Annotated in this window: 54 protein-coding genes (2 of these 54 running past the window's edge); 10 read left to right on the top strand and 44 right to left on the bottom strand. The window is 42.5% G+C overall.

Annotation, left to right across the window (positions count from 1 at the left end; translation table 11 throughout):
• From D6856_RS07245 to D6856_RS07235, 3 genes are all read right to left on the bottom strand, one after another.
• Positions 1–3,104, bottom strand: partial view of a phosphoribosylformylglycinamidine synthase gene (locus D6856_RS07245; protein WP_120686347.1) — the 5' portion only. It extends 703 nt beyond the left edge of the window; 3,104 of the gene's 3,807 nt are visible here — the first part of the coding sequence; it begins with the start codon at positions 3,102–3,104; its stop codon lies beyond the left edge, outside the window.
• Positions 3,105–3,173: 69 nt separating this feature from the next.
• A complete protein-coding gene (locus tag D6856_RS07240) occupies positions 3,174–3,779 on the bottom strand; it encodes a TetR/AcrR family transcriptional regulator (RefSeq protein WP_120686346.1) in 606 nt (201 codons plus the stop codon).
• Between the two features lie 30 nt (positions 3,780–3,809).
• Entirely contained in the window at positions 3,810–4,292 is a 483-nt protein-coding gene (locus D6856_RS07235) for a hypothetical protein (protein ID WP_120686345.1), read from the bottom strand.
• 203 nt (positions 4,293–4,495) lie between these two features.
• Here D6856_RS07235 and D6856_RS07230 point away from each other — a divergent pair, with 203 nt between their 5' ends.
• Entirely contained in the window at positions 4,496–5,380 is an 885-nt protein-coding gene (locus D6856_RS07230; RefSeq protein ID WP_092248523.1) for a LysR family transcriptional regulator, read from the top strand.
• 23 nt (positions 5,381–5,403) lie between these two features.
• Here D6856_RS07230 and D6856_RS07225 read toward each other — a convergent pair whose 3' ends face one another.
• From D6856_RS07225 to D6856_RS07210, 4 genes are all read right to left on the bottom strand, one after another.
• On the bottom strand, positions 5,404–6,993 hold the full coding sequence (locus D6856_RS07225) for a GH25 family lysozyme (protein ID WP_120686344.1): 1,590 nt from the start codon (positions 6,991–6,993) through the stop codon (positions 5,404–5,406).
• Positions 6,993–7,886 carry an HAD family hydrolase gene (locus tag D6856_RS07220; RefSeq protein WP_092248526.1) on the bottom strand — a complete coding sequence of 298 codons (894 nt, stop codon included), beginning with the start codon at positions 7,884–7,886 and terminating at the stop codon, positions 6,993–6,995. Before D6856_RS07220 ends, D6856_RS07225 begins: the two co-directional genes overlap by 1 nt.
• 12 nt (positions 7,887–7,898) lie before the next feature.
• The gene (locus D6856_RS07215; protein ID WP_120686343.1) at positions 7,899–8,816 is read right to left on the bottom strand and encodes an ArsR/SmtB family transcription factor; all 918 of its coding nucleotides are present in this window, start codon (positions 8,814–8,816) and stop codon (positions 7,899–7,901) included.
• Positions 8,817–8,963: 147 nt separating this feature from the next.
• On the bottom strand, positions 8,964–10,685 hold the full coding sequence (locus D6856_RS07210; protein WP_120686342.1) for a methyl-accepting chemotaxis protein: 1,722 nt from the start codon (positions 10,683–10,685) through the stop codon (positions 8,964–8,966).
• Between the two features lie 223 nt (positions 10,686–10,908).
• Between D6856_RS07210 and D6856_RS07205 the strand changes: the two genes are divergently transcribed.
• Positions 10,909–12,204, top strand: coding sequence for an adenylosuccinate synthase (locus tag D6856_RS07205; RefSeq protein ID WP_120686341.1), 1,296 nt, complete (start codon positions 10,909–10,911; stop codon positions 12,202–12,204).
• Positions 12,205–12,250: 46 nt separating this feature from the next.
• On the opposite strand, the gene nudC is transcribed toward D6856_RS07205, so the two are convergent.
• Positions 12,251–13,150, bottom strand: a complete 900-nt coding sequence (gene nudC / locus D6856_RS07200) for an NAD(+) diphosphatase (protein ID WP_120686340.1) — start codon at positions 13,148–13,150, stop codon at positions 12,251–12,253.
• A 21-nt stretch (positions 13,151–13,171) separates the two neighbouring features.
• Positions 13,172–14,074, bottom strand: coding sequence for a helix-turn-helix domain-containing protein (locus tag D6856_RS07195; protein ID WP_120686339.1), 903 nt, complete (start codon positions 14,072–14,074; stop codon positions 13,172–13,174).
• Between the two features lie 162 nt (positions 14,075–14,236).
• On the opposite strand from D6856_RS07195, the gene uxuA reads away from it, so the two are divergent.
• Both uxuA and D6856_RS07185 read left to right on the top strand, forming a co-directional pair.
• Complete coding sequence (gene uxuA / locus D6856_RS07190; RefSeq protein ID WP_120686338.1) at positions 14,237–15,313, top strand: mannonate dehydratase; 1,077 nt, start codon at positions 14,237–14,239, stop codon at positions 15,311–15,313.
• A 2-nt stretch (positions 15,314–15,315) separates the two neighbouring features.
• Positions 15,316–16,935, top strand: coding sequence for a mannitol dehydrogenase family protein (locus D6856_RS07185; protein WP_120686337.1), 1,620 nt, complete (start codon positions 15,316–15,318; stop codon positions 16,933–16,935).
• 105 nt (positions 16,936–17,040) lie between these two features.
• Here the strand turns inward: D6856_RS07185 and D6856_RS07180 are convergent, their stop codons facing one another.
• The 5 genes from D6856_RS07180 to D6856_RS15450 all read right to left on the bottom strand — a co-directional run bounded on the left by D6856_RS07180 (position 17,041) and on the right by D6856_RS15450 (position 22,893).
• Entirely contained in the window at positions 17,041–18,216 is a 1,176-nt protein-coding gene (locus D6856_RS07180) for an iron-containing alcohol dehydrogenase (RefSeq protein WP_120686336.1), read from the bottom strand.
• A gap of 161 nt (positions 18,217–18,377) precedes the next feature.
• Positions 18,378–19,163 (bottom strand): formate/nitrite transporter family protein, encoded by a 786-nt coding sequence (locus D6856_RS07175; protein WP_120686335.1) that lies wholly within the window; start codon positions 19,161–19,163, stop codon positions 18,378–18,380.
• Between the two features lie 129 nt (positions 19,164–19,292).
• Entirely contained in the window at positions 19,293–20,228 is a 936-nt protein-coding gene (locus tag D6856_RS07170) for a TIGR03943 family putative permease subunit (protein ID WP_120686334.1), read from the bottom strand.
• The gene (locus tag D6856_RS07165) at positions 20,221–21,408 is read right to left on the bottom strand and encodes a CobW family GTP-binding protein (protein WP_120686333.1); all 1,188 of its coding nucleotides are present in this window, start codon (positions 21,406–21,408) and stop codon (positions 20,221–20,223) included. The genes D6856_RS07170 and D6856_RS07165 overlap by 8 nt, the downstream gene beginning before the upstream one ends.
• Before the next feature lie 117 nt (positions 21,409–21,525).
• Positions 21,526–22,893 carry an ElyC/SanA/YdcF family protein gene (locus D6856_RS15450; RefSeq protein ID WP_158588856.1) on the bottom strand — a complete coding sequence of 456 codons (1,368 nt, stop codon included), beginning with the start codon at positions 22,891–22,893 and terminating at the stop codon, positions 21,526–21,528.
• 172 nt (positions 22,894–23,065) lie between these two features.
• Here D6856_RS15450 and D6856_RS07155 point away from each other — a divergent pair, with 172 nt between their 5' ends.
• The gene (locus tag D6856_RS07155) at positions 23,066–24,439 is read left to right on the top strand and encodes a right-handed parallel beta-helix repeat-containing protein (protein WP_147367813.1); all 1,374 of its coding nucleotides are present in this window, start codon (positions 23,066–23,068) and stop codon (positions 24,437–24,439) included.
• Positions 24,440–24,525: 86 nt separating this feature from the next.
• Here D6856_RS07155 and D6856_RS07150 read toward each other — a convergent pair whose 3' ends face one another.
• The 5 genes from D6856_RS07150 to D6856_RS07130 form a co-directional block, all read right to left on the bottom strand.
• Positions 24,526–25,797, bottom strand: coding sequence for a HipA domain-containing protein (locus D6856_RS07150; RefSeq protein WP_120686331.1), 1,272 nt, complete (start codon positions 25,795–25,797; stop codon positions 24,526–24,528).
• 1 nt (position 25,798) lies between these two features.
• Positions 25,799–26,011, bottom strand: coding sequence for a helix-turn-helix domain-containing protein (locus D6856_RS07145; RefSeq protein WP_092248570.1), 213 nt, complete (start codon positions 26,009–26,011; stop codon positions 25,799–25,801).
• A gap of 218 nt (positions 26,012–26,229) precedes the next feature.
• Positions 26,230–26,529: an STAS domain-containing protein gene (locus tag D6856_RS07140; RefSeq protein ID WP_092248573.1), complete on the bottom strand. Its 300-nt coding sequence runs from the start codon at positions 26,527–26,529 to the stop codon at positions 26,230–26,232.
• A gap of 42 nt (positions 26,530–26,571) precedes the next feature.
• Positions 26,572–26,997: an ATP-binding protein gene (locus tag D6856_RS07135; protein ID WP_243114048.1), complete on the bottom strand. Its 426-nt coding sequence runs from the start codon at positions 26,995–26,997 to the stop codon at positions 26,572–26,574.
• A gap of 24 nt (positions 26,998–27,021) precedes the next feature.
• The gene (locus D6856_RS07130) at positions 27,022–28,542 is read right to left on the bottom strand and encodes a PP2C family protein-serine/threonine phosphatase (RefSeq protein ID WP_120686330.1); all 1,521 of its coding nucleotides are present in this window, start codon (positions 28,540–28,542) and stop codon (positions 27,022–27,024) included.
• Between the two features lie 183 nt (positions 28,543–28,725).
• Here D6856_RS07130 and D6856_RS07125 point away from each other — a divergent pair, with 183 nt between their 5' ends.
• Complete coding sequence (locus D6856_RS07125) at positions 28,726–30,225, top strand: alanine/glycine:cation symporter family protein (RefSeq protein ID WP_120657340.1); 1,500 nt, start codon at positions 28,726–28,728, stop codon at positions 30,223–30,225.
• A 68-nt stretch (positions 30,226–30,293) separates the two neighbouring features.
• Here D6856_RS07125 and D6856_RS07120 read toward each other — a convergent pair whose 3' ends face one another.
• The 4 genes from D6856_RS07120 to D6856_RS07105 form a co-directional block, all read right to left on the bottom strand.
• Positions 30,294–30,944 (bottom strand): class I SAM-dependent methyltransferase, encoded by a 651-nt coding sequence (locus tag D6856_RS07120; protein WP_120686329.1) that lies wholly within the window; start codon positions 30,942–30,944, stop codon positions 30,294–30,296.
• A 56-nt stretch (positions 30,945–31,000) separates the two neighbouring features.
• Positions 31,001–32,308 (bottom strand): GGDEF domain-containing protein, encoded by a 1,308-nt coding sequence (locus D6856_RS07115; RefSeq protein WP_120686328.1) that lies wholly within the window; start codon positions 32,306–32,308, stop codon positions 31,001–31,003.
• A 113-nt stretch (positions 32,309–32,421) separates the two neighbouring features.
• Entirely contained in the window at positions 32,422–33,273 is an 852-nt protein-coding gene (locus tag D6856_RS07110) for a class I SAM-dependent methyltransferase (RefSeq protein ID WP_120686327.1), read from the bottom strand.
• 65 nt (positions 33,274–33,338) lie between these two features.
• On the bottom strand, positions 33,339–34,157 hold the full coding sequence (locus D6856_RS07105) for an EFR1 family ferrodoxin (protein WP_120686326.1): 819 nt from the start codon (positions 34,155–34,157) through the stop codon (positions 33,339–33,341).
• 151 nt (positions 34,158–34,308) lie between these two features.
• On the opposite strand from D6856_RS07105, the gene D6856_RS07100 reads away from it, so the two are divergent.
• Positions 34,309–34,860: a TetR/AcrR family transcriptional regulator gene (locus tag D6856_RS07100; protein ID WP_120686325.1), complete on the top strand. Its 552-nt coding sequence runs from the start codon at positions 34,309–34,311 to the stop codon at positions 34,858–34,860.
• 41 nt (positions 34,861–34,901) lie between these two features.
• Here D6856_RS07100 and D6856_RS07095 read toward each other — a convergent pair whose 3' ends face one another.
• The 19 genes from D6856_RS07095 to D6856_RS06995 all read right to left on the bottom strand — a co-directional run bounded on the left by D6856_RS07095 (position 34,902) and on the right by D6856_RS06995 (position 52,814).
• Positions 34,902–35,534 carry a helix-turn-helix domain-containing protein gene (locus D6856_RS07095; protein ID WP_120686324.1) on the bottom strand — a complete coding sequence of 211 codons (633 nt, stop codon included), beginning with the start codon at positions 35,532–35,534 and terminating at the stop codon, positions 34,902–34,904.
• 599 nt (positions 35,535–36,133) lie between these two features.
• Positions 36,134–37,066 (bottom strand): M14 family metallopeptidase, encoded by a 933-nt coding sequence (locus tag D6856_RS07090; RefSeq protein WP_120686323.1) that lies wholly within the window; start codon positions 37,064–37,066, stop codon positions 36,134–36,136.
• Positions 37,066–38,040, bottom strand: a complete 975-nt coding sequence (locus D6856_RS07085; RefSeq protein ID WP_120686322.1) for a M14 family metallopeptidase — start codon at positions 38,038–38,040, stop codon at positions 37,066–37,068. Before D6856_RS07085 ends, D6856_RS07090 begins: the two co-directional genes overlap by 1 nt.
• Positions 38,033–38,827 (bottom strand): transglutaminase-like domain-containing protein, encoded by a 795-nt coding sequence (locus tag D6856_RS07080; RefSeq protein ID WP_120686321.1) that lies wholly within the window; start codon positions 38,825–38,827, stop codon positions 38,033–38,035. Before D6856_RS07080 ends, D6856_RS07085 begins: the two co-directional genes overlap by 8 nt.
• Positions 38,824–39,498 carry an alpha-E domain-containing protein gene (locus D6856_RS07075; protein ID WP_120686320.1) on the bottom strand — a complete coding sequence of 225 codons (675 nt, stop codon included), beginning with the start codon at positions 39,496–39,498 and terminating at the stop codon, positions 38,824–38,826. Before D6856_RS07075 ends, D6856_RS07080 begins: the two co-directional genes overlap by 4 nt.
• The gene (locus tag D6856_RS07070; protein WP_330544061.1) at positions 39,480–40,838 is read right to left on the bottom strand and encodes a circularly permuted type 2 ATP-grasp protein; all 1,359 of its coding nucleotides are present in this window, start codon (positions 40,836–40,838) and stop codon (positions 39,480–39,482) included. The genes D6856_RS07075 and D6856_RS07070 overlap by 19 nt, the downstream gene beginning before the upstream one ends.
• Before the next feature lie 404 nt (positions 40,839–41,242).
• The gene (locus D6856_RS07065; protein WP_120657355.1) at positions 41,243–42,232 is read right to left on the bottom strand and encodes a guanosine polyphosphate pyrophosphohydrolase; all 990 of its coding nucleotides are present in this window, start codon (positions 42,230–42,232) and stop codon (positions 41,243–41,245) included.
• 30 nt (positions 42,233–42,262) lie between these two features.
• Positions 42,263–44,206, bottom strand: coding sequence for an NAD(+) synthase (locus tag D6856_RS07060; RefSeq protein ID WP_120686319.1), 1,944 nt, complete (start codon positions 44,204–44,206; stop codon positions 42,263–42,265).
• Positions 44,207–44,233: 27 nt separating this feature from the next.
• Positions 44,234–44,962, bottom strand: a complete 729-nt coding sequence (locus tag D6856_RS07055) for a gamma-glutamyl-gamma-aminobutyrate hydrolase family protein (protein WP_120686318.1) — start codon at positions 44,960–44,962, stop codon at positions 44,234–44,236.
• 500 nt (positions 44,963–45,462) lie between these two features.
• Positions 45,463–45,894, bottom strand: coding sequence for a GNAT family N-acetyltransferase (locus tag D6856_RS07050; RefSeq protein WP_120686317.1), 432 nt, complete (start codon positions 45,892–45,894; stop codon positions 45,463–45,465).
• 19 nt (positions 45,895–45,913) lie between these two features.
• Entirely contained in the window at positions 45,914–46,432 is a 519-nt protein-coding gene (locus tag D6856_RS07045; protein WP_120686316.1) for a GNAT family N-acetyltransferase, read from the bottom strand.
• An 18-nt stretch (positions 46,433–46,450) separates the two neighbouring features.
• Positions 46,451–46,936 carry a GNAT family N-acetyltransferase gene (locus tag D6856_RS07040; RefSeq protein ID WP_243114047.1) on the bottom strand — a complete coding sequence of 162 codons (486 nt, stop codon included), beginning with the start codon at positions 46,934–46,936 and terminating at the stop codon, positions 46,451–46,453.
• A 279-nt stretch (positions 46,937–47,215) separates the two neighbouring features.
• The gene (locus D6856_RS07030) at positions 47,216–47,767 is read right to left on the bottom strand and encodes a GNAT family N-acetyltransferase (RefSeq protein ID WP_120686315.1); all 552 of its coding nucleotides are present in this window, start codon (positions 47,765–47,767) and stop codon (positions 47,216–47,218) included.
• Between the two features lie 687 nt (positions 47,768–48,454).
• Positions 48,455–48,853 (bottom strand): 30S ribosomal protein S9, encoded by a 399-nt coding sequence (rpsI, locus tag D6856_RS07020; protein WP_092247147.1) that lies wholly within the window; start codon positions 48,851–48,853, stop codon positions 48,455–48,457.
• A gap of 21 nt (positions 48,854–48,874) precedes the next feature.
• A complete protein-coding gene (rplM, locus tag D6856_RS07015; RefSeq protein ID WP_026515581.1) occupies positions 48,875–49,303 on the bottom strand; it encodes a 50S ribosomal protein L13 in 429 nt (142 codons plus the stop codon).
• 239 nt (positions 49,304–49,542) lie between these two features.
• The gene (gene truA, locus D6856_RS07010; protein ID WP_120686468.1) at positions 49,543–50,313 is read right to left on the bottom strand and encodes a tRNA pseudouridine(38-40) synthase TruA; all 771 of its coding nucleotides are present in this window, start codon (positions 50,311–50,313) and stop codon (positions 49,543–49,545) included.
• Positions 50,314–50,318: 5 nt separating this feature from the next.
• Complete coding sequence (locus tag D6856_RS07005) at positions 50,319–51,125, bottom strand: energy-coupling factor transporter transmembrane component T family protein (RefSeq protein WP_120686314.1); 807 nt, start codon at positions 51,123–51,125, stop codon at positions 50,319–50,321.
• Positions 51,119–51,970, bottom strand: a complete 852-nt coding sequence (locus tag D6856_RS07000) for an energy-coupling factor transporter ATPase (RefSeq protein ID WP_120686313.1) — start codon at positions 51,968–51,970, stop codon at positions 51,119–51,121. Before D6856_RS07000 ends, D6856_RS07005 begins: the two co-directional genes overlap by 7 nt.
• Entirely contained in the window at positions 51,954–52,814 is an 861-nt protein-coding gene (locus D6856_RS06995; protein ID WP_120686312.1) for an energy-coupling factor transporter ATPase, read from the bottom strand. Before D6856_RS06995 ends, D6856_RS07000 begins: the two co-directional genes overlap by 17 nt.
• Positions 52,815–52,913: 99 nt before the next feature.
• Between D6856_RS06995 and D6856_RS06990 the strand changes: the two genes are divergently transcribed.
• Positions 52,914–53,849, top strand: coding sequence for a M15 family metallopeptidase (locus D6856_RS06990; protein ID WP_120686311.1), 936 nt, complete (start codon positions 52,914–52,916; stop codon positions 53,847–53,849).
• Here D6856_RS06990 and D6856_RS06985 read toward each other — a convergent pair whose 3' ends face one another.
• On the bottom strand, positions 53,850–54,227 hold the full coding sequence (locus tag D6856_RS06985) for a DUF1622 domain-containing protein (RefSeq protein ID WP_120686310.1): 378 nt from the start codon (positions 54,225–54,227) through the stop codon (positions 53,850–53,852).
• 187 nt (positions 54,228–54,414) lie between these two features.
• Here D6856_RS06985 and D6856_RS06980 point away from each other — a divergent pair, with 187 nt between their 5' ends.
• Positions 54,415–56,406 carry a methyl-accepting chemotaxis protein gene (locus tag D6856_RS06980; RefSeq protein WP_120686309.1) on the top strand — a complete coding sequence of 664 codons (1,992 nt, stop codon included), beginning with the start codon at positions 54,415–54,417 and terminating at the stop codon, positions 56,404–56,406.
• Positions 56,407–56,420: 14 nt separating this feature from the next.
• A complete protein-coding gene (locus D6856_RS06975) occupies positions 56,421–57,419 on the top strand; it encodes a substrate-binding domain-containing protein (RefSeq protein ID WP_120686308.1) in 999 nt (332 codons plus the stop codon).
• 112 nt (positions 57,420–57,531) lie between these two features.
• On the opposite strand, the gene D6856_RS06970 is transcribed toward D6856_RS06975, so the two are convergent.
• Positions 57,532–57,671 carry the 3' end of a bL17 family ribosomal protein gene (locus tag D6856_RS06970; RefSeq protein WP_092247171.1) on the bottom strand. It continues 397 nt past the right edge of the window, so the window shows 140 of its 537 coding nt (coding positions 398–537); its start codon lies off the right edge, out of view; it ends in the stop codon at positions 57,532–57,534.

Genomic DNA, 57,671 nt, shown 5'->3' with positions numbered 1-57,671 from the left:
TTGATGTTTGTATCAGCGCCTGCTCTCTCAAATGCCTGCGCGCTGTCATACTCACAGTTACTTCCGGGGAATACCGGGATGAATACTGTGGGCTTTGCAACCTTATTCTTGCATACGTAGATGCTGTCAGCCTTGAAGAGAGGTGACTCTACGGAAGTCTTTTCTGTTCCTACCGTTGAAGGGAATACCTTCTCGAGCTTGTTCTTCCAAGCGCTGAGTGCCTCGTTAAGGTCAAGTGTCATGCCGCATGCTGTGATCTTGGCATCAGCCGTAACTTCACCGATCTCTCTTGCTCCTGCGATCTTAAGTACATCTGCAAGCTTATCTGCGGGAACTTCAGCAACGATGTCTGCGATGTCGTTCGCAAAGAGCTCTTTTGCCTCGATAGCATCTGCGATCTTAACTCCGAGTCCGTTACCGAATGCCATCTTGCTGACAGCAGCAGCGATTCCGTAGCTGTCCTCAGCGTAAGCCGAAACAATGGCTTTCTTCTTCATAAGGTCTGTGATATCGGAGTAGATAGCCATAACCTTGTCGTAATCGGGAAGATCGAATTTATCTTTAGGGAGCCTTACCTGTACAAGCTTGTTTCCTGCTTTCTTAAGCTCGGGTGTGATGACATCCGAAAGCTTAGCAACGTCTACCGCAAAAGATACGAGTGTGGGCGGAACGTTGATCTCGTTAAATGAGCCTGACATTGAATCCTTACCGCCGATTGAAGCGATTCCGAAGCGAAGCTGTGCTTCGAATGCTCCGAGGAGTGCTGTGAAAGGCTCGCTCCAACGCTTTGCATCCTCAGTCATTCTCTTGAAGTACTCCTGGAATGTGAAGTGGAGGTTCTTGTAATCACCGCCTGATGCAACGATCCTTGATACAGACTCTGTTACTGCGTAAGCAGCTCCGTGATAAGGGCTCCAGCTTGAAAGATAAGGATCGAAGCCGTAGCTCATCATTGTTACTGTATCTGTCTTTCCTGAAAGAACAGGAAGCTTAGCGATCATTGTCTGTGTCTCTGTGAGCTGGTACTTACCGCCGTAAGGCATGAGTACTGAGCCTGCGCCGATAGAAGAATCGAACATCTCAACGAGACCCTTCTGTGAGCAGACGTTGAGGTCGCTCATCTGTGCAAGCCATGCAGCCTTTACATCATTATTGGAAAGAGCTTCAGAAACCTTGTCGGATGCAACCTTATTAAAGTAGTTATCTTCCTGAGCAGGAACCTCTACCTTAACCTTTGTCTCCTGATGCGCTCCGTTTGTATCAAGGAATGCTCTCTTTATGTCTACTATCTTTTTACCTCTCCAGTTGAGGACAAGTCTGGGCTCTTCTGTAACAACCGCAACCTTAACAGCCTCGAGGTTCTCTTCTGCAGCATATCCAAGGAACTTATCTACATCCTTGGGCGCAACAACTACCGCCATTCTCTCCTGTGACTCTGAGATGGCAAGCTCTGTTCCGTCAAGACCTGCATACTTCTTGGGTACAAGGTCAAGGTTGATATCAAGTCCGGGTGCAAGCTCACCGATGGCAACCGAAACACCGCCGGCACCGAAGTCGTTACACTTCTTGATAAGCTCGCTGACTTCAGGTCTTCTGAAGAGTCTCTGAAGCTTACGCTCTGTAGGTGCATTACCCTTCTGAACCTCAGCTCCGCAAGTTGTGAGGGACTTGCTGTCGTGAGCCTTGGATGAACCTGTTGCTCCGCCGCAGCCGTCTCTACCTGTACGTCCGCCGAGGAGAATGATGATATCTCCGGGATCTGCGGACTCTCTGATAACGTGCTCCTGAGGAGCAGCTCCCATTACCGCACCGATCTCCATACGCTTTGCAACGTATCCGGGATGATAAACCTCTTTTACATAGCCTGTTGCAAGTCCGATCTGGTTACCGTATGAAGAATAACCTGATGCAGCACCGCGAACGAGCTTCTTCTGTGAAAGCTTACCTTTCATTGTCTCTGCTACGGGAACAGTGGGATCAGCCGCACCTGTTACACGCATAGCCTGGTATACATAGCCTCTTCCTGAAAGGGGATCTCTGATAGCTCCTCCAAGGCAGGTAGCAGCGCCACCGAAAGGCTCGATCTCTGTGGGATGGTTGTGTGTCTCGTTCTTGAAGAACACAAGCCAGTTCTCTGTCTTAACACCCTCGCCGTAGTCAACCTCGATAGGCACAACTACTGTGCAGGCGTTGTTCTCCTCAGACTCTTCCATGTCTGTGAGCTTTCCGTCCTTCTTGAGCTTCTTCATACCCATGAGGGCGATATCCATAAGAGAAATGAACTTCTCTTTTTTCTTTTCATCTGTCTTGTAAAGATCTTCTCTTGCTGAGAGATATTCGTTATAAGCATTAACGATGGGCTCTTTGTAGAAGCCGTCTGCGAACTCGATGTCTGTGAGCTCTGTGCCGAATGTTGTGTGACGGCAGTGGTCTGACCAGTATGTATCAAGAACTCTGATCTCTGTCATTGAAGGATCGCGGTTCTCATCATCATGGAAATATGTCTGGATCCACTTGAAATCGTTGAAGGTCATGGCAAGTCCGAGTGACTCATAAAGCGCCTTGAGATCGTTCTCAGACATATCCTTGAAGCCGTCAAATACTGCAACATCATCGGGCTCGTCGTAGTTGGTAACAAGAGTTGCGGGCTTTTCGGGCGCAGCAATTCTTGAATCAACAGGGTTCATTGTATATTCCTGAATCTTGGCAAGTTCTTCATCAGATACATTTCCGATAAGCATGTATGTAACGGCTGTCTTGATGACAGGCTCTTCGTCGCCCTTGATGAAGCGAACGCACTGCTCTGCGGAATCGGCTCTCTGATCGAACTGTCCGGGAAGCGCCTCTATGCTGAATACTTTTGCATTCTGAGGAATCTCAATATTTTCTCTGTAAAGAATGTCTACAGGGGGCTCTGAAAAGACTGTGTTGCAAGCCTTTTCAAATACATCATCCGATACGTTCTCAACATCATATCTGATGAAGATACGTACTTCCTCCACACTCTTAATGCCAAGGTAGCCCTTGATCTCTGCCTTGAGTTCCTTAGCCTTTCCGGCATAGGGGGCTTTCTTTTCAACATAGATTCGTTTTACCGTGCTCATAATATCTCCTCACATAAATTGGTTTGTATATTCTAAATAAAGAGTGCCGATGTTCCAAAGCACTCTTTATTAATTACTAATATTATTTAATTCATCGGGCACTAATCCCTCTAATACATACATAAGTTCCTTATCGATAGTATCTTCATCTATGCCGACTGTCTTGGAAGTGATCTTGAGACCTTCCACAACGTACATAAGATTACGAGCACATCCAAGAGGGTTCTCGCAATAGAATTCACCACTTTCAACGCCGTTTTCAATAAGCTTTTCAACTATTTTAACAGCGGTATCAAACTGTTTTTTTAGGGGATTATCCTTAGCCGATACTTTATTAACGGAAAAGTATTCATAAGTAGCGACAATAAGATTATTCTTTTTCCTGAGGATCTCTTTCTTTTGTTCTTTTAGAAAAAGAGCTAACATATCACCTGCAGATGCATTGCCGGAAAGAGCTGCCGTTACGGCTTCTTCATCGTCTTCTGCAATATCGTCTGCAAGAACTGCAAGGAATAATTCATCTGTACCGGAAAAATAGAGATAAAGACCCCCACGGCTGATGTCGCAGGCATCTACAATATCCTTCATTGTGACATTCTTGAAGCCCTTTTCGGCGAAGACTTCTCTTGCCTTGCCAAGAATGTACTTCCTTTTGATGGTGGATTTCTCTCCCATTCGTCCGCTATCCTCTGCTACTTGTGAATGTTACTGTCTTGAAAGGTTATCCTGTCCCCAGAACTTGATCAGGTCGTCCATTTTCTTAACTACCTGATACAGGACTCCTGTTGCCACGCCCTCTGACCAAACAGAACCCTTGACCATTCCTCTTAATATGTAACTTGAAAGGATCCCTGCAAGAGCATCCATGTCCGTGATACCGGCTTCCTGTATGAAAAGAAGCTCGTCCTTGTAATTTCTAAGGTGATTCTCGCTGTAAACATAGACGTAGTTGCGATCCAGAAGATTGGTGGTCTGAGCTGCCTTGACAAAGGCCAAAAGATTGGAATCGTATACCGGGAACGGTATAGATTTGAGTTCGCTGTTTGAATAGGTCTGAGCGACCTCAACCTTGACGTTCTCTTTAAGCCATTTAAGGTAAGGTGTGATCTTCTCAAGCTCGGGACGATATCTTAAAATGATATCCTCAACACTGTTCTCATTGACATTGTTGTCATTTTCCATGCTCATGAAATTCCGCTCCTGTTCTGGCTTTCGGCCGTTTCTTACTGAATTTGTGGCACTCAAAAAAACTCCTGTCAGAGTTCTCAAACATTATAGCAAGCAGATTTGCTTAGTGCAATATCCATTTTGATTAATAATGATATACGTGTCAAAATAGATTTATGCAATACGTACATCACAAATAAAATAATCCTTCTTTGGAGGAATCTATGACCAACAACCTCGAATATTATAAAACCTTTTATTATGTAGGAAAGCTTTCAAGCATAACTCTCGCGGCAAAAGAGCTGTCTATTTCACAGCCCGCCGTGACGCAGTCTATTCATCAGCTTGAAAAATCCCTCGGCTGCACTCTTTTTCAGAGAACTTCCAGAGGAATGAAGCTTACAAGTGAAGGAAATCTTCTATATAGATATATCGAAAGAGGTTATGAGCAGATTGAGCTCGGAGAGCAGCGCCTTTCGCAGCTCCTTCATCTGGATGCCGGAGAAGTCAGGATCGGTGCAAGCGATATGACTCTCAGATTCTTTTTGCTGCCCTATCTTGAAAAATTCCACGAGCTCTATCCCGGTATCAAGGTTACCGTAACCAACGGTCCCACACCCGAAACGCTTTCTTCTCTCGAAGATGACAAGATTGATTTCGGCGTTATTTCCACGCCCTTTAAAGAAAAAGACGGCTACAGTTTCTTCCCCGTTTCCGAGATAGAAGATACCTTTGTAGCCGGCCGTAAGTTTATTCAGTATAAAAATAAGATGCTGGACTTTTCCGATCTTTCAAACGTTCCGTTAATAATGCTTGAAGGAAAGACAAGTACCAGAGATTATATAAGTTCTCTTTTGACCGAGAACGGCGCCGAGCTTCACCCGGAGTTCGAGCTCGCAACAAGCGACATGATCGTGCAGTTCGCGCTTCGAAACCTGGGAGTCGGCTGCGTTGTCAAGGACTTTGCAAAAGAGTATCTCGACAGCGGAGTTTTGTTCGAGCTTCGTTTTAATAAGATGATCCCCAAAAGGAAGATCTGCGTTATCACAAACGAAACAAGACCGCTGTCAATTGCCGCAAGAAAACTCGTCGAGCTTATAAAAGCCTGAGGCGTCGTACTGCACAAGTACTTTTAGCGCTCACGTATAAGGCTGTTGCACATGCTGATGAATTCCTGAAGATCAGAATACATGTGATCAATGGTCTCAGGTTTACCGTTTCCAAGATCTTCATTATCTATTATAAGATCATCATAATACTCTTTATTATTCTTTCCGTCGGAATTGTAGTAGTCCTTTAATGTATAGTAGACGCTATACATAGAAGGAATATTGTTGTCAAAATTGTTGGATACGTCAGTTCCGAAACGGAACTCATAGCTTCTTCCTATGCTCTCGCCCTTTTCCTTTATATCTCCCGGAAATCCGACTTTGCCAATAGTCTTTTGTACCCAATGTCCGAGCGCTCTTGCCTCATCACTAATTGAATCGGGATTCCTTACAGGTCTTGATGCGCGGAATTTCTCAAGTATATCATCGGCAACCAAATCCTTTAAAGGGTCCTCTCCCTCCGATTCCATGTCTTTTAAATAATCATCCGCGGTCTCTATATTGGTCACCTTAAACCTTGGATAACTTCCATCTTTAGAATAAACACCCGTTACTTTGAACTCTTCATAGGGATTGGCTTTAATAAACTTACGCTGCTTACCTGTTGTTTCTACAGAAATAGAGCCTTCATATTCAATGCCGTCATCTACTTCATCAACCTCAAAGGAAACATAAGTGGATTCCTCCAACAGCTCGTTATACCATCCATAAAAAGAATATTCTTTGCCTTCTTCAACCTCTTTAATGGTATCTGATGTCTCCTCCGAAGCAAGCTCTGTGGCCTCCGATGCAGACTCTTCCACCTCCGAAGCCGCCTCCGCAGCCTCCGAAGTGCTATGCTCAGAAGTAGTTTCTTCGTTATCGGAATCACTCTCTTTTAAGCACATTGATAATAGCTCTTCCTTGGTTCCTTTAAAGGTATTCATGTCGATGAACTTTTCTTTTCCTTTATAGCCACTTAGAACATGGCGATTGGAGTATTGCCAGAATGTCCAATCAATGTCTTTGGGAACAGATGTATAAACACTTCTGTACCACAAAGGGCAATCGGTGAATTCATCTTTGACAATTGTATTATAGGTATCGCTGCTTACGTAGATCACAGGCTTGGTGCCGTATTTTTCCGCAAGGCAATCTATCATCGAGCGCAGCTCTTTTTTTATCTTAGAAACATCAATATCACTTTCCGTTTTGAAGTTTCCGTAGTATTCAACATCAATTACGATTGGGAGCATGTTATCTCTTTTATCAACGGTTCCGATCACGTTTTTCGCCTGATCTTCTCCTGCCGATTCAAAGCTAAAGAAGTGATATGCTCCGATGCATAGTTCTGTTTCTTTTGAATTATTCCAGTTATCCGCAAAGTAAGGATCGACATGCGAGGAGCCTTCCGTCGCCTTGATATAAGCAAAATCTATTTTCTGCTTACTTAATTCGTTCCAGTCTATTTCTCCTTGATATGAGGAAACATCAACTCCTCTTACAGGAAACTCTCCCTTGCTCGGATTGTTAATATGGATCACTCCAAAATAAAGCATAAGCGCTGCTGCAATAACAACTGCAGCCAGCGCTGTAATGACAAATACAACACTCTTTCCCATTTCTTTTTTCATTAATACTTCACCCCAAGTTTCTCAAGTTCTTCTTTTACCTGCTTATAATCCTTAAACACGATGCCTTTCCAACCATAGTTCTTGGCAGCCTCCACGTTGACCGGAGTGTCATCGATAAATACTGTCTTTGAAGGTGTAAGGTTATAGCGCTCAACGAGAAGGTCATAAATCTCACGGTCGGGCTTTATCATGTGCTCGGTGTAGCTAAGAATGCCTCCGTCGGTAAATTCTCTGAATGCCATAGCTTCTTTTGTTCCTTCAAGAACCTGTCCCGAATAATTGGAAAGATACAAAACCTTATAGCCGGCTGTCTTGAGCGCCGTTATCCAAGGAATCGTTGCGTCTCTTTTTATACAGATATTGTTAAAATCCGAGAATGTCTTTTCAATCTGCTCTTTTATCTCGGGATCGTTCTTAACAAAATTTCCGATTATCTCTTCAATAGAAAGGACTCCGCGGTCGATCTCTTTCCAGTCATCGCTTAAAACAGATGCCTTTCCGATACGCTCCGCGATCTCGCCGGTAAAGCCCTTATCCTCAATAAACTTCTCCCAAGCGAAATCAACAAGGACATTTCCTATATCAAAGACAACCGTATCTATCTCGCCATCCGGAATAACGTTTCCGTATTTGTCATGTCTTTTGTTTGCTGAAAAAAGATCCAGTGATGCCATCGTATGCCTTCCGATGATCGCACCTGTTGCCCACATAAGTACCCATATGGCTATCGGAACCGCAACTGTTGCGGCTGCGCAATATACAAATGTGTTGAAGGTATCAGGCGAACCGATTGCCGCCTGGATTAAAAGATTTATGTACATACCGATAAGGATCAAGATACCGATAATAGCGAGAACTCGCTTGTACATAGGTGTTTTGCTGTTCTGTTCCACTTAGATGTCTCCTTAATTCATTGCACTGTATTTCATTTTGACATTGATGTCCTGGTTGTAATTACCAAAACCTTTGCCAAATATCGTAAGTCCTCCGACATGCTCAGCAGTATCGGGAACCTCGAGTTTAAATTTAATATTGCTCTTGGATGTAAGTTCAAGAGAATCTGTCGTTACATCGGAAATCTTGAGTCCGTCAATAAAAGTGCCGTCGTGATTTATGACAAGCATCTTGATAAGTCCGTACTGATTCCACATCGGGAACCACCAATCGGGCGTAAAGACTCCCTTCACGTCACCGAAATCTCCGGGAGATGTCCATGTTCCGACAAATGTATTGTTAATGTAAAAATAGATATCGGAAGGCCATACGTTATTGTAACCGGGCGCCTCCGAGCTGAGCTCTGCGGTGATGCATAGTTCATCTATTTTCTGATTGCCGGGGATGAAATTGGGGATCTGATATTCAACAAAGCCCTTGGTAAACCAAAGAACATCCGCATCGAATCTATCGGGATGGGTAAAATATCTGGGATCGTCAACTTCTCCGATGGCTTTCTCCGTTGAACATATTCCGCATGTGGGATAAACAAGGCAGTCAAGATAATGGCCGACTTTAATATCCGTTGTATATATATCCTGATCTTTTTTCTCGGGAACAACATCTATAAGTATTCTTTCAAGTGTTGCCGAGCATATCTTCTGATTGCCGTGACCGAGTGCTTCCGACGATACGCGAACAAGTCCGCACTCCTCAAGCTTTTTTATATGACTTGTAAGAGCACCGTTTGTGATATTAAGATGTCTTGCAAGATCGTTCATGTTAAGGCTTCCCTCATCAAGAAGCACCTTTATGATCTCAATTCTTATGTCGGAGCCCAAAGTCTTAAAAAGCTCAAGTCCGTCCTCTAATGATTTAATATGTATCATACCCCAGTCCTCTCTTTTGCGCCGTGGCGCCCCCAAGTCGCTTATCGCTCATTAAATAAAAAAAGATGTAGATACCGAAATATCGATATCTACATCATTATAATGTAGGCATATTTCAAAAGCAATATTATGATACTGTGTCAAAAATCAGAAGTCCGAACCTATCGTGAACTGATCTATCAGCTTGTTAAGACTCTCTGACTGTTCCGAAAGTTCCTGTGATACAGCACTTGATTCCTGGGCTGTAGCGGAGTTGTTCTGAACGACATTGGATATCATCTCGATTCCCTTATCGATCTCATCCATACTCTGAGACTGCTGCTCCGCAAGGTCTCCTGTCTGAACGATCATCTCCGTTATCTCTTCTACGCTGTGCTGCATGGCATCGAGCGCCTGCGTCGTCTCTGCCACAACCGCATTACCGTTACTGATCTCATCCATTGTATCGGCTATAAGCTGGTGCGTATTCTTTGCAGCTTCGCTGGACTGATCCGCAAGCTGTCCTATCTGATCCGCAACAACCGCAAAGCCTTTTCCTGTTTCTCCGGCTCTTGCAGCCTCAATTGAAGCATTAAGTGCAAGGAGTGATGTCTGACTGGCAATAGCCTCAATTGAATTTGTTACCTGTTCAATCTCAGCGGACGCCTCAGTGATCCTGGTCATGGCATCTGTCACAAGATGCATCTTGGCAGCCGATGTCTCGGCATTATCTCTTACTTCAGTCGCCATTCTCTTACTCTTTTCCGCAACTGTCGCAAGCTGTTTGGTCTGTTCAGTCACGGAGTTAACGGAAGCGGTAAGCTCTTCAACAGCTGCAGCCTGATCTGTAGAGCCTTCCGCAAGATCGTTGGCTCCCTGTGACATATTGATGGCACCTTGAGAAACCTGCGAAGAAGAATTCTTAACTTCTTGAAGTGTGCTGCTAAGCGTCTCAGCAATATTTCCGAGAGCCTTTTTAATGGCAGCATAATCACCTATATACAGTTTTTCATTCTTTGAACCGCAGGAGAAATCTCCCGTCGACATACGTCCCAGGGTCTCCGTAATATCTTTTACAATCTCTTCGATAACATCGGTCGAATATGTGATATCATTGGCAAGCTTTCCAAGCTCGTCGTCCGATTCGCTCGGGATCTTGATCTCGATCTTACCGTTAGCCATGTCATCGGCAGCCTTGGAAATGGATTCTATAGGTCCGAGTATGCTTCCGGTAAGAGCACGTCTTGACTTGTTTGAATAAAGGATCGCATAGGCAACTATGGCCAGTGAGAGCACAGTCAAAATAAACACGCTTGTAAGAGCGGCATTAAATGCTTTATGTGCCTGCTCTTTGGCTGATATACCTATTTCCTTGAAATCTTTAACGACTACTTTTATAGCCTCGTTGACGTTGGCAACGTAGTAATTATAAAGTTCTTCGTGAGAATTACCCGCAGCAAACATTGCATCCAAAGTAGCCGCGGAATTGTCTATATCAGCGATGTGCTTATATACTTCGGTAAGGTCGTCATTATAGACCTTTCCGAGTGAATCAAGACCATCGTTCAGCTCCTGGATCTTTTCTTTTGCCCCCTGCATCTGCTCGGCTCTGTCAGCCTCGTCATATGCATTCAGTGCCCAGAGGTAGTACTTGGCAAGGGCCTGGATGGTGATACGTATCTCACCCTGCTGGGTATTCTGCTCATAAAATCTGTTGTAGATCATATTCAGATTAAAAACAGAGAAAGCATCAATTATGATGATGACGACAAAAATGACAACAAGATTAAGTCTAAGTCTGTTGAAGACTTTTTTAAACTTATCGGATACAGAAAGTTTTTTGAATGAATCTTGTGAAAATTCATTTCCGATTGCGGCTGCTCTGCCCATGCTAACCTCCTATATTATGCGAATCATAAACGATTATATGTACTATTATTTTAAGCTTTTTACTTGTTTGTATGTCAAAAAATTGTATAAATTTATATAAAATTTCGAGAAATAAGCAAAACTTATGGTAAGTATAAAAAAGATTGATTTTACTTATATTCTTTTTTCGTATATCATATCTCATGTAGCTTAAAAGAGTTATTTTTAAGGAGGATTTTTTAAAATGGTTAAAGCAGTAGTAGGTGCCAACTGGGGCGACGAGGGAAAAGGTAAGATCACCGATACTCTTGCAGACCAGGCCGATGTCGTTATCCGTTTCCAGGGCGGAGCAAACGCCGGACACACAATAGTTAACGATTACGGTAAATTCGCACTTCACACAATGCCTTCAGGTGTTTTCCACTCACACATCATGAACATCATCGGTAACGGTGTGGCATTCGACATCACCAAGTTCATGAACGAACTTAACGAGATCACATCCAAGGGAGTTCCCACTCCTCAGATCATGATCTCAGACAGAGTTCAGGTTATGATGCCTTATCATGTGCAGTTCGATTCACTTGAGGAAGCAAGACTTGCCGGAAAGAGCTTTGGTTCAACAAAGTCGGGAATCGCTCCTTTTTATTCAGATAAGTTCTCTAAGATCGGATGGCAGATCAACGAGTTCTTCCAGGATGATGATGTTATCAAGGAAAAGATCGCACGTATCGCGCAGATCAAGGATGTGCTCCTAGTTAATCTCTATCATGCAGATCCTATCGATCAGGAAGCACTCTTTAAGCAGATCGTTGAGTGGAGAGATCAGGTTAAGCCTTATGTTGGCAACGTAGCACTCTATCTCGATAATGCTATCAAGGAAGGCAAGACAATTCTTTTAGAGGGTCAGCTCGGAACAATGAAGGATCCCGACCACGGAATCTATCCCATGGTTACATCTTCATCTCCTCTCGCAGCTTACGGTGCGATCGGAGCAGGCATCCCTCCTTATGAGATCAAGCAGATCGTTACAGTATCCAAGGCTTATTCATCAGCTGTCGGAGCAGGTGCATTTGTATCAGAGCTCTTCGGAGATGAAGCTGAGGAACTCAGAAGAAGAGGCGGCGACGGCGGTGAGTACGGCGCAACAACAGGAAGACCCAGACGTGTGGGCTGGTATGACTGCGTAGCAAGTAAGTACGGCTGCAGACTTCAGGGCACAACGGATGTTGCTTTCACAGTACTTGACGTTCTCGGATATCTCGATGAGATTCCCGTATGCGTAGGATATGATATTGACGGCGAGGTTACAACAGAGTTCCCCGTAACACACCTTCTTGAGAAGGCTAAGCCCGTATTCAAAACTCTTCCCGGATGGAAGTGCGATATCAGAGGAATCAAGAAGTACGAAGATCTCCCTGAGAACTGCAGAAAGTATATCGAGTTCATCGAGGAGCAGATCGGATATCCCATCACTATGGTAAGTAACGGACCTGCAAGAAGCGATATCATCTACAGAACAAGTAAATTATCAAAGTAATAATATAGCGGTGTAGCAAATGCTACACCGCTTTTTTGTTGAAAGGTTATAGTGTTCCGGAATAACCGTTATTTTTGAAGGTTTGCATCATTTCGTTGGTGAGGCTGTATTCGAGAGGTTGAAGGATTATGTCGGGGCGCTTTACCCACTCGGCATATTTGAGTTCGCCTTTGTCCATCTTGATGGTTTTGTCGCCTACTACGTCGCAGTAGAAGCCAACGAGGATGTCGCTGGCGATGCCCCAGGGCTGGGATTTGTAGTAGCGGATATTGGTGACGGTAAGGCCGACTTCTTCCATAACTTCTCTTGCCACGCACTCCTCAAGTGTCTCACCGATCTCGGTAAAGCCCGCAACAAGGGCGTTGTGGCCATAGCCGACACGGTACTTGGTAAGGACTATGCTGTCAGTCTCTTTATCGGTAATGCCGATTATGACGGCAGGATTGATCCTTGGATAGATCTTGTTGCCGCACTTAGGACAAGTCCTTGCTCTCTCTTTCTTGTCATTCTCATTCTCGGCGCCGCATTTGCCGCAGTATCTTGTCACGGAATACCACTCAGCAAGCTGATATGCAGTGAATGCAGCGTAGACATATTCCTTGGGCTGAAGGCCGGCATTTCTAAGCTCTGTAAAAGAGACAAAGCTGTAGTCTGCGTTTTCCTCAGTCTTTTCGGCTATGGCGCTCTCTTTTTTATCAAGTAAAAAAAAGCTCTCATCATCAACAGAAAATAAGTAGATAAAAGAAGCTTCGCTAAGCTCTTCCGCAAAGTCAGATCTTTTGGGGATATCAAGAGTTTTGCCCTCATCTCTTATCTTTACAAGGAGCTCGATATCTCTTTTGTTCTGCGCAGAATCCCTGAAAGCAAATATCCTGCTGTCATCAGAAGGTCTCTTTTCGGGATCGTATTGATTGTATAATCTGTGGGGATTTATGTCCTGAATCATTTTAGTCACCTTCGTTGAATGTTATTTATCTATCTGCAAGGCGTTGTTTGAGTAAAGCCCCTGATATTCCTTGGGGGACATGCCATACTCTTTTTTGAAAGCCTTGAAAAAGCTTGAATAATCTCTAAAGCCGAACTTCTCATAGGTTCCCGTTATGCTGGCGCCGCCCGTGATAGCATTTCTGCACTCGGCGAGGCGCTTTTTGATAATGTACTGATGGAGCGAAACGCCGAGCGTATCCTTGAAAAGATGCGCAACGTAGTACTTGCTTATAAAGAACTGCCCCGCGATATCATCGAGCGTAAGAGCATCCTCGAGATTACTCTCAACGTAAGCGATGATATTTTGGAAAAGAGTCAGCTCATCGCTTCCGCTGCTGATGTTCTCCTCGTCGTAGACAATCCTGTTGATCGTAAGGATAAGGTCACAAAGGCACAGATGTCTGAACGCAGTGCTTCCGTATCTCTCACTTGCGATTTCCTCGAGAAGGCGCAGGAACTTGGACTCGACCATGTGAAACTGCGCGGGTGCAAGGTGATAGATGTATTTGTGATACGCCTCTGCCTTCTGAAACAGGAACATGTAGTCCACAGACTCCTGCATAAGCGAATTACAGCAATCTTTGCTTATCCAGAAAAGGAAGCGTCTGTAATTTTCCTCGGGATTATTCATAAGCGCATGATGCGAGATCCCGGGTGGAACCAGCATGAGGTCGCCGGGAGACATCTTGTATCTGATGGTCTTGCCCTCGGGACTGAATATCTCCATGGTAACGTCGCCCTCTATAAAGAGGTAGCACTCGTAATAATCATGGGCATGCGGCTTAAGCGTCTTGAAGTCTCTGTCTGAGTAATAGTAGACCTCAAAATCCGATGAAACCATGTATTGTCTTGTGTTAAAGGATGATCTTAGTTTGCTTTTCATATTTGTATAATAGCACCGATTGCAATTTTTGCAAGGTATGAAACAAATTATTCCATTCTTTTTTTTACTAAAAGAAACTATTGTATTATACAGACCACAATTATTATTCAGATCATTAAATCAGATCAAAAAAGATGTATTAGGAAGGGAGAAATTCTAATTATGGAAATGACACTTCGCTGGTACGGTAAAGAGTATGATACCGTAAAGCTTTGGCAGATAAGACAGGTTCCCGGTGTAAAGGGTGTTATCACAACTCTTTACAACAAGCAGGCGGGCGAGCTCTGGACTCAGGACGAGATCAAGGCTCTCAAAAAGGATGTCGCTGACGGCGGACTTAAGGTTTCAGGTATCGAATCGGTAAACGTATCGGATGCCATCAAGGCTGCTACCGCAGAGAGAGACGAGCACATCGATAACTATATAAAGACTTTGGAGAATCTCGGTAAAGAAGATATCCACATGGTATGCTACAACTTCATGCCTGTATTCGACTGGACAAGAACAGAGCTTGCAAGAAAAAGAGAAGACGGCTCGACCGTACTTGCTTACACTCAGGAAGCTATCGATGCTATCAATCCCGAGAAGATGTTCGAAACACTTTCAGGTGACACAAACGGTTCCGTAATGCCCGGTTGGGAGCCCGAAAGAATGGCTCACATCAAGGAGCTCTTTGAGCTCTACTCAGGAATCGATGAGGATAAGCTCTTTGAAAATATTGTTTATTTCTTGAAGGCGATCATGCCCGTATGTAATAAGTATGACATCAAGATGGCTATCCATCCCGACGATCCCGCTTGGTCTGTATTCGGACTTCCCAGGATCATCAACAATGAAAAGAACATCCTTAAGCTCATGAAGGCGGTTGATGACGTTCACAACGGAGTTACATTCTGCTCAGGCTCTTACGGCACAAGCCTTGAGAACGATCTGCCTCACATGATCAGAGCACTTGAAGGAAGAATTCACTTCGCACACGTTCGTAATCTTAAGTTCATCTCTCCCACCAACTTTGAGGAGTCTGCTCACCTTTCAGCCGACGGAACTTTCGATATGTACGAGATCATGAAGGCTCTCTATGAGACAGGCTTCGACGGACCTATCCGTCCCGACCACGGAAGAATGATCTGGGGCGAAGTTGCAATGCCCGGCTACGGTCTCTATGACAGAGCGCTCGGTGCAACTTACCTCAACGGTCTTTGGGAAGCAATTGAAAAGAGTCACGAGAGAGGAGTTTGATCATGAAGCTTAATGAACAGAGTTTAAAAGACAGCGCATGGAAAGAGAAGGGCTACTACCTTCCCACTTTCGACAGAGCTGAAATGATAAAAAAGACAGTTGAAGCACCCGAGTGGGTTCACTTCGGAGCAGGAAATATCTTCAGAGCATTTCAGGCTAATCTTTCACAGAGAATGCTTGACGGCGGCATGAACGATAAGGGACTTACTGTCGTAGAAGGTTTTGACTATGAGATCATCGAGAAGATGTACAAACCTCACGACAACCTCTCACTCCTTGTCACACTTAAAGCTGACGGATCCGTTGAAAAATCCGTGATCTCAAGTATTGCGGAGTCATGCATCCTTGATTCAAATGATGAAAAAGAGTTTTCTCGTCTTAAAGAGATCTTTAGATGCGATTCTCTTCAGCTTGCTACTTTTACAATCACAGAGAAAGGCTATAGCCTTGTTAATCCCGCAGGTGAGCTTCTTCCCGCAGTAAAGGACGATTTTGCAGCAGGCCCTTCAAAGCCTCAGAGCTATATCGGTAAGGTTGCGGCTCTTTTATATGAGAGATTCCTTGCAGGTGAAAAGAAGATTGCCATGGTCAGCACAGACAACTGCTCACACAACGGAGATAAGCTCTTTGATGCGGTGCATGCATTTGCAAAAGAGTGGACTGCAAACGGTAAGGCTGACGCAGGATTTATTTCATATATAGAAGATGATTCCAAGGTTTCTTTCCCTTGGTCAATGATCGACAAGATCACACCAAGACCCGACGATTCCGTTAATGAGATTCTTAAAAACGATGGAATCGAGGAGCTTGAACCCGTTGTAACTTCCAAGAAAACTTGGGTTGCTCCCTTTGTTAATGCCGAGGAGAGCGAATACCTCGTTATCGAGGATAAGTTCCCGAACGGTCGTCCCGCTCTTGAGAAGGTCGGAGTTATCTTCACGGAAAAAGAGACTGTGGATAAGGTTGAGCGCATGAAGGTTTGCACCTGCCTCAATCCTCTTCACACAGCACTTGCCGTATACGGATGCCTTCTTGGATACGACAAGATCTCAGAAGAAATGAAAGATACGGAGCTTGTTAAGCTTGTTAAGACAATCGGATATGTTGAGGGACTCCCCGTTGTTACAGATCCGGGTGTTATAAAGCCTCAGGAATTCATTGACACTGTTGTAAACGTCAGAATTCCCAACAAGTTCATGCCCGATACCCCTCAAAGGATTGCCACAGACACATCGCAGAAGCTTGCCATCAGATTCGGTGAGACTATCAAAGCTTACCTTTCTTCAGATAGTCTCAATGTAGCCGATCTAAAGTGTATTCCTCTAGTACACGCCGGCTGGCTTCGCTATGTGATGGGCGTAGACGATAACGGCAAAGCATTTGAGCCAAGCCCCGATCCGCTTCTTGAGAAGGCTAAGAGCTTTGTTGAAGGTATTGAGCTTGGAGCTTCTATAGATAAAGCTGCTATCAAAGCTAAGCTTCTTCCTATTCTCAAAGACGCTACAATCTTTGGCGTAGACCTTGAAGAATCAGGCCTTTCGGATAGAGTTCTTTCTTACTTTGAAGAGCTTATCGCCGGCACAGGTGCCGTAAGAGCAACGCTCAAGAAGTATGTTGGCTGATCTTATTGCCCCACAGCAATGTGAAGGTGCATTAACTTAATCTCATAAAAAATGCACTGCATGGACGCATGCAGTGCATTTTTATTGATTCATATAAACTTATATTCAGATCATGAGCTCATAGATCTTGGTGCAATCATCCTCGCTAAGAGTTACGAAGCCTGAGATTGAACCGGGTCTTCCGTCGCCGTTACAAAGAACATCAACGAGCTTGGGAATATCTTCTTTCTTGGCTCCGAGTTCCTCAAAGTTCTTGGGCATACCGATCGAGATGAGGAAGTTTCTGAGAGCTTCTATGCCGGCCTTAGCTGTGACTTCGGGATTGGCGAAGTCCATCTGGCACCCCCAAACTCTTGTAGCTACCTGCGCAAAGCGCATTACATCGTGCTTCATTACATATGTGAATACAGCGGGCATTGTAACAGCAAGGCCTGCTCCGTGAGCGCAGTCATAGAGAGCTGAAAGTTCATGCTCAATGTTGTGGCTGTTCCAGTCCTGAGTTCTTCCGACGCCGCATGAATTATTGTGTGCCATCATTCCTGCCCACATAATATTGGCTCTTGCCTCATAGTTGTTGGAATCTTCGATAACTCTGGGTCCCTCGTGCTTCATCGTAAGAAGAAGTGCTTCTATAAGTCTGTCCGTAACCTCGACCTCAGCGGTATTTGTAAGATATCTCTCATACAGATGAGCCATAATATCTGTGATACCTGCTGCCGACTGATATGCGGGAAGAGTCTGGGTAAGAGCGGGATTGAGGATACTGAACTTGGGTCTTATCGCATCTCCGCTTGCTCCGCGCTTGATCATACCTTCTTCCTTGGTGATAACGGAATCAGGGCTTCCCTCACTGCCTGCAGCGGCAATTGTAAGGATAGTTCCCACAGGAAGAGCCTCAGTGATAGTCTTTCCCTGATAGAAATCCCAAAAATCTCCGTCATAAACTGTTCCTGCCGCTATAGCCTTGGATGAATCTATAGTACTTCCGCCACCCACAGCAAGAATAAAGTCAACATTTTCTTTTTTACAAAGCTCTATTCCCTCGTAAACAAGGCCGCTTCTGGGATTGGGCTTAACGCCTCCAAGAAGCACATAAGGGATGCTCTCCTTATCCAGTGAAGCCTTAACCCTATCAAGAAGTCCCGATTTAACAACGCTTCCGCCGCCGTAATGAATAAGAACTTTGCTTCCGCCAAACTTCTTGACGTACTCTCCGGCCTGATTCTCAGTGTCTTTTCCAAAAACAAAATAAGTAGGTGAGTAGAACGTAAAATTCTGCATAATAACCCCTTTCTCGTTTGCTCTGATTAACTAATTACTATTATATCATGCATAATATGCACACCTATTTCATAATAATGGCACAGAAAAAGCCTTATGACTATTTATCGATAGACATAAGACTTCTCATTTTTTGTTATGTTTATATACAGGACAGGTAATCAGTTCTTTTTAAGATAAGCGCCGTAGTAAACTGCGCCGACGCAAAGTCCGCCGCCAATGATATTACCGATGGTTACGGGAATAAGGTTGGTTACAAAGAATCCGAATAAAGATAATCCGTCTGCGGGGATTCCGTGAACGTAAGATGCAAGGAAACCTGCAGGAATGAAATACATATTTGCAACGCAGTGTTCGAAACCGCAGATAATAAAGAGCATAACGGGAAGCCAAAGTGCAAGCACTTTTCCTGCAAGCTCATCAGCAGCGAAAGAACACCATACTGCCATGCATACAAGAACGTTACAAAGGATTCCGCGAAGGAGTCCGTCTGAAAAAGATAATCCTGACTTAGTAACCGCCGTTGCAACTACGTTTGTTGCAAGCTGTCCGTCGCCGAATGAATAAATGTGGCCAAAAGCCGCAATCGCTGCAATAATAAAGCCTCCGACCATGTTTCCGAAATAAACGATAACCCAGTTCTTAAGCATCTTAAGAGGCGAGGTCTCTTTCTTGAGAACAGGGATCGTAATAAGGCAATTGCCTGTGAAGAGCTCAGCTCCTCCGACAAGCACCATAAAAAGACCTATAGGGAAAACTACAGAACTGATAACCCTTGCCGATGAAGCATTATCCGCAAGGCAAGATGCGATCTGGCTTCCGAGTCCTCCAAGCGCAATGAAGGCTCCAGCCATTATAGCTAAAAGAAAGGTCTGTGAAGCCTTAGCTTCGGCCTTGGCCTTTCCTACCTGTACATATTTTTGAGCAATTTCTGCCGGTGATTTCATGTCTTAATACTCCTTACTTCTGTTTCGCTTAGCGAGATTTTTCAAGAATCTCGCCGTATTATTATACCCTCTTTCGCCTTATATTTAAAGAAAAAAGCCCGCTTTCGCGAACTTTTTCCAAACAAAGCTTCACACTACATTTATCACTTCCCGCTCAGGTTTGTCGGCAGCCTTTAGCCCGCTCACCTTGCACACCGGGAAATCAACCTTGTACTTATCCATATACTCTTTTTCCACAAGCCCTGTAACGCTCACCCAGCTGCCGTTTTCAAGGCTGTCAAGGTCATCGTAGTCGCAGATTATTCCGAATAAAGACAGGTCATCCTCGCAGCATGTCATTGCGTATCTGCCCGCAAGAAAAGACTGCCTTGTCTTACCGCGTGACTTCATGACCTGCGCCGTGAAGCGAATCGTCTTTCCGACGTATCTGTCCAGGTTGTCGAGGCTGTCCAAATAGAACACGGAAAATGAATCATTGTCTACATCGACCACATCGGCATTTAAGTCATATGGAAGGTCGTCCTCAAACCTTATTACAATATCGTCCCTCTCGTCATCCTTAAATACAATGTTGAGCCCCGTGTTCACAGCCTTAAGATTCCTTCTGAAATACGAAAGCTTATCCTCAAGCCCGGTGCAGTTATTCACAACCGCCATGTACGCGTTTCTTACCTGCTCAGACAAAAGAGATTTCATATTGGCCGCATAGAGTTCAAAAGTCTTTCCGTTGATCACGGCGATCTCCATAATGTCGTTCCAGTACCAGGGAAAAGATAAGTCTTTTCGCATCCACATGCCGTTAAACTCAACCACAACCCGCGCCGGCTTGACCGCCTTTTCAAGCTCTTCGATGTGCTCCGGAGTAAAATCCTCTTCATCCTCGATATACCTTACAACCACGCCCATCTTCTCAAGAAGATAGTCGTCGTATTCCACTTCGCCTTCCTCACAGACGATAAGAAGCGTTACACCGTCTATCTTGAAATACGACTCTTCGAACAAGTCCTGAATAAAAGAGGTCTTTCCCGCATCCAAAAATCCGTTCACAAAATAAACCTTACCCAATTTTCTTATTCTCCTTATTTTCAAGCTCCGCCTGCGGCGTGTACGGTGTCTTGTCTATGCACTCGTTCAGCATTGAAATGATGCGCTCTTTATCAATATTTTTTCCTATGAAAACAATCTGATTGAGCCTGTCGCCGTAGATTTCATCCCACTCTTCCATGATGTCCGGGAAGCTTCGTATAACCTCTTCCTTTTCCTTTTCGTCAAAGGCCGCTACCCAATTGGAAACCTCGGATATTGATGCGTTTCTTCCCGCCTGCTCAAAGAGCTGAACATGAATGTCATCATCCGAAAACCAGATATACCCTTTAGCACGGATTATATTCTCGGGATAGTTTTCTTCAACGAAAGCACTGAACTTCTCGTGATTGAAAGGTCTTTTTTCCTCAAAGACAAAAGAGCTGATGCCGTATTCATCTACGCAACCTTCATCCATCGCTTTTTCTCTGGCAAGAGCAGCCTGCATTGCCGAAGAATTCATGACCTCGTCGTAGTCAAACTTTGATCCCTTGAAAATCCTGTCGGGATTGACTTTACCGTAAACGCACTCTACAATCTCCGCCTTTCTTTGGAACTGTCTGATCACCTTTTTTACCGATTCTTTTTTATCCTCGGGAAGGAGATCGCACTTGTTCAAAAGAACCACGTTGCAGAATTCGATCTGATCCATTATAAGGTTGATGATGTCGGGATCCTCGTCCATGATCTCTTTTTGTCTTTCATCGGACTTTTCTTTTATTCCGTCAAGAAACTCCGTGTATATCCTGTCGGCATCAACGACAGTCACAACAGAGTCAAGATAGAAGCCAAGCTTTTTGTGTGATTCCTGATACATAAGGAATCCATCCGCTATTGATGCGGGATTACTGATGCCTGAGGCTTCCACAATGATTCTTTTGATATGCTTATCTTTTGCAAGCGCCTCAACCTGCGTCATAAAGGCTTCCTGAAGAGTGCAGCAGATGCAGCCGTTCGTAAGCTCTATCATCTTGGAATCCGCCTGAGTAACGTTACTTTTCGAAATAAGGGAAGCGTCGATGTTAACGCTTCCCATATCATTTACTATCAGTGCGATTCCGTCTGATTCCGTATTTTTAAGCAGCTCATTAAGTACCGTTGTCTTACCTGAGCCAAGATATCCTGTCAGTATGGTCACCGGTTTCTTTGATAAACCAAACATTGTATTCCTCCGCGTGTAAATGCTATGATCGTTTACGTTTTATAATTTGCAATTCATTTGCAATTTACAATAATAGCACTTCTTCGCAGAAGATGTCAATTAAAAGAACTTTCTTTATCACATGTCTCTAATATAAAACTCGACCATTCCGAAAAATTCCCTCACAACATAATGAATTCCGACGGGCAAAAGAGTCGTTGCGGGAACGGCTTCGGCATTTTCAAAGCCTACTTTCTTGGCAATGGAAAGCGCCCTATGCTCATGGAAGCTGTTAGTAACTATGCCGACGCGGGCCGTGGGATCTCCTATTATCTCAAGACTGAACTTAAGATTTTCATGAGTGTCGGTCGACTTTTCCTCCAAAAAGATCCTGCTCTCATCGATACCGTAATCCCTTACGAGCACTCTTTTTGCACACTCAGCCTCGCTTATCTGCTCATACTCTCCCTGTCCGCCGGATGCGATGACTATAGTCTTTTCGTTTTCCGACAGGTATTCGCCGGCTCTTTTTATCCTTACTCTGTAAGGGTTACTAGGTTCTGTTCCGTTAAGTCCCGCACCGAGAACGATCACATAATCAAGATTTCTCTCGGGTATCGCAGTCATATCATCCACGATCTTAGCTTCCGTTATTAAAAAGAAAACAATAAATGCGGTGGCCGCAACCCTGTATATCCATGTGATCACCATCGGAACCTCGAATTTCTCTGTTCCGTTAATCCTTGCTATGAGCATCTTTATCCTGGCAAAAGAAAATACGGCGATAAGAATCCACAGCCAAACCCATGAAAGGAGCAATCCGCCTCCGTAGGCAATGCATGTAAAGAAATACAGAACAGACCATATAAATATAAGGAAATAGATGTACATTACTATCTTAACGTACGTGATCTTTCCCATTCCGGCGTATCTGCTTACTCTGCTTTTGTAATCGATATATTCCTTGCCAAAAGAGCTTTCTAAGAATTTTTCTTCTCTTAATATCTGAAGATGAAACATGATCATCGCAAATAAGGTCACAGCAAGAAGCACCGGATTAAAGTACATAAGAAGAATTCCTATGTAAACAAGATCAAAGCCCAGAAATGCAGGGTTTCTTGAGTAGTTATAAATCCCGTTTGTGACGAGATTTCTTTTTTCCTTGTCATCTTCCGCTACGCCCGCTCTCCAGCTGTCTCTCATGGTATACACGGCAATCCCGAACACTGTGACACCGACAACCGCGAAGTAAACTCCGAAAATTCTGCACATAAAAGAAAGCTGCGATTTCCCGATTATTATCGATATCAGTTCGGTTATAGGCGCAAGTACTGTCGCAATCTTCATAAGAAGCTCTGTGTAGAAGCCTTTATCACGCTTTTTTCCCTTGGCGATCTGATCGGTCACTATCCCTTTATTTTTCTGGATAAGCATCTTTATAAAATAAATACCGTAAAAAAGGAGCATGAAAAATATTGCAATAATTTGATATATTCTGTTAGTCATTTCACACCTCGTTCTATGCTTATTATATAATATCGCGCGTACTCCGGCGATTATTTATGTAACTTTTGTTTATATCTTTTTTATTTTTTAGTCACTTTTTGTGCACTTCCGTATGTTATGGTTTATATCATAGTAACTGAAAACTTAGCAAAAAACATCAGAAAGGGGAATAATGATGAAAAAAAATGCGGGTTATGTTGTTTCTAGCCTTATGATAGCAGGTTTTGCATTTATGTGTTCAACCGGTTTTTGTTGTAAGGCAAGTGCAGCCGCAGAAAACGGAAACACAATCAAAGTAGGTAGTGACGCTTCTACCATCGCGGAAGCCATTGACAAGGCTTCAAACGGGGATACGATCGTAATCCCCAAGGGAAATTATTCCGAACAGTTAAAGATTGAAAAGGATGGAGTAAAACTTGTAGGTGAAGAAGGTGCTATTCTTAACGGTGCAGGCTTAACACCGACAAAAGACGATTACGCAATGATCAATGTTCATGCCAAGAACGTTTCCATCTCAGGTCTTGAGATCACAGGTCTTAGTCAGGATCATCCTTCAATGGACGTTAAGCCCATGGGTATCTATGTAGACGCAGGTTCAGACGGAATCTCAATCTCAAAATGTAAGATTCATGACATGGGTGTTAAGTACACTGAGGAATCCGAGTACTACAATGCACACGGAATCCTTGTATATGGTCAGCCCGAATCACCTGTAAACGGAGTTTCAATCACAGGAAACGAAATCTATAACATGACGCTCGGTAACAGTGAAGCGCTTGTAGTTAACGGTAACGTAGGTAACTTCGATATTTCCGGCAACTACGTGCACAACTGTGACAATATCGGAATCGATGCTATCGGCTATGAGCGTACCGATCCCGAGACAGGCGAGCTCCTTTTACTTGAGAGCGACAGAGCTCACGACGGAAAGATCCACGATAATACCGTTGTTGGAATTTCATCCGCAAAGAACATGACTTACTTTGGCGATGCTTGCGCGGACGGAATCTATGTTGACGGCGGAAAAGACATTGATATCTTCAATAACTACGTATCAGACAGTGATATCGGTATCGAGATCGCTACAGAGCATCACGGAACCGCTACAACAGGAATCGAAGTGTACAACAACACTCTTGTAGAAAACAATAATCTTGCCGGCATCGTTATCGGTGGTTGCAATCCCGAAGAAAACGGTGAGGCAAAGGCTTGCCATATCTACAACAACACTGTTTTGAACACAGACAATACATGTATCACTATTCAGAATGCACACGATGAAGAAAACGTAATAGAGAAAAACATCTTCATCGCAGCTAACGAAGCTGAGGTTTACTATGAGGAATGCGGAGACAACAGTAAAGGAAACACTATAAGAAACAACGCATCCAATCAGAAGCTGAAAGTCGGTGAGGACAATATTACCTTTAAGCTCATCGGAGTTTCAACCGAGAACAACGCTATCAGACTTGAATCTACAGAAGAACTCAAGGGACTTGGCGCAGACTCAACTAAGGTAATCCCTATGGATTTTAACGAAGACTGATATTGAGGTCTTGGGGTTAAGATAAGTAAAAGAAGTCCTATGACTTTGCAAACATCCTTGCGAAAGTCATAGGACTTTTTGTAATTTTACTTAAGCTGAGAATATCCTCCGGTTTTTAAGATATCGTTCTTAAGCTTTTTTGCTGCGACAAAGCCGCTATTAGTCAGGCTTTCTGCAGCTTCTTTGAGCGATTTCTCAAATCTATCCGACAATCTGTCAAAAGTTGTCTCTACAACTCTATTACTCAAACCGACATCTTCAGCTGATTTAATGAAGCTATCTCTGTTTATATTATTGATATCAAGCTCTCCTCCGATATAAAAAGACATCTCCGGAATCGAATTGTACACTCTCGTAGAAACAATATCATAAGCGGGCGAAAGTCTCACCGACTTAAGGTCGGGAGAGTATAAAAGAGCATAGTTCTTCAAGTGGCAATCTGTATTACCTATGAGGAAATTAAAAATTATACGCTCAAGAAGCTTGCTCTGATCTTCGATAGGATTTGATGAATGCTTTTTGATAAGATCAAACATCTTCTTCATATATCCAATAGATTGCTTCTCATACTTATCCTCGGCTGCAATTCCCATGGCCTGAGCAAAGTCTTCCTGGTGGAGCCTCAGCGGTACAAGAAGACCATCTATTTCTTTTACTCCGTTTAAATCTCTGTCATATCTCTTTGTTGCATAGAGTACATCACTGTCTTCTCCGCCTCCTACGTTTACAATAAAGCTCTCCGGAACATCTATACCTATATTCTTGGCGGTAAGCATGCAAAGCTGCTCATTTAATACTATACGATCGAGTCTTACATGGCTCTGCTTGACTATATGTGTACTCGGCGCATCTCCTTTTGGAAGATACCACTTGCCTTTGGGATCATAGTAAAGCCCCACCTTACCTGAAGCTCCCGTAAGCGAAAGATGTGTTTCCATAAGTATCTGAGTCGATCTCGTTGCACCTTCTGCCGCAAGCGATTTAACCTGAGCCTTGGTCAGTTTCTCATAATGAGCGTCACTTAAAACACCACCCTCTGCAATCTTGATCGCGCCAAGGCATTCTCTTCCAAGTCCCGCCAAAATAGATAGGTAATCCTTCTCATCGGTCTTTATCCAATCTGCAACAGCACGTCTTGAAAAGCCCTCCGGAAGGAGACTTTCAAAAAAGGTTCTCGTATTTTCAGCAGTAAAACTTTCTTCCTGAAAAGGAAGCGAAATTGATATCGGCGCGCCATAAGAAGCGTTCATAAATTCACTGTCATATTTAAAAGTCGAATCGGTATAGGCTTCGCCTGTAATATTTCCGACGAGCGTCTGCTCTCCGTTTATTTCAATGTATACTCCAAGATTTCTCATATCATCCTCTTTCATTAAGTTCTATATCAAGCCCCAGAAGATTGGCAATAAGAAGCGCCTTTCCAAGCTCAATTGTCTTCTTTCCGTTTTCAAGATCCGAAAGAAACGTCACGGATATCCCCGTAAAATCAGATATGTACTTCTGTGTATATCCAAGCTTCTTGCGTCTGTCTCTGATTGCTTTTCCAAATGTTTTTGTATCGCTGATCTTCATATACTTTCCCCTCGTAAATGTGCTTTCTCCAAATTATGCCGTACGGCATAATTCGATCGCGCTAGGCATAAATTTAGCCGTACGGCTAAATTTTATATTAATTATTATAAATTTAGCCGTACGGCTAAGTCAAGGCTATATTATTTTTTCGAATCCTTTTATCCTTTATAATTCCAAGTTTATCAGCCATGCGGTGCTACTCCTATAAAAAGGACCTGTCACTGAATCGTAAGGATATCCGAAAATCCCGTAACTTCAAATATCTCTTTTATCTCTTCGGCTGCGTTTGTAACAACCATGCTCCCCTGCTTGTTCATGATCTTCTGCGCGGAAAGAAGAACGCGTAGTCCCGCACTTGAAATATAATCAAGCTTGGCAAGATCGAAAGTAAGATTATCCACGCCATCCAATGAGCTCTGAACCTCGATCTCAAGCTGCGGAGAAGTCGTTGTATCAAGGCGTCCCTCCAGCGAGATCTTCATATTGCCATTATCCTTTATTTTTTCGATGTTAAGCATAATGTTGTCCCTCCTTATCGTCAGCCCCGCTCATTGAATGCTCTATATCCGCTTGTATATCGTGTTTATATTTCGTAAATCTTTGTATTCGTATCTGAAATCGTCCATCAGCGTTTTCACCATATAGATACCAAGTCCCCCGACAGATCTTTTATCCGCGGGTAATGTGATATCGGGATTGGTCTTTTTTAGCGGATCGTAAGGGATTCCTTGGTCGGCAAAAGATATTTCTACCGCACGTTCTTTTTCTATAAATTTAAATCTAACTTCCGCAAGACCTATCTCACCGGGATACGCGAAATGTGCGATGTTGACGAACAACTCCTCGACTGCTGTCCGGATTTGATTTTGACTCTTTTTAGGACAAGAAATTTTTTCCAGCTTGGAATCTATGAACTTCATAACATTCGGCAGTTTTTCCACCGTCGCTTCAACTGTAAGCATATTGTCTTTTTCATTAATTATCATGTCACTACTTTCTTTCGAAGCTCATCATTTCCCGTAATATGTCATGTATAGCATGGTTATGTCATCAAGCTGCTCAGCACCGCCCACATATTCATCGATGCCGACCATGACGTTTTCAATGGCGACCTTGGGATTGGCCACAGGGAATCTGTTCATTATCTCAAGCATTCGGTCATTTCCAAGAAGCTCATTGCCCTCATTAATGGCCTCCGGGAATCCGTTCGTATAGACGAATATGCTGTCTCCCGGTTCCATCTTGAAATTGTGCGGAACAAACTTGGTATTTTCCATTACCGCCACAGGAAGTGAATGCTTATATTTTACAAATTCATACTCGCCGCCTGCATGCCTTATAACCGGATGCTTGTGTCCTGCATTGACAGATATACTCTCACCGCTGGTAAGATCGATAACTCCGATCCACACCGTCACAAAGAAGCCCATCTTATTGTCTTCGCACAGCCTGTTATTTACCTCATATAAAGTATCAGCGGGAGACATACCCGAAGTAAGAGCATTCTTTATAAGTTTTTTTGCCATCACCATAAACAATGCCGCCGGTATGCCTTTTCCGGAAACATCTGCAATGGCCAGTCCAAGGTGATCCTCGTCAATCATAAAATAATCATAGAAGTCGCCGCCCACCTCTTTTGCAGGCTTCATGTATGCGTACAGATCAAAATCTTTTCTCTCGGGCATATACGGATAAACCTTTGGCATGGCATCTTCCTGTATTTCCGCAGCAAGTGCCATATCTCTGGATGCCGCCACCATCTCACGGCCCTCGGAAACGTTGAGAATGCAGTACATAAGCATCAAAGTAATCATAAATAAGGCAGGTCCGAGCGAAAGTCCGTATACAACAATAGTTATAATGCCAACAAGCATCGGAGCCAGCACATACATAAAAAATGCAAAGACCTGATATCTTTCAAGGAGCTTACGCTCAAGAACAACCACTACAAGCGCAGCTATAACGGTGAAATAGGAATAGACCATAGAGATCGGATAGAGCGCGCTTCTTGCATAGACGCCGTCTTGCCCGACAGTAAAATAGATTCCGGTAAAAATATTTATGATCCTGACCGCAATGGCCACATAGGCGCCGATACTAACGATCAAAAAGAGCTTTTTTACCAGATTTTTTCTAATTTTCAAATATGTCATCGTGTACATCCAAAAGAACAGTGCCTCTATAGGAGCACACAGATAGTACAATGTATTGTCCAAAATATTGAGGTATCTGAGAGACGGGATTCCGTCAACAAGCCATGCACAGCCGTCCGTAAAGAGTTGAATAAACACAACATTAATAAGGGCCATCATGTACTTTATATCAGCACCCGTCTTTTGAAGGTCGATAAGGCAACAGACATAGAGAGTACAGCCCAACATCATTCCCACAAAGTCCGCGCCGATATTGATAAGATATATCGGTCTGAGCGTGTTTATCCCTCTGTAGAAAACAAGCTGAGCCATTACCAAAGTCAAAACAAAATATAGAATTGATACGACTATTAACCTTTTCTTTTTTGATTTGCTCATATTATCATTATATCGTATATTGTTTTGATGAATTATTAAATTTTTCTGTTCTTTTTGTATTGAGTATGATAATATAAGTTATTGAAACGACGGTGTTTCATGGATAACATGAGGCACCGTTTTTGTTTTATACGGTTAATGCCCCTCTATATGGGCAAAAATATCTTTTTTACCGGAGGTTGTATGAACAGTTTTTTATCATCAGTTGAACAGATAAACAGTGCCGTTAACGGCTTTGTTTGGGGACTACCCATGCTGGTTCTTTTGGTCGGCACGGGAATACTTATGACCGTCCTTACACGTTTTTTCCAGGTTAGTCACTTTAAGCACTGGGTAAAAAACACTATCGGCGGAATATTTAAGGATAAAAAAGTAACGGCGCACACGGGAAGTGAAGACACTCAGATCTCACAGTTCCAGAGCCTTTGTACCGCTCTTGCCGCTACTATCGGAACAGGTAACATCGCAGGTGTTGCAGCTGCCATCGTTTCGGGCGGCCCGGGAGCCATTTTCTGGATGTGGGTCGTTGCTTTCTTTGGAATGATGACGAATTATTCGGAGAACGTACTCGGAATTTTCTATCGCCGCAGAAACAGCAGAAATGAATGGTGCGGCGGAGCTATGTATTACTTAAAGGACGGACTCGGATCCAAGAAGGGATGCAGACATATCGGAACAGCTCTTGCGTTTATGTTCAGTTTCTTTTGCGTATTTGCCTCATTCGGCATCGGTAACATGAGCCAGATCAACTCGATCGCGCTTAACATGCACAGCGCATTCGGCATTCCCACTTTGATAAGCGGAATCGTACTTATGGCACTTGCGGGCATGGTTATCGTCGGCGGCCTTAAGAGAATCGCATCCGTAACGGAAAAGCTCGTTCCCTTCATGGCTGTTATATATATCGTCGGTGCACTCATCGTATGCATCTGCAACGTTGATCAATTCGGAGCCGTTTTCTCAGCAATATTCCGCGGCGCTTTCGGATTTAAAGCTGTCGGCGGCGGCATCGTGGGAAGCGGTGTTGCAATGGCAATGCAGTGGGGAATGAAGCGAGGCGTCTTTTCCAATGAGGCGGGTCTTGGTTCTTCCGTAATGGTTCACTCAAGCTCAAACGTAAGAGAGCCCGTTGTTCAGGGAATGTGGGGCATCTTCGAGGTATTTGCCGACACCATCATCGTCTGCACGATCACTGCATTTGCGGTTCTTTCAAGCGGACTTGTCGATCTTAATACAGGAAAAGTGCTTTCGGAGCAGGTTTCCACAGCTCTTGTTGCAGAAGCTTTTTCAACGATATTCGGAAGATTCGGCTCGGCGTTTATCGCGATCGCAATCCTGTTCTTTGCTTTCTCAACAGTACTTGGCTGGAGCCAGTACGGAAGCAAGGGCTTTGAATATCTCTTCGGCACCAAGAGCACCAAGTTATATCAGATCATTTTCGTAATATTCATCCTGATCGGCGCAACCATGGATCTTACGCTCGCTTGGGATCTTTCGGATACACTTAACGGCCTTATGGCTATCCCGAACCTTATCGGTGTGATCGCGCTCAGCGGCACGGTTGTTAAGATAACCAAGAACTACGTTGACAGAAAGCTTAGACACAAAAACGTTAAGCCTATGCTCTCTGCCATCGGCAAGATTCAGGAGATTCACGAAAGCGAGATTGAGTCGGCTTCTTGATTCTTCGCAATAATCGAATACATAATAAAAAGCCTCAATCTTCAGATATTTGAAGATTGAGGCTTATTTTATTTGCTTGCTTTAAGCGTATATGTTTTATCCCAGTTCTTAAGAACATCCACAGAAGAAAAGCCTGCTGCCAGAAGAGCCTCTTTTTCGTGCTCCACCGTAAGCGGCGTATCGAAGTGATAGAATTCGCCATCCGGAAGATTAAGCTCTTTTCTGATCTTAAAAAGCTCCTGCCTTAGTGAAGCCTCTTCCTCATCGGACTTTGAAAAACAATCCGTAAGGATGAAATATCCCTTGGAAGTCAGCGCTTTGCATAATCTCGTATACAGCGGTATCTTCTCCTCTTTGGTGAAATGGTGCAGCGATTCAACCGATACGGCTGCGTCATATTTATCTTCACCAAACGGCTCATCAAAATATGAACCGCATATCAGTGTAATATCTTTCCCCGGGAATTTAGCTTTTAGCGCATCAAGCATCGACTTTGTGAGGTCGATTCCCGTAACCTTGGCGCCGGGATTCATTTCAAAAAATTCTTCAAGCTCAAGGCCCGTTCCGCAGCCAAGATCAAGTACGTTCGCTCCTTCCGGCTTTGGCAAAAGCGATGCCGTGTAACCGTAGAATACATCAGCACCTTCTATATTGCTCTTCATGTGCTCGTCATATCCGTCAACGCGAGCAGTGAAGAAATTGTCCATTTTTTCAAGCATTGTTCATCCGGTCCTTTTGTGTCTTAATATTTTGTCTTTATTCTTATATCTTTTTCTTATACCAATGTGACAGTATTTCTGCCGTTTTCTTTTGACAGATACATTGCCTTGTCCATGCGGTCAAATGCATCTTCAAAAGTATCCTCGTCTTTAACCTGCGTCACCCCGATAGAGCATGTCACATGCCCGATCTTCGGAAATTCCGTAGCTTCAACTTTTTTCCGTAGTTCATCGGCGATTGTATACAGCTCATCTCCGGTTTTGTTGTTGTAAACTATTACAAACTCTTCGCCGCCCCATCTGCCGACAGCTGCTTCTTTCTCAGCCACAAAGTCTTTTAACAAATCTGCAAGTGACTTAAGCACAGTATCTCCGGCGGAATGTCCGTAAGTATCGTTGACTTTTTTGAAAAAATCAAGATCAAGCATCATCATTGCTACGTTTATGCCACTTCGATGGTACTTATCTATGCTGTTATTTATCTCAGCCTTTATGCTGCCCTGATTTAGGAGCTCCGTAAGAGTGTCGTTCTGGGCGAGCTTCTCGTACTTCTTAAGCTCAGACATAAGCTGCATTGAAGAATCGTGAATATTCTGCACCATGAACACAAATCTGAAATCCTCTTCGGTACTTGTCATAGCTCTGCTGAAGATCAGTTTTACCCATATATACTTGCCTTCGAGGTTCTGCATCTGGCAGTCAAAAGAGGTCGTGCGGCCGCGATCGAGATGTGTTCTCAAATATTCGGGATCCGTGATCTTAAGGAACTGCTCCTTATCCTCAGGCCAGATCATGTTCACCGTCATCATGCGCCAGTCGGAATACTTAATATCCGCGTTTATAACTTCTTCCGAAACCTCTGTGACACTTATGCTGCTGGTCGTATCGTTAACAAGGTCAACATACATGGAAAAAAGAAATGTATTCTGGATCGTAGTGTTTACCTTACCGGAAGTCATGTACTCCTGAACGTATTCATCGTACAGTTCATCCATGATGTAAACATACTTCGTTGTATCTTTTATCGGATAAACAGTCATCTGAAGGACGGTAGGCGTATCGCTCCTCTTCGGATAAACCTTTATCTTCCTACTGTACTTACCTTTGAATTTGCCATAGTAAGACACAAAGGCATTGTATTCTTCCGATACCTTCTCATTGGATTTAGCGATATGGAACCAGAGCTTTTGAATAAGATCGTCATAGCTTCCGGTCTCTTCTACGAAATCCGCAAAATCATTATTGCGCGCAAGAACTCTGTACTTATTGACCGCCGTATCTGCAAGGATCACGATAGCCACATTCTCCTGCAATAATCCAAAAATGTCTTGTAACGTGTAGTTCTCCAATGATTTATCTGACATACTATTCACCCGCTCGTCCATGAAGTTGTTTGGTGTATATGTTATAAGTTTAATTATACTTTTGTGCTTATTATTTAGTCAATTTATGTATTACTCTCTCCTTTAATAAATCGTCAGTTCTTTCTAATGTACCAGCTATAGCCGCTAAAGATAAGTCCCCTATCTTTATTATCAAATATGGGCAAAAGAGATTTCGTCATCCACTCTTTTGCTTCTTCTGCGCTGATTGTTCCGCTCTCAATCTGCGTATTCACATTAGACTGGATCAGCATGAAATCAACGAATTCCTCAATTGTAAAAGAATAAACCATGTCATATTCGGTCTGTTTTTCCATGGTAAAGCCTTTAGGAAGGTCTTCCTGCTTCCACTTATTTTCTTTTCTTGGTGGCTTGGGAAACCTAGTCAGATACTCATCGTTGTACCAGCGTGTGTATGCGCCGTTTTCAGCGGTTTGTGAGAACATGGCTCCGCTTTCGAGCTTTGGGGAAACATTCAGTCCGCTCTCGGGCATTATATGCTTCGCCATGCGATTCGTTATTCCAAAATCGTAGATGACTAAAAGTCCTCCGTCTTCCATGACATCTGACATATTTGCCATAAATATCTTTTCATCGACCCAGTTTATGCAACCTGCGGCAGTCACGATATCATATTTTTCTTTGGTAAGCCTTGTCTCTTCGGCCTTGGCGGTGTAGAAGGAGTAGGCGTTGTTATCTCCGTAGAGTTCTTTGCACGCTTCTACCATAGTATCCGCGATATCGGTTCCTGTTACTTTATCACAGATAAGCTTTAACGCCTTGGTTGAAAGTCCCGCGCCGCAACCGACGTCCAGACCATTCTTGAATATATGGTCCGGTGCAATATCGCAATCTCTTTTTAATTGTTCTATTACTGACTTGTGAAGCCATGGCCTCTTGGTATATCCCATAGCTATACGTTTTGAATCAAAAGATTTGCTGTTCATTGTTATTCTCTTTCCTTTTCTTAAGCATTTCTTCTATATGTCATCAGATTATCTTTTATGGTCCATTATACCATCAGGTCACGTGCATTGATATGCGGGTTGTGGTAACGCTTTCTTTTATCGGGCAAGCCAAGCAGCTTTGTCATAAGTGTTCCTAATTCATCATATGCTTTAGGTCTTTTGAACTGTATCGCTTTGGTGGGGCAATAGACCACGCAAGCGTTGCAACCGTTACAATTATGATTCCATTTAGGGCGGCCGTCTTCGATCGCAATATTCTTATTAGGACACACCTTCTCGCAGGTTGAGCAGCCGATGCATCTTTTGTCTGTAAAAAAGCCTTTGTCGTATTCATGCTCAATATTAAGATACGGAACCATAAGCTTTGGGAACAGTTTTCGTGTTATGAAAGACATATGCGGATACTTTCTGAATTTCATTTCCGATATCTCGCGTGCTGTCTTTAGCATATTTTTTTCCATCAAAGGAAGCATGAGCTTTTCAGGCGGAAAAGGCGGATACGCTATGCACTGGCTTGCGACGCACCTGATCGCACGGGAATAGCTCAGATGAGCACCTTTCGTAGAAAGAATATCCTCGACAGTTTCAAATGCTTTTCCGTGAACAGCTATGTACGTGGCCACCATAAAAATATAGCCATTGGGGTTTACGGAAAGCCCAGAGATAAACTCTTTCATCCTTCCGGGTATGTCCCATTCGTAAACCGGGCAGACAAAGCCTATAATGTCTGCATCCTCAGCGCTGTATCCCGAAGGATCTTTTCTCACATTGACAATGGTGGTGTCTTTAAGTACCTCTGCTATTACTTTTGCCGCACGCAAGCTGTTTCCCGTTCCGCTGAAGCAGTAAATGATTTTTTTCATGATTATCCTCCTTTATGAGTGACATCAGTATTTCCATTATCCTTTTCTAGAGGTAACACTTGTAACCTCTTCGAGAGTATTATAGAATTATGATGTAGCTCGTATCAATAGAAATAGCTAATGTGTCACACATTCGGGAGATCTGTTACTTATGAATAATACAAACGGAATTATTGCAGAACGTTCTAAGAAAACTATCGCAAATGCTATGCTCAAGGTTATGAAGATATATGATTACAGGGAGATCACAGTGACTCAGATCACGCAGGAAGCTGAAGTTTCCAGAAAGACTTTCTACCGTCATTTCCGTGATAAGGATGAAGTCCTAAAGCACCTGTTTGATTCACTATATAAAGAATGCGTATCAACAATAAAGGACAACGAATTACACCATTACTGGGACGTTGTCCAATGCTTTTTTGATTTTTGGGAAAGTCATGCCAAAATTCTGAACCTGATGAAGCAGAGCAATCTGCTCCCGCAACTGTTTGAGGAGTCCTACGAAAGATCTTTTGAAGTATTCCGTTCCGTGAAATCGGCAGACCTCTCAGAGCAGTACAAGGCTGAACTCCCGTATCTTCTCGCGTACAGCTTGGGCGGAATGAATTCCATGCTCATCAAATGGATAGAAAACGGAATGTCTATTCCTTCATCGACACTGATATCCTGCCTTCGTGAAGGATTCAGTTCAGAAATGCTGTGAGTATTATAGTTTGTATATGTTTATAAATAGCATACTACATCTCACCAAATACCTTCACCATCGCCCAAAACAATAGTCTTGATATTATCATCAATTTCAGAATCACTAAGTCCTTGTTGTATAAGCGGTAGGATCACTTCCCTGCTTTCACGCATATGCGGAAGTAGAGATGCAAGCTTATTGGCTTTATCCTCCATTCCGGCTTTCAGGTATAGAAAGCATAGCGTTGCCCGCATAGTTGATTTCTGTTTTTCGTTCTGTGATATTGGCAAGCCCCTTTCCATAAGCTCAATAGCTTCTTCTGTTTTGCCTTTTAATGCCAATGTGCTCGCCAGTCCAAGGATCATTCCCGGCTTGTTGGGATATATCAAAAGCGCTTCTCGATAGGTCTTTTCCGCCATATCATAATCACCGCTTCTCTGATATCCAATAGCTTTCTTGTGAATATCAAGACGGGTCTTTTCCGCACGGATAGTGTCCATTCCAAGGAGCAGATCAACACTTGTCTCAAATATATTGGCAAGGGCCGGCAAAAATGTAATATCCGGAAAGCTCTCACCTCGCTCCCACTTAGAAACGCTCTGAGCCGTGATTCCAAGAAATTCCGCGACATCTTCTTGCGTTAGGTCTTTTTGCATTCTGTATTTCTTTAAGTTTGTAGGCAAATACATCATCAATTATTCCTCCTGCATTAGAAATTGGCACATGAGTGTGCCAAAGGTATCATCAGAACGTTCTATGACAATGATACCATGAATGCCAGGAATTCCAATGACGTGATAGTTGTGATTAGCTCAACCAACTTTTTACAGTGACATTTGCAGTGACAAATACAGTGACATTCAACTCGCCCAAAATGGACCACTACCCCCGTCCCCCTGGTCCACTTTCAGCACACAAAAAGACTCGGTACAATGTACCGAATCTTCTGAATCTGCGATGCAGATATATCCGGATTACTACGAATCCAAGAGACAGGCTCGAAAATCCTACGGATTTCGGCATTTCTTCATCAAGTTGCTGTTTACCTGTTGTGTACGGTAGAAAGCTCAGGACTACTGTACACACCTGATGGCAACTTTATATCTGTTTTTTTCCAATACCTTTCATCTTTACAAACCGTAATTGTCGTACTCATTTATATTGCGAGATAATCGGTATATACAATTCTGACACAATTCCTATCAAAACCTATTTCCTTCTATTTTATCAGCGTTATATCGTATGTTGTATTCTTGTTTTTAGCATCTACTACAACAAGAATACAACCTCTTTACCAACCTCCCGGTATAAGCTTAAATAAGGCGGTGTTTTTATATGCCATTGGACTGTCATATTCAAACGCTACTACAGCATCTGTTGTAGCTGTTATTGTTTGTATAATCTCTGCTGTATATGGGTCGATTATGTATGCCAATACCTGTCCCTGCATTACGTTATCCCCAGCCTTTACCATGGGATCAAGGATTCCTGCTACATTTGCTCTTATACTTATAAACTTGTCACTTTCAACAACTTTAGATGAAAAACCGGCAAATCCCTGATATTCTATTATTCCTTCTTTTGCAAGAAAGGTAAGTATCGCGTTAACTCCCTGTCTGGCGCTTATCTTGTCGATTTTTTCCGTACTTGAAGTATATATTGAAAATGCATCTGTTTCCCATATCTGCCAATTGTAGTTTAGCGTTGTCGTATCGAAAGGCCTTGGATTATGGAGAACAACAAAGGGTAAACCAAATTTCTTCGCCAGTTCAACATTTTCATTTCCTGTTTTCATCATTCTGATCTGAGGCACAAAATGTCCCGGCATATAGAAGGATGCAAACTGTATTCCATATTTATAGTCTTTTATCTTTTCAAAAATCCCTGCCGCTATTCTCTGTGTCGTCTCGCCTTTATCATAGCCGGGAAACATTCTGTTTATGTCGGTATTATCTATGCTCCAAAAACGCTTCTTAATGTTTACAGAGTAGGGATTACAGCATGGAATGACCATCAGTGTATGGCCATCCTTAATTTTCGCTTCCACTTCAAGTTTTTTTAACTTTTTGACCAAAAGACTACATGAATAAATCTGCTGATATTCATTTCCCCTCATGCTTCCAAGTATGCAGACAGACTTTTCCCCACTTCCAAATTCGTAGCCTTTTACTCTGAAATCATCCCTATATAAACCTTTAAATGAGTATATTATTGTTTCTTTCATTAGCTTTCCCCATTAAGAACTTTTTCCCGGAGTATTCTTCCCATAAGCGATCCCTCTTCCACAACAGGATACTCTCTTACTGTAAATATCATCCCATTCTCCGGAGCTTTGATATCTGCCAGCACATCGCCGGAAAGAGGATCTATTATTTTTCCAACGGATTCTCCACTTCTAACAATAGCTCCATGCTCCTTCTCCTTCATGTATATACCTGAGCATGGCGCATTAAGATAACAGACATCATCTCCGTCTGCATCGTAAGCTACTATTGCTTCTTTGGTTTTGGGAACTTCTCCTTCCCATATCCCTAATTCGCTCATAATAGAAATGATTCCATCCGTTAATTGTTCTCCATAATCTGGTGTAATCCGCATTCCAACCCCCATCTCAACAACAAGTGTGTTGGTTCCCCTGCTGTTAAGTGAATAAGCCAAAGTTGACTCAAGAACCGTACTAGCACCGTGCACCCAGATAAGATCCATATTGGCCTTTTTTGCGATTGGAACTAGTTCCTTTTCGCTTTTCTCATTAATTCTGATCTGCGGAATCTCAGTGAGAAAAATATTGCTGGCGTGAATATCAATGACCAGATCCGCACCTTCTAATTCTTTTACAATCATAGAAGCGGTAAATTCATTCATATCACCGTCAAAGTTCCCCGGAAAAATCCGGTTCATATCAAGATCAAAAGCAGGTATTCCTCTGGTTATGGAATCTATTCCAAAAGGATTCATTCCCGGGTATATATCTACTATGCCTTTAAGGCTCAGCGAATCCCTACGTATTCTTCTGGCAATTTCGTAGCAAACATACTGTCCTTCAAGCTCATCTCCATGTATGCCGGTAACAATGCAGATCCGCTTGCCGATGTTTTCTCCCGAAGGTTCTATTCTGTGCTTTTTTATAACAAATTCCTCATCAACAGGAAGCGGAAATCTCAATACATCCTCGATGTTTTCAATTAGTTCACTCATCCAAAACCTCTTCAACAATTACTTTTATTTCCTGCAGTTGTGTAACGTTCCCTGTAAAAATCCCCTGATTCACCAGACAGTCCGAAAAATCTCTTCCATTAGATATTTTGATATATTCATCATTTACCAGTTTCATATTTGTCGGATCAAATCCTATCCATTTTTTATCATCCCATATCTCTACCCAGGCATGAGAACTGCCCTCTCCCATCATCATGCCAGTAACATATCTGCAGGGAATCTTTTCCATTCTGCAAAGCGATAACATGATGTGGGCATAATCCTGGCATACCCCTGCTCCCTCTGAAAAAGCTTCTTCTGCAGTTGTCTCCATACCAGTACAGCCCTGAACATATTGAAAAGAATCACTTAATCTCTTCATAATATGCAGGGCTTTTTCTGTGGAAGAATGAATCTTGTGCAACTCCAAAGCATCATAAAAGCTGTAAATCTTGCTGCCCGGTCTTGTTATAGAGGTCTGATATCTGTACATGCCAACCTGGTGCAGTTCCTTAGATTTCTCATAATCTGAAAGTCCTGTGGTCGCAATACCTGTTATGTCAAATCCAAAACTGTTATGGTACTCATTGGTATAACCAAAAAGCGTTATATTTCCGTAAGAATCAATGTTTTCACTTGTTATGTGATCTGGGTAAACACTGACTGCCATTTTCTCAATACGCTGCATGTCCGTATCATGAGGTATGCACTTTAGCGTAAAACGGTGATTATTTACAGCCCCGCTAAATGACAGCTTCATATGATACCCAAATTTTAGCGTTTTCATGAATTATCACCCACCAGTTTTTCAACAGATTCAATAAGTGTCTCATAGGGGAGTTCATCAAGCTGAACCAGATAATTAACATGAGCAAGTATCTTGGGACTATATCTCATGGTGCTCTTATCAATCCTATTTGTTAAACGCCTTGCTTCCCTTCTGATTTTTTCAGATGGCTCTTTTAGCCTTGCGTAGAGATCTATTCTCTCGACTAACTTTCCCACTCTTATCATGTTTCTTATTGACGATTCGTCTATAGCATCATCTGCCATTCCCCAGAAAGCTGCTATATTATCTGTCACCTTCTGAAGCCCGATAAGCGGTGCTTTTGAGATAGCTGCCTGATTCATTGCATGGACGGCCAGCTGTATATACGAAAGCGTGTCACTTCCTATTTCTTCCCTAAGAACAATGGCGTTATCATATGCTCTCATCAGATTGGAAAAAATAGAGTTCTCATCCTCTAATGAAAAACAATATCTTTTACTAAAGTCCTCTTTGGATTTATATACATTAGGAATATCCTGACTCTCGCAAAAAGCCTTATACTCCAGATCATCCACATCGATCATTGAGTCAAATCTGGCTTCAAAAATCCTTATGGTGGAATACACTCTTTCTGTGTACCTTCCAAGCCAATATAACCTGTCCGTGTTTTCTACTGAGATAATACCCATGTATCCTTAAATCCTCCTCCCTGCGAAGAATTAACAATAAACGAATCCGGATTTCTCGAAAACCTGGTAAGCCCGCTTTTCCAAACCATTGGCTCGTCTGCCATAAGAACAAAAGCCCTAAGATCCGCCTTTCTTGGAAGGAGCTGACCCTTCTCAATTATGTCAATATCAAGGAAATCAATGACCTCCTGTGCAATGAACCTTCTTGGCTCAGCCTTAAGCATTTCAATGAATTTTCCCTTTTCTTCCCTGGTCATCTTGTTACCAAAAACTACGCCATAGCCTCCTGCCTCAGCCACATCCTTTAAAACCAGATCATCGAAATGCTCCAGAACATACTTCATATCTTCTTCATAGTAGGGAAGATATGTCGGAGCGTTGCTAAGTATAGGTTCTTCTCCCAGATAATAGCTGATCATCTTGGGAACAAAATAATAGATTCCTTTATCATCAGCAACTCCATTACCCGGAGCATTTATAAGTGCAACATTTCCTTTCCTGTAAATATCAAAAATATGAGGAATGCCTATCACCGACTCTCTGTTGAAGTTCATAGGATCTAAGTACTCATCGGAAATCCGTCTGTAGACTGCACCAACTTTCTCTTTTCTTCCTGAATAATCAATGAAGTACAAATGGTCATTCTCCACGATCAGCTCACTTCCGGAAACTAAATGTGCGCCTGTCTTTTCTGCAAGATAGGAATGCTCAAAATATGCAGCGTTATAACGTCCCGGAGTCAGTATTACAGTATGACCTCCAACATTTACGTGATCCATGGTCCGTCTTAACAGCTCAGCATAATTCCTGTTGTCTTCAATATGTTTTCCTTTAAAAAGGTCTGGTGAACTTCTCCTTGATATCTTTCTTGCAATCATTGGGTAAGATGCACCTGAAGGAATTCGAAGATTGTCTTCTAAAATGTACCATTCTCCGTTCTTACCCTGCACAAGATCGATTCCTGAAATATGTGAATAAATACCTTTAGGAGGTCTTATCCCTTCGCACTGCGACAAATACCCACTGCCAGCATATATAAATTCCTCAGGAACAACGCCGTCTTTCACAATCCTCTTTTCGCCATAGATGTCTTCAATAAAAAGATTCAACGCTGTAACTCTTTGTTTCAGCCCCTTTTCAAGATATCCAAATTCCTTATTGTCTATGACCCTGGGAATCATATCGAATGGAAAAAGCTGTTCTTTAAATTCGTTATTCTTATAAATACCGAACTTAACCCCGTACCGCGCCAGCTGCTCGTTAACATCACCGGCTCCAAGATACAGCTCCATATCTTCAACTCGTCCTTTTTTTCCAAAAATATCTGTATATGATGTCATACCTCTGCTTCCTCCCCTGAAGTATTTCGATCATCTGATCGCATTTCCTTGAAATATATGTGGAAAATGAACTAAGCTTGTTTTCATCTATTTTACAAATACACTCCTTGCTATATCACATAAAATATATCCAGATAATGATATGCCAGTTCTTCAGCCTCTTCCCGGACAAAAATGGCGCCTCGGTATAAACCGAAGCGCCATTGCTCCAAAGTTCTTGTAAGATAGGTAAATGAAAAAGAAAAAGTAAAAGGCGCTCTGAAACACTAAGTGAATCAAAACGCCTTTGTTTGTATACAAGTATACGGATGCAGAATAAAAAAGACAATTGTTATATTTCTACAAAGATTTCCTAAAATCATCGATAGCTGTATTTATTATTACCAAGAATAAGACTCCTTCTATTAATCAATTACATCATTTTGAAATCTGGACAAGTGCTCAAATGGAAGAATCAACCGCCCTCTGTATAATCCACATCCATCGTTAATCAGACTGTTATTAATTGCGCCAAACATATTTACATCTACCTTTGAAAGCTCTAGCTGTTGGAGCAACATTCCTCTTTCGAAGGCTTCATCAAAAAAGATACATTCTCCCTGAGGAATCTTGTTTCTTTTAGCTCGCTCTTTTTGCTGCCTTTTTTCATATCCCAGATGATTAGCAGGCCCTATTTCAGCGTAATCATCCATGCCTTTTGTACGAAGCTGTACTTCAACATAGCTACGGGACTCATTGTCATAGAGAGTAATATGAAGAGATTCATAACCATAGGGGCTGGGATTAATGATATAGTCTTTAAAATATGGCCTCACAGATTCTTTTAACATATCTGATGAATCTGCGCTATTTGTAGTCGACATTTCCGGACTGAAACCTCGCTGTTCAAGAAAATCAGGAAGTATATTGGCTATCTCATAAAGGTACTTAAGTTCTATTTCTTTTCTCTCATCAGGATTATTCACATGACACTTTGGCATGGAAATAACTATTCTGTATGCGATAAGGTCCCGAAAACGCTCTATCTTCCCCTTTACCTGCGCTGTATCAGGAAATGTTCCATTTTCCTTGTAGTAATTATAAATTGTCTCAACTATGTAAGCATTAAACTTCTCTTCAGCTCTTATTAAGGACTTTATCCGTCCCTTGAAAGTAAACGCCAGCTGCGGATATTGTCTGGTCATATACTTATAGAGTTCCCTGATTCTCTGGGACTGTGAGGTAAGAAAGTCGTTGTGAACAAGTAGTTCCTCCATGCGTATAAGAAAATTGCTATGAAGCATATCTACAGTATTCCCGGTTTTTATGGACGACTCCTTTAAATCTTTCGAATACATCTGAATTATCTTGAGAACAGTATCACCATTGTAAAGATAGTCATTTAGCGTAACCATATAACGCTGCCTCCCCTCTTCTAATATCAGTTACTTCAAATCTTCCAGCCACATAGCCACTGACGCATCACTAGGCATTCTCCAGTCACCTCTTGGAGAAAGGGTTACAGAACCAACCTTTGGACCATCAGGTAGACAACTTCTCTTGAACTGCTGAGAGAAGAACCGCTTAAAGAAATTCCTTCCTGTCATTATTGCGTCATCATATTTTAGCTCGGGATAAGCTTTTAACATATATGCAGCCGCTCTCGATGGTTCGAACCCATAACGAAGCGTATAAAAAAGCAAAAAGTCATTAAGATCGTATTTACCTATTTTTTCCTCCGTCAACTGAGCTATACATCCATCACTGTTAGGGGTTAATTCCGGAGTAATCGGAGTCTCACAGATGGAAATAAGTACATCTTTAAGATCTTTATCTCCACACATAAACGCATAAGTACTGCATATGTATTTCACTAAAGTCTTAGGAACCGATGCATTTACAGCATACATTGACATATGATCTCCGTTATATGTGCACCATCCAAGGGCTAATTCCGATAAATCTCCAGTTCCCACAACCAGGGCATTTTTCATGTTTGCAGCATCCATCAGAATATAGGTACGCATTCTGGCCTGTGCATTTTCGTAAGTGACATCACCTTCACCCTGATAGCTATCACTATGTCCCAATTGATGCAAATGCAGCTTAACACTTTCTTCTATTGGAACTTCATGAATCTCATCTGCGAGAAGTCTCATCATACGATTGGCATTATCATATGTCAGTTCCGAAGTATTACCTTTGTTCGGCATTGTATAAGCAATAATACAGATATCCGAAACAATCTTTTTTGCTTCAGCGCATACTATAAGCGCCAATGTAGAATCCAGGCCTCCTGAAATGCCAATCACTAAGTTCTTAATACCAGTTGCCCTGACTCGTGTTGCAAGTCCATTGGCCTGAATCTGAAGAATTCGCCTGCATCTGATATCTCTTATGCCATCATCTGCAGGAACAAATGGATTTCTGGAAACAGGATAATCATATTTCTTAAGAATGTTTGCCATTTGTGCTATATTTGCTTCCGGTCCGCCTATCGGTCTTATGTTTGTCTGCACCCTTCTATAGCATAACGTAGCATTGTTCTCAAAAGTACTCTGCCTCCTTCTGTCATGCATAATACTACCTATATCGATTAGTGCAGTCTCAGCATGAGGATACTCAGGAAATATGGATTCTCTCAGAACATTCCCGCTTTGAGTTATCAGGGCATGCCCTGAAAAGACCATATCAGTGCTGCTTTCACCGGTTCCGGCGGCAGAATATACATAAGCGCAATAACATGCACCACTTTGCTGTGATACCAGTGCCCTTCGATAATCCTGTTTTCCAATCAGTTCGTCTGAAGCTGAGAGATTTGCGATGATATTGGCCCCAGCCAGAGCTGCATGTGTACTTGGTTTATCAGGAATCCACAAATCTTCACATATCTCAACTCCAAGAATTGCTCCGGTCATAGTATCTTCAGCAAGAATATCTACACCAAAGGGTATCTCATTTCCGTCAAGTTCTATAGTTTGCCCAATTATTTCCCGTCCTGACGAAAACCATCTTCCCTCATAAAACTCGGAATAATTAGGAATAAACGTCTTTGGAATCAGCGCCTTAATGCTTCCGCCAGAGAGTACAGCAGCACAATTGTACAATTTATTTACATATCTTATCGGAGTCCCTAATACAACAGTATTTCCTGTACCTTCAGTCTCTTTTGCAATCATAAAAATGGCAGCTTCTGACTTCTCAAGTAGCAAATCATTCAGAAAAAGATCCCCGCAGGAATACCCTGTCACAGACAGTTCCGGGAATACAATTACTCCACAGTCTGCATGATCTTTCACTATTTCAATAATCTGATCCATGTTGTACTTTATATCACCGACTTTTATATCCGGCACGGCGGCCGCAAGCTGTATTATATTATTTTTCATAATTTTGAATTCTCCGCGTATATGTCATTATTTCGTAACTGTATGGTTTTGATAATTCATACAATGTTTTATAAACTCATTGAAAATAGATAAGCTGCTAATATTTACCTTATACGAAAATTCCGGATGCCACTGAACAGCCCAAACAAAGTGTTTTTCTGGCATTTCTACTGCTTCAATAAGTCCATCTTCTGATATAGCCATGGCTCTCAGTCCATAAGCCAAATCCTTTATGGCCTGATGATGATAGCTGTTTACCGGAAGACTACTAACTTTCAATAAGGCATTAAGACTACTTTCCTTGATGATATCCACCCTATGTACAGGGACATCATATGGTGGCTCTTGATGATGTTCTACATTGGTTGAATACTGTGATGGCAAATCCTGATAAAGTGTTCCTCCAAGATACACATTCAAGAACTGTATCCCTCTGCATATTCCTAATATAGGAATATCCTTTTCTAATGCTTGTTTAAGCAATTCTTGTTCCATGCCATCTCTACGACCACATGGAATAACTGAACTGCAAACCATTTTCTCTCCATACAACGTTGGGTCTACATCATGTCCGCCTGTCAGCAAAATTCCGTCCACTTTATCAAGCAGCTCTGATATATCTTTCGAATCAGCTGTTAGGGGAAACATTACTGGAATTCCTCCCGCAATACTGATACCATCCATATACCCCGGAAGCATCCAGAGGCTATCCTTCTCTTCATCCACAAGTGGCATAACGCCTATAATTGGTTTCATACATTCCTCCATACAAAAAGGCAAAGGTACCATATTTTTCAGCGCCTTTGCCTAACTCATATAATATCACATTTTGTCATAATATAAACATATGTGTCATCCGAGATACTTATTATGTGCCATCTTGACATTACTCTGCTTCACATAGAATATCGGTATTGTTTCTATATATACAAAACAGCTTCCCAGCATTGTGAGCTGAGAAGCCGCGTTTACATCATCATTCCAAATTATACTTCAAACCAACGATGGAAGTTTGCACTTATCCATAACCACTTCATCATTTTCCAACACATAACATGAAGCATAATAATCCCAATCATCAATGTTCTTGCTTAAGCATAATGAATCACTCTCGTATGCGTTTTCAGATATGCCATAAATCCTATCTTTTCTCTATTCATAGCCGCTCTTTTCCTTTCATCTTTACAAACCGAAATTGTCGTACTCATTTATATTGCGAGATAAAAGGCTATGCCTTCATCCAGACAAATTGGAATTTACTCACAATACATACAGATAGTTCCTTGTGACAGTTTAAAACCATTATTTTCATAGAATTTGGAAGCCGGTGCATATTCACTGGTGTAAAGGACAACTCCAGCATATCCTGATTCCTTACTATAATCTAATAGTGTCTTCAATAATTGCCTGCCAATACCTTGGCCCTGTCTTTCAGGTAAAACTGCCATTTCGTTAATATATATTTCTTTTTTACTTCCTGATATCTTACATAATGCAAATATACATCCAATTACCACGTCATCTTCTTCATACACATATCCTACAAATCTTTTCTGCTCGTAATAATCCAATAAATATTCTTTTGCATTATCAGGGTTCCAATCAATCCCCCAATATTCTATAGGAAACGCTTTAGCATATATCACTCCACACTGTTGCAAATCTTCCTCTTTCATTTTTCTTATCATAAAAATCACCTCGTGTGCCTCAGTCTATTACAGAACAGATCATCTGAAGGTCATATGGTTCCTTTTCAGCAAGTTCTTTTATAGGAATGCTTGCCAGACCACTTCCCATTGCTCTGTAAAATGCAATCGTCTCCTCAGAAGAACAGGCAGATATGTACAGAGCCTGTGCCCCAGCTTTTATTGCTTCCGCTTTTCCAAATTCAAATAATCGTCTGCCAACACCTTGGCCTCTGCATTCAGAAGATACCTGCATCATATCAAGAATCATGTAAGGACCGTTTAGTTTCTTTAATAGCCCAATAAAGCCAACAACTTTATCATTTTCTAATGCGATGTATGTAATATAGTCATCACTGCTTATTTGCTTTGCCACAGAACGCTTTTGGCTTAAGTCCCAATCTTCGGTATATTTGCATTCTACTAATGCATATTCTCCGTCTATTCTTCGATATACTTTATTTACATTCTGTTTTCTGTTATATGAATCCAATGATTCTAAACAGAAATTTGTCTCTGATAATAATTCGATTTTTATCAAATGATAATTCCTCTTTCATCACTCACATTTCTTAATATAATAAATGAATTCATTATCCCGACTCACTTCCACATATCCCAACTTGGTATAAAAGGCGTTTGTTCGGACATTCCAAATGGGCGTATCTAATACAAATTCCTTTACATCTGAAAACATTGTCTCAATTTCCTGCATCATGTAGACTCCATAGCCTTTGCGATAATGCTCCGGGCTTACAAAGATCCTTCCGATGTTCAACTTGTCTTTTTCCCAAAATAGAATCGCACCGCCAACAATTAGTCCATTGTCCGTGAGCTTATACAAGTGATTTGATCTGGCCATCTTTGTGTGATAAGAAACAGACATATATCCAGGTGGCCCACCAGCTGAAGGTGCTCCAACCTGAACATCGCTATCAAAGGCTCTTTTAGATATTCCATTAAGTGTCAAAGCATCAGAAGTGCTTGCTTTTACAAATTGTAGGCTCATATCTTTACCCTCTTCACTGATTTCTTTTATCATCATTTCCGCCTCAATATGAATCTGTAGACTTTAACACTTCCATCCATTTCTTCAGACTGGATATCAAAGCCGCATCTTTCTGTATAGAATTTTACATTTTGACTTTTGTCCACAGGTGTTACCAATGTAAATGTCTTCCAATCAGAATAGCCCAATGCAATACCGTATAAAGAAAAAGAGAGCTCACGCATGAACTCTCCGGGCTGTGGGCATCTCGAGTTTCCACAGCGCATCCACTAACTATAATATATCTAAATCCGTCCAACTAATCAAGATGAAGAATTATCGGTCAGTCTTAAGCATTCCATAATAGCATGCATCGCAAATACCTTGATTATTCCAATCAGAACTCCTTAAGGTTCCTTCATACTTCATTCCACATTTTTGCATAACCTTGCCGGAATTTGGATTTTTTGAATCATGTCTTGCTTCAACACGATCTACGCCAACAACATCAAAGAGAAAGTCGATAACTGCCTGTAATGCCTCAGAAGTAATTCCCTTATTCCACCAGTCAGAACTTATGCAATAGCCAATATGCGCCACAGACGCTTTTTCTTTCATATGTACAACTGCAATATCGCCTATAGGCTCATCTCCATTATCTTTTAATACTATAGCCCAATGATAGCAGTTATCGGCTGAATATCCATTAACCCACTCATCGATTATACTCTGAGTTACTTCTATACTTGTATGCGTTGGCCAGGTTAAGTACTTCGTCACTTCATCTCTTGATGCCCAATTGTCATACATAGCCTGCGCATCCTCTTTTATGTACCTTCTAAGGACCAATCTATCTGTTTCTAATCTTCGTGTTCCAACATGATGCATTTTCTTTATCCTCTCCTCCTATAAACCCAAAATTAAATCACCCAGATCAGCGGTATATATTTCCTCAACAGGGAAAGATACTTTTACCAATCCAATAGAAACAAACTTACCACTCATTTTCTTGAACTCGTGTAAAATCAGATTGCTTGCTTCATAAAAAACTTCTTCATCATCCTCATTTGTAAGAGCCAAAGTACAATGTGGTACCCACCTGTTTGGCGGTACCATTCATATCCTGTCGCATCAAAGTCTTTTAGGTACTCACATAATTCTCTCTGAAAATCCTGCAACACTATCTGATTTACCCATATAACCACCTATAATAAATGTAGATTCCACAAACCACCGCTTTAATTATAAAAGACGCAAAAGCAATCGTAAAGGAAGCATCATTTCGTAATCTATGTTCCAAATTCAATTCTCTGTTTTTGGCTCAATTGTGTGGCTACGGTGTGCCTGATGTGTCTTTTATATACCTAAAACAAAAAAAACCAGATAAAATCTGGGGTTTTGAATCTGCAACAACGAGGCACCTCGATTATCGCCATGCCGACAGACTCGGAATGCTACGCATCCCTCGTTGTCGCGGCATTCGCCGTATGCTTGCAAAAAAAGACATCCCAGCTTGGATGCAAGCATCCATCTGGAATGTCTTTTTTACAAGCGCATGGCTCATTGCTACGCGCATTATCTCTTTGAAAACTGAGGTGCTCTTCTCGCTTTCTTGAGACCGTATTTCTTTCTTTCCTTCATACGAGGGTCTCTTGTAAGGTATCCGGCCTTCTTAAGTACAGGTCTGTACTCATCTGAATCAGCCTGAAGAAGTGCTCTTGAGATACCGTGTCTGATAGCACCGGCCTGGCCTGTTGTGCCACCGCCTCTAACTGTTACTACAACGTCGAACTTCTCTGTTGTCTCTGTAGCAACGAGGGGCTGTCTAACGATAACCTTGAGTGTCTCAAGTCCGAAATACTCATCGATAGGTCTCTTGTTGATTGTTATATTTCCATTTCCGGATACGAGGTAAACTCTTGCGATTGACTTCTTTCTTCTACCTGTTCCGTAGTAATTAGATGACTTTGCCATTTCTTATATTCTCCTCTCCGATTAAAATGTCAATACTTCAGGCTTCTGAGCTGCATGTGGATGCTCAGCTCCTGCGTAAACGTGGAGTTTTGTGTACATCTCTCTTCCAAGAGATCCCTTGGGAAGCATTCCCTTAACGGCATGCTCGATAACTCTCTCAGGCTTATCCTGGAGCATCTGACGGAGTGAGAACTCCTTGTGATGACCAACATACTCTGTATGGTGCCAATACATCTTCTGATCAAGCTTCTTACCGGAAACTTTGATCTTCTCAGCATTGATAACGATCACATAATCACCTGTATCAATGTTGGGAGTATAGATGGGCTTATTCTTTCCTCTAAGTACGTTTGCAACGTTAGAAGCAAGACGTCCAAGTGTCATATCTGTAGCATCAACTACATACCACTTCTTCTCAACTGTAGTTGCACTAGGCATATAAGTTTTCATTGAATTTCCTCCAGTAAAACAATTACTTAATTGGTTACCTATGCGAAAACCCTTCACCTGATTCTCACATTATATGATGTACATATTGTAGCTTACCGGGACAACAATATGACATTTTCAAATAAAAGTGGACATGGCGTCACACAGTAAGATATTATATAACCCAATTTGCTCGATTGTCAATACATTTTCTCACTATTTCCGCCTCAAAAAAACACACCGCAAAGGCGCATGTTTTCTCACTCTTCGGCGTTTACGTACGGCACGCCGTCCAAGAACTCGTATTTTATAAGGAAAAGACCTTCCGGCGGCGCTGTAGGGCCTGCTGCCTTCCTGTCCGTCTTCTCAAGCATCTCTTTTACGTCGATAGGCTTGTTCTTGCCCCTTCCGACCATGATAAGCGTTCCGGCTATGATCCTTACCATATTATATAAGAAGCCGTTGCCCGTAACGCGGATGATAACCTCATCTCCGTGCCTGAAAACCTCGATATCCTTGATCGTCCTAACATGCGAAAGAGCTGTCGACTCAACATTACAAAAGCTGGTAAAATCGTGCTCTCCGACAAGATACTGCGCCGCTTCCTGCATCAGCTGCTCATCTAGAGGCATGCTGAAGTGATAAGTATAGAACCTCTTGGTAGGAACAGGCATCTTGGTATTTAAGATACGGTATTCATAAGTCTTTTCCGTATTACAGTGCCTTGGATGAAAATCGGGCGCAACCTCCGCAGAAGCCACAACCCTGATGTCTTTAGGCAATATATGATTTAAGCAAAAAGAAAACCTGTCTCCCGGAATGGTCGACGCGGTATCAAAAACAGCGATATTGCCGTAAGCATGAACCCCGGAGTCGGTGCGGCTTGCGCCGATAACCTCAACGGTCTCTCCGGTCAGCCCCGCAATAGCGCGGTTAAGCATCTCTTCTATAGTATTGTGGGTACTCTTTTGAAGCGCCCAGCCGTTGTAAGAAGTGCCGTCATATGAAACTGTCAGCATTATTCTGTGCATTTCGCTCATCTAAACAATATCCTTCCGACAACAATAGCAACGATCAGATATGAATACAGGACACCGTAGGCTATCCTGTCTCTCTTTTTATAAATAAGAGGCTTCATCTTGGTCCTGCCGTCTCCGCCCCTGTAGCATCTTGCTTCCATAGCCATTGCCAGGTCCATAGCCCTTCTGAATGCCGATATAAAAAGAGGTACCAGCAAAGGAACCAGGCTCTTAGCCCTATTTATCAATGATCCGCTCTCAAAATCTGCTCCCCTTGCCATCTGTGCCTTCATGATCTTGTCGGTCTCTTCCAATAATATAGGAATAAACCTGAGCGCGATCGACATCATCATCGATATCTCATGAACGGGAACGCGGATCTTCTTAAGCGGCCCGAGCACGCTCTCCATGCCGTCTGTAAGGTTATTGGGCGTTGTAGTAAGTGTCATGATGGATGAACCTGTAATAAGGAACACCAGCCTAATCGCCATCATAGATGCCATCTTAAGTCCTTCGTATGTGATCGTAAGCTTCCAGAAGCTTACAAGCGCCGTTCCGGGTGTCAGAAACAGATTGAACACCATGGTGAGCAGCAATAGGAAAAAGATAGTCTTCATTCCCCTAAAGATAAATTTGGGAGGAACATTGGAGAGCTTGATGCACACGGCAAGGAATACTCCCGCGATAAGATAGCCCCAAAAATTCTTTACCACAAAAAGGGAAATGATAAAAATAAATGTCGCCACAAGCTTCACTCTTGGGTCAAGCCTGTGAATGACAGAATCTGTTCTATAATATTGTCCGAGTGTAATGTCTCTTAGCATCTTCCAAACGCCTTCAATATCTGATTTTTTGCCTGTTCCATCGTTGTTGCCTTGGCATCAACATTAAAGCCCGCCTTGGCAAGCTCCTGCATGACATATGTAACCTGAGGTGCCGCAAGTCCGATCTCCTCAAGCTCCTTGTAATGCGCAAAAACATTGACGGGAACATCATCAAAGGCAACGCGGCCTTTGTTCATAACTATAATCCTCTCCACGTAATCGGCAACGTCGTCCATACTGTGGCTTACAAGTATGACCGTAATGCCCATTTCCTCGTGGAGTCTTTTTATAAGTCCAAGAATATCCTCTCGTCCTTTGGGATCAAGACCTGCAGTGGGCTCGTCAAGGATAAGTACGTCGGGCTTCATCGCGATAACTCCCGCGATAGCCACTCTTCTCTTTTGTCCACCCGAAAGCTCAAACGGCGACTGATAAAAATACTCATCGTCAAAGCCAACCATTTTGAGGGCTTCATATGCACGAAGCTCTACTTCCTTCTGCGGAAGCCCGAGATTCTTGGGACCAAAGCACACATCCTTAAAACAATCCGTCTCGAAAAGCTGATGCTCCGGATATTGGAACACAAGTCCAACCTTGGATCTAAGCTCTTTTTTATCAAAATCGGGATCGCTTATATCCTTTCCGTTAAAAAACACAGCTCCGCTTGTCGGTGTCTCCAGTCCGTTAAGATGCTGTATGAGTGTTGACTTACCCGAACCCGTGTGTCCGATAAGTCCGATAAACTGGCCGTCCGGAATCTGAAGACTCACATCGATAAGCGCAGGATGCGCCATTGCGGTATCTTCATCGTATATGTAATTGACATGATCAAGTATTAGCGACATTTTTTATCCTTTTAAGCTCCTCAACCAGTTCTTCTCTTGTGAGAATGCCGTCGGGAAGCGGTAATCCGTTCTTTTTAAGCTCGTGTGCAAGAAGTGTTACCTGCGGAACTCCGAGCCTTAACTCTTTTAGTCTGTCGACCTGTGAAAAGATCTCGCGCGGTGTGCCTTCCATTGTGACGCGGCCCTTGTCCATTACAAAAACCTTGTCGGCGTAAATAACTTCTTCCATATAATGAGTGATAAGAATGACCGTGATTCCCTCAACCGTATTAAGTGCTCTCGCAGCTCTTATTACATCTTTACGACCGTTGGGGTCGAGCATCGCAGTCGGTTCATCCATTATGATACACTTGGGATGCATGGCGATAACGCCCGCGATCGATACACGCTGCTTTTGTCCGCCCGATAAATGGTTGGGCGATGATTTTCTGAAATCAAGCATTCCGACAGCTCTAAGGCTCTCATCGACTCTCTCCCAGATCTCATCCGTGGGAACTCCCATGTTCTCAGGGCCGAATCCGACATCTTCTTCAACAACCTGACCGATTATCTGGTTATCGGGGTTCTGGAAGATCATTCCCGCTTCCTGCCTGATATTCCAAAGGCACTCTCCGTCGGAAGTATCCATTCCGTCAACAATGACTTTTCCTTCAGTCGGATACAAAAGAGCGTTGAAATGCTTGGCAAGCGTGGACTTACCGGATCCGTTATGGCCAAGGATCGCAATAAACTGCCCCGGCTTGACGTCAAGATTAACGTCATCAACGGCTCTTGTTATGCCCTCAACATTGCCCTCTTCGTCTCTTCTGATATATTCAAATACAAGATTATCCGTACGTATCATCTCTTTTTACCTACCATATCGAAATATTATAGCATAAATGTGGTACTATTTATGTAGTAAATTCGCATTTATATATTAAGCATCGGGGGATTTTTCCACATGAACAACAAATCCAAAAGAGATATCTTTTTTCTGATAGCACTTATAGTAGTCTGCGCAATTATGGCAAGAAGTCTTGCGGGTCACGAAACTCTTGACGAGTACGCCAAGAAAAAACCTGCTACGGAAAACGTAAGTACAGGTGCTGCAGATTCTTCAAGCTCCTCAAACAGCTCATCAACTTCATACGAAAATTCCACGGAATTATCCTCGACAAAAGATTCCTCTACAGAATCTGCTTCTCTGGGAAAAAGTGCTTCTGAGAATTCGACTGACGAAGTCAATTCGAGTGTCACAAATGCATCCTCTCTTTCCTCCGACGAAGACGTTTCCGACACAAGAGTCAACTACTCCGACGGCTTCTACTACGAGGCTTTACCGGAATCAATTGTATCCAAGATAACAAATGTGTCATATCCGAAAGACTGTGAAATTCCGTTGGATAATCTCAGATATTGTGTTATGCTGTATGTTGACTTCGAAGGAGAGACCAAGACAGGCGAAATGATCTGTAATAAAGACATCGCCGACGATATTATGGAAATATTTTATGAGCTGTATGATAACAATTATCAAATAGAAAGCATTAAGCTCATAGATGATTTTGATGCGGATGACGAAGCATCAATGGAAGCAAATAATACTTCCTGCTTCAACTACCGTCCCATAGGAAACGGAACCAAGCTTTCCAAGCACGCACAGGGACTGGCTATAGATATTAATCCCTTATACAATCCGCAGATCAAATATAAAAACGGTTCCATGAGCATAGCACCTTCAACAAGTGAAAAGTATGCCGACAGAACCGCAGATTTTCCATATAAAATTGATGAAAACGACCTGGCTTACAAACTCTTTACAAGCCATGGTTTTTCTTGGGGAGGAAACTGGAATTCTTCCAAAGATTATCAGCACTTTGAAAAGAAGAATCGCTGATCACTCTTTCTTTTCCCCGGGTTCAGGAGCTTCTTTCTTATCTCCCGGCTCAAGAGCCTCTTTCTCATTCTTTATCTCCCAATGTATAAGGAATGTAAGCGTTGCTCTCAGTAGGATTATTGCGCCCAGGATTCCAAGCTCTGCCCATTCTCTTACTACAACTGTCCTAAGGACCTCTCCACCAAGCTTAAATTCAAGCGCGAGCGCTATTCCCTGCGCAAGCTGAAGTCTTATTGATTCATCCTTTTTAAGCCAGAAAATGAAGCATTTTACCGCAGTGAAGACCAGTATGCATATTCCGAAGAATTCGAGTAGCAGCGTTGAGTATTCAACGACATATCTTAAGATGTATTCGGCATTGCTGTAAATTGTTTCCATGTTGTCCCCTTTCACTACGAAAGCTTATATTGGTCTAATTTTATTATATACGCTATACAGTTTATTTCAAAATTGAATTTTATGATATTTTCATAAATTTTTATGATATTTCGTTCAAAAATACCAAATAAAGAGATAAAATACAATTAACTTCTGTAATTATCTCAAAATTTAAGGAGACTTACAAATGGGAAAAGTTAAAGAAAAGCGACATGCAAAGATTAAAAACAAACTTCTGTTGTTCTTAGTTCCTGCCGTAGTTGCTACCATTCTTATTTTGGTGTTCATTTCCGGGTTCCTATCGAGCAGAAGCATGACTGCAATGGCAACATCACAGCTCAATTCATCCATTTCCAACCAGGCTGATAATATCGAAGCTTGGCTGAATGATAATCTCCAAAATTTCACCACAGTTAAACACATGGTTGAAAGCGCCCATCTTCCTGAAGAAGAATTGTCTAAAATGATGGACGAATTATACGGTTTTAACTCTTACTGCAAAAACGGTCCATACATTGCGACCCAGAGCGGTAAAGTATTTAAAGCGTCCGAATCTACCAAAAACACTGACAATCCTACTCAGCAGATCTGGTTTAAACAGGGTCTTAGCCACGTTAATATGGTCTACGGTAACACCTACCAGGATGCCAGCGGAGTCAATGTTATAAGTGCTACAGGTATTATTAACGATGGATCGGATGACCTTAAGGTAATCGCTGCCGATCTTTCACTTGATCAGATCAGTATCATCGTTAATTCACGAGTAAAAATGGATCAGGCTGCGTCTTTCCTTGTTGACCTTACAGACAGCACCATCCTTGCACATCGTGACAAGAGCAGAGTATCAACCAAGCTCACAACAGGTGATTCTGATAAGCTTATGGCTGCAATTGCAGAAAAAGTAGCCAAAAGAAACTATACAACTGTAACTCTTCAAAATAACGTAGTCGCTTTCAAACAGATAGCCGGAACCGACTGGGTTCTTGTTTCATATGTTCATAAAGATACCATAATGAAAGACGTGACCAAGCTCGTCACAACGCTTGCCATTATCGGAATAATCGCGATCATACTCATTGTTCTCCTTATCAACTTTATGGTTTCCAGAGTTATTGCTCCTCTTGGCGGAATCACTCAGAACATCTCTGATATGTCCGCCGGCGACTTTACCATTGATGTTAAACAGGAAAGCAATGATGAGATCGGTGTCATGGGCAGCAAAGTTAGCGAATTCGTTCAGTCCATGAGAAAAATGCTCAGCACCATCAACGACGAATCAAAAGTGCTTAAAGAGCAGTCGGATAATTCGGATATTGTATCAAAGAGCATGTTCGAAGCTTCCCAGTCACAGTCGGAAGCTATGCAAAATCTTAATAACACTGTTGACCAGCTTGCCGTTGCAGTTAACGAGATTGCTCAGAACGCAACAACGCTTGCTATGGTTGTTTCCGATACACGAGATAATTCAAATCAGGCCAATGACAGTATGAAAGAAACTGTTGAGATCAGTAAAAAAGGCCGTGATGATATGGAACAGCTCGCCGATGCAATGCAAGACATTAAAGCCAGTAACGATGAACTTGTTGATTCCATCAACGAAGTCGGCAAGGCTTCCGAAGAGATCACCAACATTGTCGGCCTTATTGCCGAGATCGCCGAGCAAACCAATCTTCTTTCACTCAATGCTTCAATCGAAGCTGCACGTGCTGGAGAAACAGGTAAAGGATTTGCGGTTGTTGCTACCGAGATCGGTAAGCTTGCTCAGAACTCTGCAGCAAGTGCCGAAAACATCGCAAAACTTATTGATGACGTAAGAAAAGCTATCGACAGCGTTGTAGAACAGGCTCAGACCAGTGCCAAGAATATCGAGGCTAACAGCGAGCTTATCAACACTGCCGTAGATACTTTTGATCAGATTTATCAGAATATTGAAAAATCCAATGAACTTATTGACCTTATGATACAGGATGTACAGAAGGTTGATGATGTTGCCAGCAACGTAGCAGCCATTTCCGAAGAGCAGGCCGCAAGTACCGATGAGATTCTTGAGACCAGCCGCAGAATGGTTGAGCAGGCTAACAGCATAACCCAGCACAGTCAGGATGTTGCGGATAACTCACACAAATTGGCAAGCACTTCCGAGACACTTACATCCTATGTTCAGCAGTTCAAGATTTAATAAGGAGACCAATTATGAAGAATCTAATTAAAAAATCAATAGCTTTTCTGCTATGTTCCGTGCTGCTGGCTATAACCGTTACGGGTTGCGGAGCTAAATCAGCAAGCGCCGGCGTGGTAAACGGAAGTGGTGTAAAAATACTGATGACGTTGCATGATGAAACCGATACTTTCCTTAACACCTTGTGCGAAACAATAGATCAAATGGCTAAAGATACCGGGGCTACGATTGATACCGTATACTGTCAGAGCGATCCCGAGATCCAGATGAAGCAGATTGCAGATGCGGAAGGCCAGGGCTATAATGCGATCATATGCAGACTTGCCGATGCCACAACAATTCTTCAGATGGAAAACGCTGCAGGTAATCTCCCCATCGTATTTATAAACAACGAACCTGATTCCGATTATCTTAAGGGTGATCAATTCATCTATGTGGGATCATTTGAACAAGACGCCGGCAGATTCCAGGCAGAATACATTTGGAACGGCCTTGGAAAACCTCAATCCTTAAATGTTATCATCATGGAAGGAATGAAAGGACACGCTGCTGTTCCCCAGCGTACCAATGCGGTTAAATACTTCTTCCTTGATAACGGCGTAAATGCCAATTATGTATTTGTAGATCACGGTGACTGGTCTGATACCGTTGCATACGATCAGCTGGAGATCTTCAAGAAAACAAAGCAGGATTTTGACTGCATCATATGTAATAACGACCCGATGGCTATCGGAGCTATCAAATGGCTTAAGGACAACGGCTATGATACTCATAAAAAGCTTGTAGCCGGAATTGATGCAACGGACAGCGGCTGCGAAGCTATCAGAAGCGGAGACTTATATATGACAGTTCTCCAGGATACAGTCGGTCAGGGCACAATGGCTGTTAACAGCGCCATCACATTGGCAAAAGGAGGCTCCGTATCATCATTATCCGGAGCTACCGAAGACCTTAAGTATGTATGGGTTCCATTTGTTGCCATAACGCCTCAGAACATCGATCAATATAAATAATCGAGTAAGACTATGATTTAAAAGAAAAATCGAATATAAGCAAAATAAAAGAGATTTCAGGGCATATGCTCTGAAATCTCTTTTTAATTCGTATTAAATCTACAAGCAAGTATTAAACAAGCTCAAGAACAACCATCATAGCTGCGTCGCCTTTTCTCTGACCAATCTTGATGATTCTTGTGTAACCACCCTTACGATCTGCGTACTTAGGTCCGTACTCATCGAAAAGCTTTGCTACAAGGTCAACTTCCT

This window comes from Butyrivibrio sp. XB500-5 (assembly GCF_003625505.1).
Taxonomy (GTDB): Bacteria; Bacillota; Clostridia; order Lachnospirales; family Lachnospiraceae; genus Butyrivibrio.
The sequence above is the reverse complement of the archived record's forward strand: the minus strand, read 5'-3'. Positions and strand labels throughout refer to the sequence as shown.

What these genes read in the sequence shown, in the direction of transcription:
- D6856_RS07180 (WP_120686336.1), bottom strand. Translation starts at nt 18,216, where the DNA reads ATGCAGAATTTTACGTTCTACTCACCTACTTATTTTGTTTTTGGAAAA.
- D6856_RS07000 (WP_120686313.1), bottom strand. Translation starts at nt 51,970, where the DNA reads ATGTCGCTAATACTTGATCATGTCAATTACATATACGATGAAGATACC.
- uxuA (WP_120686338.1), top strand. Translation starts at nt 14,237, where the DNA reads ATGGAAATGACACTTCGCTGGTACGGTAAAGAGTATGATACCGTAAAG.
- D6856_RS06980 (WP_120686309.1), top strand. Translation starts at nt 54,415, where the DNA reads ATGGGAAAAGTTAAAGAAAAGCGACATGCAAAGATTAAAAACAAACTT.
- nudC (WP_120686340.1), bottom strand. Translation starts at nt 13,150, where the DNA reads ATGATTCAGGACATAAATCCCCACAGATTATACAATCAATACGATCCC.
- rpsI (WP_092247147.1), bottom strand. Translation starts at nt 48,853, where the DNA reads ATGGCAAAGTCATCTAATTACTACGGAACAGGTAGAAGAAAGAAGTCA.
- D6856_RS07075 (WP_120686320.1), bottom strand. Translation starts at nt 39,498, where the DNA reads ATGGGTATTATCTCAGTAGAAAACACGGACAGGTTATATTGGCTTGGA.
- D6856_RS07155 (WP_147367813.1), top strand. Translation starts at nt 23,066, where the DNA reads ATGATGAAAAAAAATGCGGGTTATGTTGTTTCTAGCCTTATGATAGCA.
- D6856_RS07005 (WP_120686314.1), bottom strand. Translation starts at nt 51,125, where the DNA reads ATGCTAAGAGACATTACACTCGGACAATATTATAGAACAGATTCTGTC.
- D6856_RS07165 (WP_120686333.1), bottom strand. Translation starts at nt 21,408, where the DNA reads ATGTTTGGTTTATCAAAGAAACCGGTGACCATACTGACAGGATATCTT.
- D6856_RS07125 (WP_120657340.1), top strand. Translation starts at nt 28,726, where the DNA reads ATGAACAGTTTTTTATCATCAGTTGAACAGATAAACAGTGCCGTTAAC.
- D6856_RS07205 (WP_120686341.1), top strand. Translation starts at nt 10,909, where the DNA reads ATGGTTAAAGCAGTAGTAGGTGCCAACTGGGGCGACGAGGGAAAAGGT.
- D6856_RS06975 (WP_120686308.1), top strand. Translation starts at nt 56,421, where the DNA reads ATGAAGAATCTAATTAAAAAATCAATAGCTTTTCTGCTATGTTCCGTG.
- D6856_RS07060 (WP_120686319.1), bottom strand. Translation starts at nt 44,206, where the DNA reads ATGAAAAATAATATAATACAGCTTGCGGCCGCCGTGCCGGATATAAAA.
- rplM (WP_026515581.1), bottom strand. Translation starts at nt 49,303, where the DNA reads ATGAAAACTTATATGCCTAGTGCAACTACAGTTGAGAAGAAGTGGTAT.
- D6856_RS07130 (WP_120686330.1), bottom strand. Translation starts at nt 28,542, where the DNA reads ATGAGCAAATCAAAAAAGAAAAGGTTAATAGTCGTATCAATTCTATAT.
- D6856_RS07055 (WP_120686318.1), bottom strand. Translation starts at nt 44,962, where the DNA reads ATGAAACCAATTATAGGCGTTATGCCACTTGTGGATGAAGAGAAGGAT.
- D6856_RS07215 (WP_120686343.1), bottom strand. Translation starts at nt 8,816, where the DNA reads ATGATACATATTAAATCATTAGAGGACGGACTTGAGCTTTTTAAGACT.
- D6856_RS07080 (WP_120686321.1), bottom strand. Translation starts at nt 38,827, where the DNA reads ATGAAAACGCTAAAATTTGGGTATCATATGAAGCTGTCATTTAGCGGG.
- D6856_RS07120 (WP_120686329.1), bottom strand. Translation starts at nt 30,944, where the DNA reads ATGCTTGAAAAAATGGACAATTTCTTCACTGCTCGCGTTGACGGATAT.
- truA (WP_120686468.1), bottom strand. Translation starts at nt 50,313, where the DNA reads ATGCACAGAATAATGCTGACAGTTTCATATGACGGCACTTCTTACAAC.
- D6856_RS07110 (WP_120686327.1), bottom strand. Translation starts at nt 33,273, where the DNA reads ATGAACAGCAAATCTTTTGATTCAAAACGTATAGCTATGGGATATACC.
- D6856_RS07210 (WP_120686342.1), bottom strand. Translation starts at nt 10,685, where the DNA reads ATGGGCAGAGCAGCCGCAATCGGAAATGAATTTTCACAAGATTCATTC.
- D6856_RS07070 (WP_330544061.1), bottom strand. Translation starts at nt 40,838, where the DNA reads ATGACATCATATACAGATATTTTTGGAAAAAAAGGACGAGTTGAAGAT.
- D6856_RS07050 (WP_120686317.1), bottom strand. Translation starts at nt 45,894, where the DNA reads ATGATAAGAAAAATGAAAGAGGAAGATTTGCAACAGTGTGGAGTGATA.
- D6856_RS07095 (WP_120686324.1), bottom strand. Translation starts at nt 35,534, where the DNA reads ATGATGTATTTGCCTACAAACTTAAAGAAATACAGAATGCAAAAAGAC.
- D6856_RS07115 (WP_120686328.1), bottom strand. Translation starts at nt 32,308, where the DNA reads ATGTCAGATAAATCATTGGAGAACTACACGTTACAAGACATTTTTGGA.
- D6856_RS07040 (WP_243114047.1), bottom strand. Translation starts at nt 46,936, where the DNA reads ATGATGATAAAAGAAATCAGTGAAGAGGGTAAAGATATGAGCCTACAA.
- D6856_RS07105 (WP_120686326.1), bottom strand. Translation starts at nt 34,157, where the DNA reads ATGAAAAAAATCATTTACTGCTTCAGCGGAACGGGAAACAGCTTGCGT.
- D6856_RS07085 (WP_120686322.1), bottom strand. Translation starts at nt 38,040, where the DNA reads ATGAGTGAACTAATTGAAAACATCGAGGATGTATTGAGATTTCCGCTT.
- D6856_RS07065 (WP_120657355.1), bottom strand. Translation starts at nt 42,232, where the DNA reads ATGGTTACGCTAAATGACTATCTTTACAATGGTGATACTGTTCTCAAG.
- D6856_RS15450 (WP_158588856.1), bottom strand. Translation starts at nt 22,893, where the DNA reads ATGACTAACAGAATATATCAAATTATTGCAATATTTTTCATGCTCCTT.
- D6856_RS06985 (WP_120686310.1), bottom strand. Translation starts at nt 54,227, where the DNA reads ATGGAAACAATTTACAGCAATGCCGAATACATCTTAAGATATGTCGTT.
- D6856_RS06995 (WP_120686312.1), bottom strand. Translation starts at nt 52,814, where the DNA reads ATGATACGTACGGATAATCTTGTATTTGAATATATCAGAAGAGACGAA.
- D6856_RS07140 (WP_092248573.1), bottom strand. Translation starts at nt 26,529, where the DNA reads ATGCTTAACATCGAAAAAATAAAGGATAATGGCAATATGAAGATCTCG.
- D6856_RS06990 (WP_120686311.1), top strand. Translation starts at nt 52,914, where the DNA reads ATGAACAACAAATCCAAAAGAGATATCTTTTTTCTGATAGCACTTATA.
- D6856_RS07030 (WP_120686315.1), bottom strand. Translation starts at nt 47,767, where the DNA reads ATGCATCATGTTGGAACACGAAGATTAGAAACAGATAGATTGGTCCTT.
- D6856_RS07145 (WP_092248570.1), bottom strand. Translation starts at nt 26,011, where the DNA reads ATGAAGATCAGCGATACAAAAACATTTGGAAAAGCAATCAGAGACAGA.
- D6856_RS07240 (WP_120686346.1), bottom strand. Translation starts at nt 3,779, where the DNA reads ATGGGAGAGAAATCCACCATCAAAAGGAAGTACATTCTTGGCAAGGCA.
- D6856_RS07150 (WP_120686331.1), bottom strand. Translation starts at nt 25,797, where the DNA reads ATGAGAAATCTTGGAGTATACATTGAAATAAACGGAGAGCAGACGCTC.
- D6856_RS07175 (WP_120686335.1), bottom strand. Translation starts at nt 19,163, where the DNA reads ATGAAATCACCGGCAGAAATTGCTCAAAAATATGTACAGGTAGGAAAG.
- D6856_RS07135 (WP_243114048.1), bottom strand. Translation starts at nt 26,997, where the DNA reads ATGATAATTAATGAAAAAGACAATATGCTTACAGTTGAAGCGACGGTG.
- D6856_RS07185 (WP_120686337.1), top strand. Translation starts at nt 15,316, where the DNA reads ATGAAGCTTAATGAACAGAGTTTAAAAGACAGCGCATGGAAAGAGAAG.
- D6856_RS07195 (WP_120686339.1), bottom strand. Translation starts at nt 14,074, where the DNA reads ATGAAAAGCAAACTAAGATCATCCTTTAACACAAGACAATACATGGTT.
- D6856_RS07230 (WP_092248523.1), top strand. Translation starts at nt 4,496, where the DNA reads ATGACCAACAACCTCGAATATTATAAAACCTTTTATTATGTAGGAAAG.
- D6856_RS07225 (WP_120686344.1), bottom strand. Translation starts at nt 6,993, where the DNA reads ATGAAAAAAGAAATGGGAAAGAGTGTTGTATTTGTCATTACAGCGCTG.
- D6856_RS07100 (WP_120686325.1), top strand. Translation starts at nt 34,309, where the DNA reads ATGAATAATACAAACGGAATTATTGCAGAACGTTCTAAGAAAACTATC.
- D6856_RS07235 (WP_120686345.1), bottom strand. Translation starts at nt 4,292, where the DNA reads ATGAGCATGGAAAATGACAACAATGTCAATGAGAACAGTGTTGAGGAT.
- D6856_RS07090 (WP_120686323.1), bottom strand. Translation starts at nt 37,066, where the DNA reads ATGAAAGAAACAATAATATACTCATTTAAAGGTTTATATAGGGATGAT.